This is a genomic window from Streptomyces sp. NPDC048057, from assembly GCF_040653095.1.
Lineage (GTDB): Bacteria > Actinomycetota > Actinomycetes > Streptomycetales > Streptomycetaceae > Streptomyces.
This window is the reverse complement of record NZ_JBEZNF010000039.1, coordinates 1-57,671: the sequence shown is the minus strand read 5'-3', so window position 1 is coordinate 57,671 and position 57,671 is coordinate 1. Positions and strand designations below refer to the sequence as shown.

At 72.4% G+C, this 57,671-nt stretch carries 45 protein-coding genes and 1 pseudogene (1 of these 46 running past the window's edge); 27 read left to right on the top strand and 19 right to left on the bottom strand.

Translation table 11 applies throughout. The features are described 5' to 3' along the window. Nucleotides 1–767, bottom strand: the 5' end (the start) of a protein-coding gene (locus tag AB0E05_RS32860; RefSeq protein ID WP_361970597.1) for a SpoIIE family protein phosphatase. 1,885 nt of this gene lie to the left of the window's left edge; 767 of the gene's 2,652 nt are visible here — the first part of the coding sequence; it begins with the start codon at nucleotides 765–767; the stop codon falls past the left edge of the window. 289 nt (nucleotides 768–1,056) lie between these two features. Between AB0E05_RS32860 and AB0E05_RS32855 the strand changes: the two genes are divergently transcribed. The 10 genes and pseudogenes from AB0E05_RS32855 to AB0E05_RS32810 all read left to right on the top strand — a co-directional run bounded on the left by AB0E05_RS32855 (nucleotide 1,057) and on the right by AB0E05_RS32810 (nucleotide 16,242). Continuing rightward, nucleotides 1,057–6,534, top strand: a complete 5,478-nt coding sequence (locus tag AB0E05_RS32855) for a HAMP domain-containing protein (protein WP_361970595.1) — start codon at nucleotides 1,057–1,059, stop codon at nucleotides 6,532–6,534. Nucleotides 6,535–6,851: 317 nt separating this feature from the next. Beyond that, nucleotides 6,852–7,529, top strand: coding sequence for a response regulator (locus tag AB0E05_RS32850; protein WP_361970594.1), 678 nt, complete (start codon nucleotides 6,852–6,854; stop codon nucleotides 7,527–7,529). Nucleotides 7,530–7,685: 156 nt separating this feature from the next. Then, nucleotides 7,686–10,511 (top strand): DNA translocase FtsK, encoded by a 2,826-nt coding sequence (locus AB0E05_RS32845; protein ID WP_361970592.1) that lies wholly within the window; start codon nucleotides 7,686–7,688, stop codon nucleotides 10,509–10,511. 296 nt (nucleotides 10,512–10,807) lie between these two features. Then, entirely contained in the window at nucleotides 10,808–11,638 is an 831-nt protein-coding gene (locus tag AB0E05_RS32840; protein WP_361970591.1) for a RodZ domain-containing protein, read from the top strand. Between the two features lie 112 nt (nucleotides 11,639–11,750). After that, nucleotides 11,751–13,229 (top strand): annotated as a pseudogene (gene rimO, locus AB0E05_RS32835) (30S ribosomal protein S12 methylthiotransferase RimO); the annotation flags it as partial. A 158-nt stretch (nucleotides 13,230–13,387) separates the two neighbouring features. Continuing rightward, complete coding sequence (pgsA, locus tag AB0E05_RS32830) at nucleotides 13,388–14,062, top strand: CDP-diacylglycerol--glycerol-3-phosphate 3-phosphatidyltransferase (protein ID WP_361970590.1); 675 nt, start codon at nucleotides 13,388–13,390, stop codon at nucleotides 14,060–14,062. Nucleotides 14,063–14,070: 8 nt separating this feature from the next. After that, a complete protein-coding gene (locus AB0E05_RS32825) occupies nucleotides 14,071–14,589 on the top strand; it encodes a nicotinamide-nucleotide amidohydrolase family protein (protein ID WP_361970589.1) in 519 nt (172 codons plus the stop codon). A 109-nt stretch (nucleotides 14,590–14,698) separates the two neighbouring features. Next, entirely contained in the window at nucleotides 14,699–15,082 is a 384-nt protein-coding gene (locus AB0E05_RS32820; protein WP_361970588.1) for a helix-turn-helix transcriptional regulator, read from the top strand. 245 nt (nucleotides 15,083–15,327) lie between these two features. Further along, on the top strand, nucleotides 15,328–15,798 hold the full coding sequence (locus tag AB0E05_RS32815) for a DNA starvation/stationary phase protection protein (protein ID WP_361970587.1): 471 nt from the start codon (nucleotides 15,328–15,330) through the stop codon (nucleotides 15,796–15,798). A gap of 201 nt (nucleotides 15,799–15,999) precedes the next feature. Next, the gene (locus tag AB0E05_RS32810) at nucleotides 16,000–16,242 is read left to right on the top strand and encodes a hypothetical protein (protein WP_361970604.1); all 243 of its coding nucleotides are present in this window, start codon (nucleotides 16,000–16,002) and stop codon (nucleotides 16,240–16,242) included. Here AB0E05_RS32810 and AB0E05_RS32805 read toward each other — a convergent pair. From AB0E05_RS32805 to AB0E05_RS32795, 3 genes are all read right to left on the bottom strand, one after another. Next, nucleotides 16,205–16,981, bottom strand: coding sequence for an SDR family NAD(P)-dependent oxidoreductase (locus AB0E05_RS32805; protein ID WP_361970586.1), 777 nt, complete (start codon nucleotides 16,979–16,981; stop codon nucleotides 16,205–16,207). The two genes, AB0E05_RS32810 and AB0E05_RS32805, sit on opposite strands and share 38 nt — an antisense overlap. Nucleotides 16,982–17,017: 36 nt before the next feature. Beyond that, nucleotides 17,018–17,869, bottom strand: a complete 852-nt coding sequence (locus AB0E05_RS32800) for a DNA-formamidopyrimidine glycosylase family protein (RefSeq protein WP_361970585.1) — start codon at nucleotides 17,867–17,869, stop codon at nucleotides 17,018–17,020. Between the two features lie 96 nt (nucleotides 17,870–17,965). Continuing rightward, a complete protein-coding gene (locus AB0E05_RS32795) occupies nucleotides 17,966–22,642 on the bottom strand; it encodes an ATP-dependent helicase (RefSeq protein ID WP_361970583.1) in 4,677 nt (1,558 codons plus the stop codon). Between the two features lie 104 nt (nucleotides 22,643–22,746). On the opposite strand from AB0E05_RS32795, the gene AB0E05_RS32790 reads away from it, so the two are divergent. From AB0E05_RS32790 to AB0E05_RS32780, 3 genes are all read left to right on the top strand, one after another. Beyond that, entirely contained in the window at nucleotides 22,747–23,583 is an 837-nt protein-coding gene (locus AB0E05_RS32790) for an AraC family transcriptional regulator (protein WP_361970581.1), read from the top strand. 78 nt (nucleotides 23,584–23,661) lie between these two features. After that, nucleotides 23,662–24,456, top strand: coding sequence for an AzlC family ABC transporter permease (locus AB0E05_RS32785; protein ID WP_361970579.1), 795 nt, complete (start codon nucleotides 23,662–23,664; stop codon nucleotides 24,454–24,456). Then, nucleotides 24,453–24,761 (top strand): AzlD domain-containing protein, encoded by a 309-nt coding sequence (locus AB0E05_RS32780; RefSeq protein WP_361970577.1) that lies wholly within the window; start codon nucleotides 24,453–24,455, stop codon nucleotides 24,759–24,761. Before AB0E05_RS32785 ends, AB0E05_RS32780 begins: the two co-directional genes overlap by 4 nt. A 13-nt stretch (nucleotides 24,762–24,774) precedes the next feature. Here the strand turns inward: AB0E05_RS32780 and AB0E05_RS32775 are convergent, their stop codons facing one another. After that, nucleotides 24,775–25,728, bottom strand: coding sequence for a hypothetical protein (locus tag AB0E05_RS32775; RefSeq protein WP_361970575.1), 954 nt, complete (start codon nucleotides 25,726–25,728; stop codon nucleotides 24,775–24,777). 78 nt (nucleotides 25,729–25,806) lie between these two features. On the opposite strand from AB0E05_RS32775, the gene AB0E05_RS32770 reads away from it, so the two are divergent. Beyond that, nucleotides 25,807–26,001 carry a DUF3046 domain-containing protein gene (locus AB0E05_RS32770; protein WP_361970573.1) on the top strand — a complete coding sequence of 65 codons (195 nt, stop codon included), beginning with the start codon at nucleotides 25,807–25,809 and terminating at the stop codon, nucleotides 25,999–26,001. Nucleotides 26,002–26,379: 378 nt separating this feature from the next. Continuing rightward, a complete protein-coding gene (locus AB0E05_RS32765) occupies nucleotides 26,380–27,522 on the top strand; it encodes an AI-2E family transporter (RefSeq protein ID WP_361970602.1) in 1,143 nt (380 codons plus the stop codon). Nucleotides 27,523–27,600: 78 nt separating this feature from the next. Here the strand turns inward: AB0E05_RS32765 and AB0E05_RS32760 are convergent, their stop codons facing one another. The 3 genes from AB0E05_RS32760 to AB0E05_RS32750 all read right to left on the bottom strand — a co-directional run bounded on the left by AB0E05_RS32760 (nucleotide 27,601) and on the right by AB0E05_RS32750 (nucleotide 33,303). Further along, on the bottom strand, nucleotides 27,601–30,666 hold the full coding sequence (locus tag AB0E05_RS32760) for a tetratricopeptide repeat protein (protein ID WP_361970572.1): 3,066 nt from the start codon (nucleotides 30,664–30,666) through the stop codon (nucleotides 27,601–27,603). Beyond that, the gene (locus AB0E05_RS32755; RefSeq protein WP_361970570.1) at nucleotides 30,663–32,531 is read right to left on the bottom strand and encodes an HSP90 family protein; all 1,869 of its coding nucleotides are present in this window, start codon (nucleotides 32,529–32,531) and stop codon (nucleotides 30,663–30,665) included. The genes AB0E05_RS32760 and AB0E05_RS32755 overlap by 4 nt, the downstream gene beginning before the upstream one ends. A gap of 184 nt (nucleotides 32,532–32,715) precedes the next feature. Further along, a complete protein-coding gene (locus AB0E05_RS32750; RefSeq protein ID WP_361970568.1) occupies nucleotides 32,716–33,303 on the bottom strand; it encodes an AAA family ATPase in 588 nt (195 codons plus the stop codon). 262 nt (nucleotides 33,304–33,565) lie between these two features. Between AB0E05_RS32750 and recA the strand changes: the two genes are divergently transcribed. After that, nucleotides 33,566–34,693 (top strand): recombinase RecA, encoded by a 1,128-nt coding sequence (recA, locus tag AB0E05_RS32745; protein WP_361970566.1) that lies wholly within the window; start codon nucleotides 33,566–33,568, stop codon nucleotides 34,691–34,693. A 2-nt stretch (nucleotides 34,694–34,695) separates the two neighbouring features. After that, entirely contained in the window at nucleotides 34,696–35,265 is a 570-nt protein-coding gene (gene recX / locus AB0E05_RS32740) for a recombination regulator RecX (protein WP_361970564.1), read from the top strand. 425 nt (nucleotides 35,266–35,690) lie between these two features. On the opposite strand, the gene AB0E05_RS32735 is transcribed toward recX, so the two are convergent. The 8 genes from AB0E05_RS32735 to AB0E05_RS32700 all read right to left on the bottom strand — a co-directional run bounded on the left by AB0E05_RS32735 (nucleotide 35,691) and on the right by AB0E05_RS32700 (nucleotide 42,380). Continuing rightward, on the bottom strand, nucleotides 35,691–36,164 hold the full coding sequence (locus AB0E05_RS32735; protein ID WP_361970562.1) for a rhodanese-like domain-containing protein: 474 nt from the start codon (nucleotides 36,162–36,164) through the stop codon (nucleotides 35,691–35,693). Further along, entirely contained in the window at nucleotides 36,161–36,733 is a 573-nt protein-coding gene (locus AB0E05_RS32730) for a cysteine dioxygenase (protein ID WP_361970560.1), read from the bottom strand. Before AB0E05_RS32730 ends, AB0E05_RS32735 begins: the two co-directional genes overlap by 4 nt. A gap of 109 nt (nucleotides 36,734–36,842) precedes the next feature. Continuing rightward, a complete protein-coding gene (locus AB0E05_RS32725; RefSeq protein WP_361543929.1) occupies nucleotides 36,843–36,929 on the bottom strand; it encodes a putative leader peptide in 87 nt (28 codons plus the stop codon). A gap of 33 nt (nucleotides 36,930–36,962) precedes the next feature. Continuing rightward, a complete protein-coding gene (locus tag AB0E05_RS32720; protein ID WP_361970558.1) occupies nucleotides 36,963–38,561 on the bottom strand; it encodes an FAD-dependent monooxygenase in 1,599 nt (532 codons plus the stop codon). Between the two features lie 420 nt (nucleotides 38,562–38,981). Further along, nucleotides 38,982–39,866, bottom strand: a complete 885-nt coding sequence (locus AB0E05_RS32715; protein ID WP_361970556.1) for an amino acid ABC transporter permease — start codon at nucleotides 39,864–39,866, stop codon at nucleotides 38,982–38,984. After that, a complete protein-coding gene (locus tag AB0E05_RS32710) occupies nucleotides 39,863–40,537 on the bottom strand; it encodes an amino acid ABC transporter permease (protein WP_361970554.1) in 675 nt (224 codons plus the stop codon). The genes AB0E05_RS32715 and AB0E05_RS32710 overlap by 4 nt, the downstream gene beginning before the upstream one ends. Before the next feature lie 90 nt (nucleotides 40,538–40,627). Beyond that, a complete protein-coding gene (locus tag AB0E05_RS32705) occupies nucleotides 40,628–41,455 on the bottom strand; it encodes a glutamate ABC transporter substrate-binding protein (RefSeq protein WP_361970552.1) in 828 nt (275 codons plus the stop codon). A 196-nt stretch (nucleotides 41,456–41,651) separates the two neighbouring features. Next, a complete protein-coding gene (locus AB0E05_RS32700; RefSeq protein ID WP_361970600.1) occupies nucleotides 41,652–42,380 on the bottom strand; it encodes an amino acid ABC transporter ATP-binding protein in 729 nt (242 codons plus the stop codon). A gap of 365 nt (nucleotides 42,381–42,745) precedes the next feature. Here AB0E05_RS32700 and AB0E05_RS32695 point away from each other — a divergent pair, with 365 nt between their 5' ends. After that, nucleotides 42,746–43,456, top strand: a complete 711-nt coding sequence (locus tag AB0E05_RS32695; protein WP_361970550.1) for a response regulator transcription factor — start codon at nucleotides 42,746–42,748, stop codon at nucleotides 43,454–43,456. Nucleotides 43,457–43,463: 7 nt separating this feature from the next. Then, entirely contained in the window at nucleotides 43,464–44,879 is a 1,416-nt protein-coding gene (locus AB0E05_RS32690; RefSeq protein ID WP_361970549.1) for a HAMP domain-containing sensor histidine kinase, read from the top strand. Between the two features lie 58 nt (nucleotides 44,880–44,937). On the opposite strand, the gene AB0E05_RS32685 is transcribed toward AB0E05_RS32690, so the two are convergent. Further along, a complete protein-coding gene (locus AB0E05_RS32685; RefSeq protein ID WP_361970547.1) occupies nucleotides 44,938–45,936 on the bottom strand; it encodes a TAXI family TRAP transporter solute-binding subunit in 999 nt (332 codons plus the stop codon). A 115-nt stretch (nucleotides 45,937–46,051) separates the two neighbouring features. Between AB0E05_RS32685 and miaB the strand changes: the two genes are divergently transcribed. Together miaB and AB0E05_RS32675 are read left to right on the top strand one after the other, a co-directional pair. Then, the gene (gene miaB, locus AB0E05_RS32680) at nucleotides 46,052–47,584 is read left to right on the top strand and encodes a tRNA (N6-isopentenyl adenosine(37)-C2)-methylthiotransferase MiaB (protein ID WP_361970545.1); all 1,533 of its coding nucleotides are present in this window, start codon (nucleotides 46,052–46,054) and stop codon (nucleotides 47,582–47,584) included. 98 nt (nucleotides 47,585–47,682) lie between these two features. Then, nucleotides 47,683–48,399: a class III extradiol dioxygenase subunit B-like domain-containing protein gene (locus AB0E05_RS32675; protein WP_361970543.1), complete on the top strand. Its 717-nt coding sequence runs from the start codon at nucleotides 47,683–47,685 to the stop codon at nucleotides 48,397–48,399. Nucleotides 48,400–48,491: 92 nt separating this feature from the next. On the opposite strand, the gene AB0E05_RS32670 is transcribed toward AB0E05_RS32675, so the two are convergent. Next, on the bottom strand, nucleotides 48,492–48,755 hold the full coding sequence (locus AB0E05_RS32670; RefSeq protein ID WP_361970541.1) for an antitoxin: 264 nt from the start codon (nucleotides 48,753–48,755) through the stop codon (nucleotides 48,492–48,494). 83 nt (nucleotides 48,756–48,838) lie between these two features. Continuing rightward, entirely contained in the window at nucleotides 48,839–49,129 is a 291-nt protein-coding gene (locus AB0E05_RS32665; protein ID WP_361970540.1) for a hypothetical protein, read from the bottom strand. Nucleotides 49,130–49,337: 208 nt separating this feature from the next. On the opposite strand from AB0E05_RS32665, the gene miaA reads away from it, so the two are divergent. The 6 genes from miaA (at nucleotide 49,338) to hflX (ending at nucleotide 57,442) form a co-directional block, all read left to right on the top strand. After that, the gene (gene miaA / locus AB0E05_RS32660; RefSeq protein WP_361970538.1) at nucleotides 49,338–50,276 is read left to right on the top strand and encodes a tRNA (adenosine(37)-N6)-dimethylallyltransferase MiaA; all 939 of its coding nucleotides are present in this window, start codon (nucleotides 49,338–49,340) and stop codon (nucleotides 50,274–50,276) included. 105 nt (nucleotides 50,277–50,381) lie between these two features. Next, nucleotides 50,382–50,825, top strand: coding sequence for a hypothetical protein (locus AB0E05_RS32655; RefSeq protein ID WP_361543932.1), 444 nt, complete (start codon nucleotides 50,382–50,384; stop codon nucleotides 50,823–50,825). Between the two features lie 74 nt (nucleotides 50,826–50,899). After that, nucleotides 50,900–51,907 (top strand): diaminopimelate epimerase, encoded by a 1,008-nt coding sequence (gene dapF, locus AB0E05_RS32650; RefSeq protein WP_361970537.1) that lies wholly within the window; start codon nucleotides 50,900–50,902, stop codon nucleotides 51,905–51,907. 144 nt (nucleotides 51,908–52,051) lie between these two features. After that, nucleotides 52,052–54,211, top strand: coding sequence for an HD domain-containing protein (locus AB0E05_RS32645; protein WP_361970535.1), 2,160 nt, complete (start codon nucleotides 52,052–52,054; stop codon nucleotides 54,209–54,211). A 65-nt stretch (nucleotides 54,212–54,276) separates the two neighbouring features. Then, nucleotides 54,277–55,746 (top strand): M1 family metallopeptidase, encoded by a 1,470-nt coding sequence (locus tag AB0E05_RS32640; RefSeq protein WP_361970533.1) that lies wholly within the window; start codon nucleotides 54,277–54,279, stop codon nucleotides 55,744–55,746. A 196-nt stretch (nucleotides 55,747–55,942) separates the two neighbouring features. Continuing rightward, entirely contained in the window at nucleotides 55,943–57,442 is a 1,500-nt protein-coding gene (gene hflX, locus AB0E05_RS32635; protein ID WP_361970531.1) for a GTPase HflX, read from the top strand. Nucleotides 57,443–57,671: the final 229 nt, after the last annotated feature.

The following is a 57,671-nucleotide window of genomic DNA, read 5'->3' as shown; positions in this document are numbered from 1 at the left end:
TTGGTGTCGCGTACGCGCAGGTGGGAGGCGTACACGGGGACGACGCGGCCGTCGGTGTCCCGGATGCCGTAGCTGCCTTCCCAGCGGGAGAGCTGGAGGGCCTCGGCGATGCCGGTGCCGATGCCCGGGGTGTGCGGCCAGGCGGCGAAGTCGGTGAGCGGCTTGCCGATGACCTGGTCCGCGGGGTAGCCGAAGAGGTGCTCGGCGTCCTCGTTCCAGCTGGCAATGGTGCCGTTGCGGTCGATCTGGACGACGGCGACGCGGACGCGTTCGTCCGCGACGGGCAGCATGGGGGTGGGCAGGACCGGGCCGGCGGAACGGGTGCCGACCGGCCGTTCGGGCAGGTCGAGCTGGAACCAGACCTGTTTGAAAGTGGGAGCGTACTCGACGCCCCAGCGGGAGGCGAGGGCGGAGCACAGCAGCAGCCCGCGGCCGTTCTCGCTGTCGAGCGGGGCGAGGACGTGGCTGCCCTGGATGGGGATCTCGCGCTCCGGGTAGCGGTCGCCGACCTCGATGCGGACGCTGTCGTCCGTGCGCAGGCACAGGACGTCCGCGGCGGTGCCGGCGTGGATGACCGCGTTGGTGACGAGTTCGCTGGTCAGGACTACGGCGTCGTCGACGATGTCGGAGTGGCCCCAGCCCTGGAGGGTGTCGCGGACGAAGGCGCGGGCGGTCGCCACGGACCGCCCGACGGGGTCGAAGGTGGCGGCGGCCCGAGCGGTGATCACTGAACTCCTCGTACGCGTCTCGACGCCCGGCTCTGCCATGATCGGCCTGCCCCTCCCGGTGCCCGGTCCCTGTCTTCGTGCCCTAGTCGCCCAGGCCGGGCGGACCGGGGCGGTTGGACAGCCGGATGCCAGGTTACTTACCTTCGCAGTCCGAGCGGATGCCGGTCGCCGCTGTTTCCGCCCTCAGGGGGCGGGGACGTTATGCGAAGCTGCCGAACTGTTATGGCCTGGTTCGGTACGGGTGAAACACTGGGCACGCATCCGACGCGGGCTCGGGCACTCTGACAAGGACCCGAGCAGTACGGTCAACCCCTGCGGGAGGGACACGGTGGAGTCTGGCGTGGCGGCGCGCGGGAGGAACACGCGCGCGAAAGGCGGACGGTCCCGAAGTAATGGGACGGTCGAGGTGGACGCGGTGGCCCTCAACCGGCTGCTGACCGCCTTGACGTCCATGCGTGACGGAAACTTCCGCAAGCGTCTGACCGTGTCGGGCGACGACGTGATGGCCGAGATCGCGGCCGTCTACAACGAGGTCGCCGACCGCAATCTCCACCTCACGGGTGAGCTGGCCCGGGTCCGCAGGGTCGTCGGACGGGAGGGCAAGCTGACCGAGCGCTTGGACACGGGAGCCTGCGAAGGGTCCTGGGCGGCGGCGATCGACGCCTCGAACGCCCTGGTGGACGATCTGGCGCGGCCGGTGTCCGAGGTGGGCCGGGTGCTGTCGGCGGTCGCCGACGGCGATCTGGTGCAGCGCATGGAGCTGCGCTCGGAGGGCGCGGACGGGGTCGTACGACCACTGCGCGGCGAGTTCCTGAAGGTCGCGCGCACGGTCAACAGCCTGGTCGACCAGTTGTCGGCGTTCACGGACGAGGTGACGCGGGTCGCCCTGGAGGTCGGCACCGAGGGCAAGCTCGGCGGGCAGGCGCAGGCGCGCGGCATGTCCGGGTCGTGGAAGGACCTCACCGACTCCGTCAACACCATGGCGCAGCGGCTCACCGCGCAGGTGCGGGACATCGCGCTGGTGACCACGGCCGTGGCCAAGGGCGATCTGTCGCAGAAGGTCACGGTGCACGTCGCCGGCGAGATGCTGGAGCTGAAGAACACCGTCAACACGATGGTGGACCAGCTCCAGTCCCTGGGGTCCGAGGTGACCCGGGTGGCGCGCGAGGTGGGCACCGAGGGCGAGCTGGGCGGGCAGGCCGAGGTGCCCGGCGTCGCGGGCGTGTGGAAGGACCTCACCGACTCGGTCAACATGATGGCCGGCAATCTGACCTCGCAGGTGCGGGCGATCGCCGAGGTGACCACGGCGGTCGCGAACGGCGACCTGACGCAGAAGGTCACGGTGAACGCGCGGGGCGAGGTGGCGCAGCTCGCCGAGACCGTGAACCAGATGACGGAGACGCTGCGGACGTTCGCGGACGAGGTCACCCGGGTGGCCAGCGAAGTCGGCGGCGAGGGACTGCTCGGCGGTCAGGCGCAGGTGCCGGGGGCCGCGGGGACGTGGAAGGACCTCACCGATTCGGTGAACACCGTCTTCCGCAACCTGACCACTCAGGTGCGGGACATCGCGGCGGTCACCACGGCGGTCGCGAACGGTGACCTCTCGCAGAAGGTCACGGTGGACGTGGCCGGGGAGATGTTGGAGCTGAAGAACACCGTCAACACGATGGTGGACCAGCTCCAGTCCTTCGGCTCCGAGGTGACCCGGGTGGCCCGGGAGGTCGGCATCGAGGGCCGGCTGGGCGGCCAGGCGCGGGTGCCGGGGGCCGCGGGGACGTGGAAGGACCTCACGGACTCGGTGAACACCGCGTTCCGCAACCTCACCGGTCAGGTGCGGGACATCGCCCAGGTGACGACGGCGGTGGCGAACGGCGATCTGTCGCAGAAGGTCACGGTGGACGTGGCCGGGGAGATGTTGGAGCTGAAGAACACCGTCAACACGATGGTGGCGCAGCTCTCCTCGTTCGCCGAGCAGGTCACGCGGATGGCGCGGGACGTGGGCACCGAGGGCCGCCTCGGCGGTCAGGCGCGGGTCGACGGCGTCAGCGGTACGTGGCGGGAGCTGACGGACTCCGTCAACTTCATGGCGGGGAACCTGACCTGGCAGGTGCGGCAGATCGCCCAGGTGACGACGGCGGTGGCGCGCGGTGACCTGTCGCAGAAGATCGACGTGGACGCGCGCGGCGAGATCCTGGAGTTGAAGAACACCATCAACACGATGGTGGACCAGCTGTCGGCGTTCGCGGACCAGGTCACCCGGGTGGCCCGCGAGGTCGGCACCGAGGGCCGCCTCGGCGGTCAGGCGCAGGTGCCGGGCGTCGCCGGCGTCTGGCGCGATCTGACGGACTCGGTGAACGGCATGGCCGGCAACCTCACCGGTCAGGTGCGCAACATCGCCCAGGTCGCCACGGCGGTGGCGCGCGGTGACCTGTCGCAGAAGATCGAGGTCGACGCGCGCGGCGAGATCCTGGAGTTGAAGAACACCATCAACACGATGGTGGACCAGCTGTCGAACTTCGCGGAGCAGGTCACCCGGGTGGCCCGGGAGGTCGGCACCGAGGGCATGCTCGGCGGACAGGCCGAGGTGCAGGGGGTCTCCGGCACCTGGAAGGACCTCACCCAGTCCGTCAACTCGATGGCGAACAACCTGACCTCGCAGGTGCGCAGCATCGCCGAGGTCACCACGGCGGTCGCCAAGGGCGACCTGTCGAAGAAGATCACCGTGGACGCCAAGGGCGAGATCCTCGAACTGGTGACGACGGTGAACACGATGGTCGACCAGCTCTCCGACTTCGCCGACGAGGTGACCCGGGTGGCCCGCGAGGTGGGCACGGAGGGCGTGTTGGGCGGCCAGGCCCGGGTGCGCGGCGTCACCGGCATCTGGAAGGACCTCAGCGACAACGTCAACCTGATGGCGAACAACCTGACGAACCAGGTGCGGAACATCGCCCGGGTCTCGGCGGCCGTCGCCAACGGCGACCTGACGAAGAAGGTGACGGTCGAGGCGCGCGGCGAGTTCGCCGAGCTGGCGGAGACCGTCAACACCATGGTGACGACCCTGTCGTCGTTCGCGGACGAGGTCACCCGGGTGGCCCGCGAGGTGGGCACCGAGGGCGAGTTGGGCGGCCAGGCGCAGGTGCCGGGCGTGTCGGGCACCTGGAAGGACCTGACCGAGTCGGTGAACTCGATGGCGTCCAACCTGACCTGGCAGGTGCGCCAGATCGCCACCGTCACCACCGCCATCGCCAAGGGCGATCTGACGCGGAAGATCGACATCGAGGCGCGGGGCGAGATCCTGGAGCTGAAGACGACGATCAACACGATGGTCGACCAGCTGTCGTCGTTCGCCGGCGAGGTGACGCGGGTGGCCCGCGAGGTGGGCACGGACGGACAGCTCGGCGGTCAGGCGCGGGTGCGGGACGTGGACGGCACCTGGCGGGACCTGACGGAGTCGGTGAACGAGATGGCCGGCAACCTGACCCGTCAGGTGCGGGCGATCGCCGCCGTGGCCACCGCGGTGACACGTGGCGACCTGAACCTCAAGGTCGACGTGGACGCGGCCGGTGAGATCCAGGTCCTCCAGGACAACATCAACACGATGATCGCCAAGCTCCGCGACACCACCCTCGCCAACGAGGAGCAGGACTGGCTGAAGGGCAACCTGGCCCGGATCTCCGGACTGATGCAGGGCCGTCGCGACCTCGACGACGTGGCGTCGCTGATCATGAGCGAGCTGACGCCGGTCGTCTCGGCGCAGCACGGCGCGTTCTTCCTGGCCATGCCCGCGGGCGGCATCTCGGACGTGCCGGGCGAGGAGGAGACGTCGTACGAACTCCAGATGCGCGGGAGCTACGGCTACTCGGCGGGGCTGATGCCGACGTCGTTCAGGCCGGGAGAGACGCTGATCGGGACGGCCGCCGAGGAGAAGCGGACGATCCAGGTCAGCGTGCCGCCGGGGTACTTGAAGATCTCCTCCGGGCTCGGCGAGGCGTCCCCGGCGTACGTGATCGTGCTGCCGGTGCTCTTCGAGGGCAAGGTGCTGGGCGTGATCGAGCTGGCGTCGTTCCAGCCGTTCACCCAGATCCAGCGGGACTTCCTCAACCAGCTCGCCGAGATGATCGCCACCAGTGTCAACACGATCAGCGTGAACACCAAGACCGAGGTCCTGCTGATGCAGTCGCAGGAGCTGACGGAGCAGCTGCGGGAGCGTTCGGCGGAGCTGGAGAACCGGCAGCGGGCGCTGGAGGAGTCCAACGCCGAGCTGGAGGACAAGGCGGAGCTGCTGGCCCAGCAGAACCGCGACATCGAGGTGAAGAACACCGAGATCGAAGAGGCCCGGCAGGTGCTGGAGGAGCGCGCCGAACAGCTCGCGGTCTCGATGCGCTACAAGAGCGAGTTCCTGGCGAACATGTCGCACGAGCTGCGCACCCCGCTGAACTCGCTGCTGATCCTGGCGAAGCTGCTCGCGGACAACGCGGAGGGCAACCTCTCGCCGAAGCAGGTGGAGTTCGCCGAGACGATCCACGGCGCCGGGTCCGACCTGTTGCAGCTGATCAACGACATCCTCGACCTGTCGAAGGTCGAGGCCGGCAAGATGGACGTCTCGCCGACCCGGATCGCCCTGGTGCAGCTGGTGGACTACGTGGAGGCCACGTTCCGGCCGCTCACCGCGGAGAAGGGCCTGGACTTCTCCGTACGGGTCTCCCCGGAGCTGCCGGCGACGCTGCACACCGACGAGCAGCGGCTGTTGCAGGTGCTGCGCAATCTGTTGTCGAACGCGGTGAAGTTCACCGACTCGGGCGCGGTGGAGCTGGTGATCCGGCCGGCCGGCGCGGACGTGCCGCAGTCGATCCGGGAGCAGTTGCTGGAGGGCGGATCGCTCCAGGACGCGGACTCCGAGCTGATCGCGTTCTCCGTCACCGACACCGGGATCGGGATCGCGGCCGGCAAGATGCGGGTCATCTTCGAGGCGTTCAAGCAGGCCGACGGGACGACGAGCCGCAAGTACGGCGGGACGGGCCTGGGGCTGTCCATCAGCCGGGAGATCGCACGGCTGCTCGGCGGCGAGATCCACGCGGCGAGCGAGCCGGGCCGCGGTTCGACGTTCACGCTGTACCTGCCGCTGCACCCCGTCGAGCAGTCGACGCAGGGACAGGGCGGGCACGGCGGCGAGGGCACGGAGGCCCATGCTCCGCTGGAGCGGCCGGAGCGGATCGTGTCGGGTGACACCGGGCCGGGCGCGCTGTTCCGCCGGCGGCGCAAGGCGCTGAGCGGGCTGCCGGAGAAGCCGGCGCTGCCGAGCACGGCCACGGGCGGCGGCGTCGCCTCCAACGGCGCCGCGCCGGTGCCGCACCTCGGTTCCGCGGCGGGCCGGGGGCCGCAGGCACCCGAGCCCCAGGAGCCGTCGGAGCCGCGCCGCACGTTCGTCTTCGACAACGAGAAGGTACTGATCGTCGACGACGACATCCGCAACGTCTTCGCGCTCACGAGCGTGTTGGAGCAGCACGGGCTGTCGGTGCTGTACGCGGAGAACGGCCGGGAGGGCATCGAGGTCCTGGAGCAGCACGACGACGTGACGGTCGTGCTGATGGACATCATGATGCCGGAGATGGACGGTTACGCGACGACGACGGCGATCCGCAGGATGCCGCAGTTCGCCGGGCTGCCGATCATCGCGCTCACCGCGAAGGCGATGAAGGGCGACCGGGAGAAGGCCATCGAGTCGGGCGCGTCGGACTATGTGACCAAGCCGGTGGACCCGGACCACCTGCTGTCGGTGATGGAGCAGTGGATGCACGAAAAGTGACCGCGAGTGACCGTGGCGTGATCGCGCAATGAGGAAACCACTGCCGGTCCATGCCGTTTCCGTGTCGGTTACTGACTGAGTCTGCCTGAAGGTGTGTGCGACGGTGGTTTTCGGGGAACGTTTTCGTCTCCGCGTCCGTTTCAGCTCCGGGCACTGTGACATCGCGGTGACAGGGTGTGGCGACAGGCGGGGTGCGGCTACCATGACCGGCACAAGGGCGGGCGGCGCAAGGGAGCCGTCCCCCGGGGCGGCGCCCGGTGTGTTTCCCGTGCTCATGGAGTCGGGGAGACCCCAATCCGGGGCGAGGAGGACGGGGCATGGTGCAGAAGGCCAAGATCCTCCTGGTCGATGACCGGCCGGAGAATCTGCTGGCGTTGGAGGCCATTCTCTCCGCGCTCGATCAGACGCTGGTGCGGGCATCGTCCGGGGAGGAAGCGCTCAAGGCGCTGCTGACGGACGACTTCGCGGTCATCCTGCTGGACGTCCAGATGCCCGGCATGGACGGGTTCGAGACGGCCGCGCACATCAAGCGCAGGGAGCGGACCCGCGACATCCCGATCATCTTCCTCACCGCGATCAACCACGGCCCGCACCACACCTTCCGCGGGTACGCGGCCGGCGCGGTCGACTACATCTCCAAGCCGTTCGACCCGTGGGTGCTGCGCGCGAAGGTCTCCGTCTTCGTCGAGCTGTACATGAAGAACTGCCAACTGCGTGAGCAGGCAGCGCTGCTGCGCCTCCAGCTCGAAGGCGGTGGTCAGGGCGTGACGGGCGCTCTCGGCCGGGAGCCGGTGGCGCTCCTCGCCGAGCTCTCCGCGCGGCTCGCGGCCGTCGAGGAGCAGGCCGAGGCCCTGTCCAAGCAGCTCGACGACGAGTCCGCCGACGCGGCGGCCGTGGCGACCGCGGCCCATCTCGAACGCAAACTGACCGGGCTGCGCAGGGCACTGGACGCGCTGGAGCCGGGCACCGGCGGCGCCTCCGCCCCACCGCTGTAGCCGACGCCCCCGCGGGACCGCCGCGAGGGCCGTCGAGCGTGTTCCGGACCGGCCCGGCTGAGCGGGCGTCACCTTTGCGCCGCGTCAAGGCGACACGTTGGGGTGAAGCGGTGGGCACGCGTGTCCACCGCCCTTCACACCGGTAACCTCACCCCCATGGCCTCACGTACGTCCGGCAAGGGTTCCCAGGGCACGTCGGGCACCGAAAAGCCGCGCCCCGGCCGTACGAACGGTGCCCCCGCCGCCAAGAAGGCGGCGCCCGCGAAGAAGTCCGCCGCCAAGAAACCCGCGGCGAAGAAGACGGCGAGGCCTGCCCAGGCGTCGCCCGCGAAGAAGGCACCGGCCAAGAAGCCCGCGGCGAAGAAGCCCGCGCCCAAGCCGGCACCGTCACCGACCGGCGGTCTGTACCGGGTGGTGCGCGCGGTCGGCGTCGGCGTCGCCCACGGTGTCGGAGCGATGTTCCGCGGCATAGGGCGCGGCGCGAAGGGCCTCGACCCCGCACACCGCAAGGACGGCCTCGCGCTGCTGCTGCTGGGCCTGGCCCTGGTGGTCGCGGCGGGCACCTGGTCGAATCTGCGCGGTCCCGTCGGCGACCTCGTCGAAATGCTGGTCACCGGCGCCTTCGGCCGGCTCGACCTGCTGGTGCCGATACTGCTCGGCGCGATCTCGGTGCGCCTGTTCCTGTATCCGCAGCGCCCGGAGGCCAACGGCCGGATCGTCATCGGGCTGTCCGCGCTCGTGATCGGCATCCTCGGCCAGGTCCACATCGCCTGCGGCTCACCGGGCCGCGGCGACGGCAACGAGGCCATGCAGGACGCCGGCGGCCTCATCGGCTGGGGCGCCTCCAAGCCGCTGGTCTTCATGATGGGCGAGGTGCTGGCCGTTCCGCTGCTGGTGCTGCTCACGGTCTTCGGACTGCTCGTCGTGACGGCGACGCCGGTGAACGCGATTCCGCAACGCCTGCGGCTGCTCGGCGTCAAGCTGGGTCTGGTCCAGCCCCTGCACGAGCAGGGCGAAGCCGACGGGTCGTACGGGAGCGACGACGACCGGCGCTACGACGAGCAGTGGCGCGAGGCCGTGCCCGCCGGACCGAGCCGCCGCCGGGGCCGTCCCGTCAGCGACGCCGTTGCCCCCTTCGACGCCGACGCCGATGCCGAGTCCCAGGAGCTGGCGCAGCGGCGCCGGCCGCGCCGGGGCTCCGTACAGCCGGCGATGCACCGGCCGATGGACGCCGTGGACGTGGCCGCCGCTGCCGCCGCCGCGCTCGACGGTGCCGTCTACAACGGCCTTCCGCCGTCCCCGCTGGTCGCCGATCTGACGAAGGACGTCACCGCGGACATCCGCCGTGCGTCCTCCCCCGTACCGCCCGCGCGTGAACCGCGGCCGACCGGCGAGCCGAAGGCGGCGGAGCCCACCGAGGAGTCCTCGTCCGTACCCGATCTGACCAAGCCCGCGCCCGCCGAGGACCGGCCGCTGCCGCCGCGGGCGGAGCAGCTCCAACTCGCCGGTGACATCACGTACGCGCTGCCCTCGCTCGACCTGCTGGAGCGCGGCGGCCCCGGCAAGACGCGCAGCGCCGCCAACGACGCCATCGTCGCCTCACTGACGAACGTCTTCACCGAGTTCAAGGTCGACGCCGCCGTCACCGGCTTCACCCGCGGTCCGACGGTCACCCGCTACGAGGTCGAACTCGGGCCCGCGGTGAAGGTCGAGCGGATCACCGCGCTCACCAAGAACATCGCGTACGCCGTGGCCAGTCCGGACGTGCGGATCATCTCGCCCATCCCCGGCAAGTCCGCCGTCGGCATCGAGATCCCGAACACCGACCGGGAGATGGTGAACGTCGGGGACGTGCTGCGGCTCGCCGACGCGGCCGAGGACGACCACCCGATGCTGGTGGCGCTCGGCAAGGACGTCGAGGGCGGCTACGTGATGGCCAACCTCGCCAAGATGCCGCACGTGCTCGTCGCCGGCGCGACCGGCTCCGGCAAGTCCTCCTGCATCAACTGCCTGATCACCTCGGTGATGATAAGGGCGACCCCGGAGGACGTCCGGATGGTGCTGATCGACCCCAAGCGGGTCGAGCTCACCGCGTACGAGGGCATCCCGCACCTGATCACCCCGATCATCACCAACCCCAAGCGGGCGGCCGAGGCCCTCCAGTGGGTCGTCCGCGAGATGGACCTGCGCTACGACGACCTCGCGGCCTTCGGCTTCCGTCACATCGACGACTTCAACCAGGCCATTCGCGCCGGCAAGGTCACCCTGCCCGAGGGCAGCGAGCGCGACCTCCAGCCGTATCCGTACCTGCTGGTCATCGTGGACGAGCTGGCGGACCTGATGATGGTCGCGCCGCGCGACGTCGAGGACGCCATCGTGCGCATCACCCAGCTCGCGCGCGCGGCCGGCATCCACCTCGTCCTCGCCACCCAGCGGCCGTCCGTCGACGTCGTCACCGGTCTGATCAAGGCCAACGTGCCGTCCCGGCTCGCCTTCGCGACGTCCTCGCTCGCCGACAGCCGGGTCATCCTCGACCAGCCCGGTGCGGAGAAGCTGATCGGCAAGGGCGACGGGCTCTTCCTGCCGATGGGCGCCAACAAGCCCACCCGCATGCAGGGCGCGTTCGTGACGGAGGACGAGGTCGCCGCCGTCGTACGCCACTGCAAGGACCAGATGACGCCCGTCTTCCGCGAGGACGTCACCGTCGGCTCCAAGCAGAAGAAGGAGATCGACGAGGACATCGGCGACGACCTGGACCTGCTGTGCCAGGCGGCGGAGCTGGTGGTGTCCACGCAGTTCGGGTCCACGTCCATGCTCCAGCGCAAGCTGCGCGTGGGCTTCGCGAAGGCGGGGCGGCTGATGGACCTGATGGAGTCGCGGAACGTCGTCGGGCCGAGCGAGGGCTCCAAGGCGCGGGACGTGCTGGTGAAGCCGGACGAACTGGACGGGGTGCTGGCCGTGATCCGCGGCGAGTCCGCCTGAGGAAGGGACGCGCACCGGCCGGCGCGGACACCGTTGCGACACGCCGGAGGCCGGTGCACGGACCGGATGACGCGCCGTCCTCCACGGTCGTCGCCACCCCGTTCGACGGTCGAGCAACCGTTTCCCTTGTCGTTACGTCAAGTTGGGAAGAGGGGCAGGATAGACCGGTCCCGACGCCCGGGGTGCACCGGCCATTCCGATGGCGTACAAAGTCCCGCCGCCCGGTTGCCCCACCCTTTCGTACCACCCTTAGACTGAACCTCCAGCAGGTGGTTACACGCTCGAAAGGCGCCCCCGTGTCCATCGGCAACTCCCCCGAAGACGACCGGCCTTCCGCCCGGGACGACCAGCCGCCCATCGGTCACGTCCTCCAACAGGCCCGCATCGCGGCCGGTCTGACCGTCGACGAGGTCAGCGCCACCACCCGCGTCCGGGTCCCCATCCTCCAGGCCATCGAGCACGAGGACTTCTCCCGCAGCGGCGGCGACGTCTACGCCCGCGGACACATCCGCATGATCGCCCGCGCCGTGGGCCTCGACCCCGATCCGCTCGTCGAGCAGTACGACTCCGAGCACGGCGGGCGGCCCGCGCCGACCCCCGCCGCCCCGCTGTTCGAAGCCGAACGCATCCGCCCCGAGCCGCGCCGGCCCAACTGGACCGCGGCCATGGTCGCCGCGATCGTCGTCGTCGTCGGCTTCGTCGGCTTCACCCTCTTCTCCGGTGGTGACGAGGGCGGCGACAAGGGCCCCGTCGCCAAGGGGCCGGAGGCCGAGCGGTCGGCGTCCAGCAGCGCGGGACCGTCCAAGGGGCGGACGGGCGCCCCGGCGCCGGTGCCCTCGGACTCCGCGATCGCGGGGGCGCCCGCGGACAAGGTCACCGTCAAGCTGACCGTGCTGAAGGACCGGAGCTGGATCTCCGCCAAGTCGGCCACCGGCAAGCAGATCTTCGACGGGACGCTGAACAAGGGCCAGACCAAGACCTTCCAGGACGACCGGCGCGTCGACCTCATCCTCGGCAACGCCGGCGCGATCGAGCTGTTCGTCAACGGGAAGAAGATCGAGGACGACTTCCGGCCCGGCCAGGTCGAACGCGTGTCGTACACGAAGGGTGACCCCGAGGCCGGCTGACCGGACGCCCGGCGGTCCCCGGACGCCGACGAAGACCCCGTAACGGTGCGTACGCCCTGGTTGGACGGGCTGGGGGAGAGGGCGCGGCTCGGGACGAAGTAGTCTTGAGCCCATGCCCGAACGCCGTACCGTCGCCCTTGTCACTCTTGGCTGCGCCCGTAACGAGGTGGACTCGGAGGAGCTAGCGGGCCGTCTGGCAGCGGACGGCTGGGAGCTGGTCGAGGACGCCGCCGACGCGGACGTCGCCGTCGTCAACACCTGTGGCTTCGTCGAGGCCGCGAAGAAGGACTCCGTCGACGCCCTGCTGGAAGCCAACGACCTCAAGGACCACGGCAAGACCCAGGCCGTGGTCGCGGTCGGCTGCATGGCCGAGCGCTACGGCAAGGAGCTGGCCGAGGCCCTGCCCGAAGCCGACGGAGTCCTCGGCTTCGACGACTACTCCGACATCTCCGACCGTCTCCAGACCATCCTCAGCGGCGGGATCCACGCCGCCCACACCCCGCGCGACCGGCGCAAGCTGCTGCCGCTGAGCCCGGCGGAGCGGCAGGCGGCCACCGGCGTCGCACTGCCGGGACACGGCGCGCCCGCCGAGGAAACAAGCCCCTCCCCGGCGGACCTCGCGGACCTGCCGGCGGGCGTCGCGCCCGAATCGGGTCCGCGTGCCCCGCTGCGCCGCAGACTGGGCAGCAGCCCCGTCGCGTCCGTGAAGCTCGCCTCCGGCTGCGACCGGCGCTGCACCTTCTGCGCGATCCCCTCCTTCCGCGGCTCCTTCATCTCGCGGCGCCCCGCCGACGTCCTCGGTGAGACCCGCTGGCTGGCCGAGCAGGGCGTCAAGGAGGTCATGCTCGTCTCCGAGAACAACACCTCGTACGGCAAGGACCTCGGGGACATCCGGCTGCTGGAGACGCTGCTGCCGGAGCTGGCGGCCGTCGACGGCATCGAGCGCGTACGGGTCAGCTACCTCCAGCCCGCGGAGATGCGGCCCGGGCTGATCGACGTCCTGACCTCCACGCCCAAGGTCGCGCCCTACTTCGACCTCTCCTTCCAGCACTCCGCCCCCGGGGTGCTGCGGGCGATGCGCAGGTTCGGCGACACGGAGCGCTTCCTCGAACTGCTGGAGACGATCCGCGGCAAGGCGCCGCAGGCCGGCGTGCGCTCCAACTTCATCGTCGGCTTCCCCGGCGAGAGCGAGGCGGACTTCGCCGAGTTGGAGCGCTTCCTCACCCATGCGCGGCTGGACGCCATCGGTGTGTTCGGCTACTCCGACGAGGAGGGCACGGAGGCCGCGACGTACGAGGACAAGCTGCCCGAGGACGTCGTCGCCGAGCGGCTGGCGCACCTGTCGCGGCTGGCGGAGGAGCTGACCGCGCAGCGCGCCGAGGAGCGGCTGGGCGAGACGCTGGAGGTGCTGGTCGAGTCGGTCTCCTCGGGGGACGACGACGGTGAGGAGCCCGCGGTGGGGCGCGGCACCCACCAGGCGCCCGAGACGGACGGGCAGGTCGTCTTCACCTCTGCCGACGGCCTGGAGCCCGGCCGGATGGTGCTGGCGAAGGTCGTCGCCACGGAGGGTGTCGACCTGGTGGCCGAGTACGTCGGCCTGCCGCAGGAGGCCCCGGCACCGTCCGGCACCACCGCGGCCAGCGGCGGGACCTCGGCCCTGGACGCGCTGGTGAACGGGGCTACCGCCCTGGGCGCCCGCGGACCGGTGCGGGAGGGCGGTCGACGCGCGGTGGGCGAGGAGGCGGCCAGATGACCGGAGTGCCGGCATCCGCGGGGGGTGGCACCGGCAGGCCCGGTCGACCCGCGCCCGGAGGGAAGCTCGGCGCTGCGGCCGTCAATCAGGCCAGCCTGTGGAACATCGCCAACATCCTCACCATGCTCCGGCTGGTGCTGGTGCCCGGCTTCGTCATCCTGCTGTTCCAGGACGGCGGCTACGACCCGGCCTGGCGCGCCTGGGCCTGGGCGGCGTTCGCCGTCGCCATGATCACCGACGTCTTCGACGGCCATCTGGCCCGTACGTACAACCTGGTCACGGACTTCGGGAAGATCGCCGACCCCATCGCGGACAAGGCGATCATGGCCGCGGGGCTGATCAGCCTCTCCGTCCTCGGGGACCTGCCGTGGTGGGTGACGGGCGTGATCCTCTTCCGCGAGCTGGGGATCACCCTGATGCGGTTCTGGGTGATCCGGCACGGGGTCATTCCGGCCAGTCGCGGCGGCAAGATGAAGACCCTCGCGCAGGGCACCGCGGTCGGCATGTACGTGCTCGCGCTCGTCGGGCCGCTGGCCACCCTGCGCTTCTGGGTGATGGGGCTCGCGGTCGTGCTGACCGTGGTCACCGGTCTGGACTACGTGCGACAGGCGGTCCTGCTGCGGCGCAGGGGACTCGCCAAGGAGCGCAGCACTGCCCCTGGCGGGCGGTGAGGGACCCGGTGGCGGACGGCACGGTCGCGGCGCGCGTCCTGGACTTGCTTGCGGAGCGTGGTCAGACCCTGGCGGTCGCCGAGTCCCTGACGGGCGGCCTCGTGGCCGGGGAACTGACCGGGGTGCCCGGTGCGTCGCGCTCCTTCCGCGGGTCGGTGACGGCGTACGCGACGGCCTTGAAGCGGGACGTCCTCGGGGTCGACGCGACCCTTCTGGCGGAGCGCGGCGCGGTGGATCCGACGGTTGCGTCGCAGATGGCAGCGGGTGTGCGGGCCCGGATGGGGGCGGACTGGGGGATCGCGACGACGGGCGTCGCGGGACCCGACGCCCAGGACGGACAGCCGGTCGGCACGGTCTTCGTGGCCGTGTCGGGACCGGACCGGAGCGAGAAAGTGACGGCGCTGAGGTTGAACGGCAGCCGGGCGGAAATCCGTAAAGAGAGTGTACGGAGCGTGCTGGAACTGCTCCTGGGTGAACTGCACGGCACCGTGCGGGCGAAGGATACGGAACAGAACGGGGGGAATTGATGTTTACAGCCCTGAGTGAACACGTCATCGCTCCCCGCACGGCCGCAGCGCGAGGCGGTACGGTGGGGCGTGAAGGATGCGGCTACGCGGTCCGAGGAGGGAGCCACCGATGATTCTGCTCCGTCGCCTGCTGGGTGACGTGCTGCGTCGGCAGCGCCAGCGCCAGGGCCGTACTCTGCGCGAAGTCTCCTCGTCCGCCCGAGTCTCGCTCGGCTATCTCTCCGAGGTGGAGCGGGGGCAGAAGGAGGCATCCTCCGAGCTGCTCTCCGCGATCTGCGACGCGCTTGACGTACGGATGTCCGAGCTCATGCGGGAAGTGAGCGACGAGCTCTCGTTGGCCGAGCTGGCCGAGTCGGCGGCGGCGAGCGAACCGGTGCCCGCACCGGTGCGCCCGATGCTGAACACCGTCTCCGTGACGTCGGTGGCAGGTGTGCCGACGGAGCGCGTGACGATCAAGGCGCCGGCGGAGGCCGTCGACGTCGTCGCGGCTTGACGCGCACCTCGACCCTGGCTTGAGCCCCGGTCGTCCGATCACGGCGTGCTCGTGCACGCGGTCGGACGGCCGGGGCTTCTTCACGACCGGTGTCTCCACGAGACGTACGGGCGTCTCGGCGTCTCGTCGAGGCGTATCCGGGGTTTCCACGCGCGATCCGGGGCAGGCGCCCACTGTCGAAATGTTCCCTCTCAGGTGCTATGTCATGGTGAGAGGGAGCGGACCGGAAACCGAGTGGAGGACGCATGTCTGTCGTGAAGAGCCCGCTGTCCGACGCCGACCTCAAGACGGTCGGGGAAGCGCTCCAGGGCGCACTCGTCGACCTGGTGGATCTCGGGTTGGTGGCCAAGCAGGTGCACTGGAACGTGATGGGGCCGCGCTTCCGGTCCGTCCACCTCCAACTCGACGAGGTCGTGGACACGGCGCGGCTGCACTCCGACACCGTGGCCGAGCGCTGTTCCGCGATCGGCGTGCCGCCGGACGGGCGGGCTGCGACCGTGGCGTCGCAGAGCGCGATCAACGGGGTGCCGGACGGCTGGGTCAAGGACACCGACGCGGTACGGATCCTGGTGGACGCGCTCGGCGCGGTGATCTCGCGGATGCGGGAGCGCATCGCGGTCACCGGGGACCCGGATCCGGTGAGCCAGGACATCCTGATCGGCCTCACGGCCGACGTTGAAAAGCACGCCTGGATGTTCCAGGCGGAGAGCGTGTGAGGTCAGGGGCGCGCCGGCGCGGTGGCCGGGGCGGCTCCCGGAGCCGCGGCCGGTGCCGTCCGCCCGGGGCGGACGCGTCGTGCGCCGGGGGCGTGCGTGCCGGGTCTGCATCCGGTGCGCCCTCCCTGTGGGTGACCGCACCCGTCTAGGGTCGTCCGGAGGGAGGCAGCCATGGCGGGACGCGGGTTCGTGCGCGTGCCGATGGGTGCCTTCGGGCTCGGGCTCGCGGCCTTCGTCGGCGGCGCGCTGTGGTGGTGGGCCGTGGTGCGGCTGCTGCTGGTGCCCGAGCGGGCCGGTCTGGTGGAGGGGGCGGTCGCGGCCGGCGGCTGGGGGCTGAGTCTGTTGCCGGTCCATGTGACGGCCTTCACCGGACGCACCGGCGCATCCCGGTTGCGGAGCGAGGCGCTCACCACGGCATGGCGACGCCGCCGTTCGGGCGGATGATCTGGCCCGTGGTGAAGGCGCTGGCGTCGCAGGCCAGATGGAGCACGGCGTGGGCTGCTTCCTCGGCCCCGCCCACCCGGCGCAGCGGGGTGACCTTGACGATGGCTGCTTCGGCCCGGCTCTGGAGTTCGGCGTCGTGGCGGTCGGTCATGGGGGTGCGGATCCAGCCCGGGGCGACGGCGTTCACCCTGATGCCGTGCGGGCCGAGTTCCGTGGCGAGGGTCCGGGTGAGCTGGACGACGGCCACCTTGGCGGTGCTGTAGCAGAGCAGGTCGGGGTGCGCGGCGTCCACGGCGCCGGAGGCCATCGTGACGAGCGAACCGGGCGTGCCCGCCGCGATCATGACGCGGGCGGTTTCCTGGCAGGCGTACAGCACTCCCTTGAAGTTCACCGCCATGACGCGGTCGAAGTCCTCGTCGCTCGTCTCCAGGACGGAGCTGCTGTGCATGATGCCGGCGACCGCGGCGAGGACGTCGAGGCGGTGCGAGGTGCGGACGACGGAGTCGACCACGGCCCTGACGCTGCTGCGGTCGGTGACGTCCAGGGGGTGGGTGTACGCGGTGCCGCCCGCGTCCTCGATCAGCGTCCGGGTCCCCGTGAGGCCGCCCTCGTCCACGTCCGCGCAGTGGACCGTCGCTCCGGCGTCGGCGAGGAGCGCGGCGCAGGCGCGGCCGATGCCGCTGGCGGCGCCGGTGACGAGCGCGGTCCGGCCGGTGAGGTCGTATGCGGGGAGGGCCATGCCGGGACCGTACGACCAAATCTGACGCACCGTCAACTAGCGGGTGGGGGCGGGGAACGAGCGGTCTTGTGGGCCCGACTGGCAGCCGGGGCACCAGTACGTGACGCGTTCGCCGTCGTCGGGCTCCGCGCCCGCGGTGCTCGGCCGCGCTTCGCGCTGGGCCGCCTTGCGTACGGGCGTGCCGCAGCGCAGGCAGGGCTCGCCGCGGCGGCCGTACACGTACAACAGGGGGCGGGCGGTGCCGGGGACCGTGCGGCGGTCGAAGGTGTGCTTGTTCGCTTCGAGGAGCCGGTGGGCGGTGGCGACGAGCCGCGGGGCGATTCCCTGCGGCAACTCGCCGACCGGGAGCCAGGGCGTCACCCTCGCCAGGAATGCCAGCTCGGAGCGGTACACATTGCCGATGCCCGCGAGGTTGCGCTGGTCGAGCAGGGCATCGCCCAGCGGGCGGGCGGGGTCGGAGGTGAGGTTCGCCAACGCTGTTGCGGCGTCCCAGTCCGGGCCGAGCAGGTCCGGCCCGAGATGGCCGACGACCTGTGGTTCGTCACGGGTGCGCAGGACGTCGAGCACCGGGAGCCGGTAGCCCACGGCGGTGCGGGCGGCGGTGCCGAGGACGGCGCGGATCTGGTGCGCCGGCCCGCCGCGCCAGCGCTCGGACACGGCGAACACCCGCCAGGCGCCGTCCATCCGCAGATGGGAGTGGAGCGTGAGGCCGCCGTCGAACCGCATGAGCAGGTGCTTGCCCCGGGCGGCCACCTCCTGGACGGACCGGCCGGTCAGGTCCACGGTCGCGAACCGGGGGACGCGCAGGTCGAACCGGGTCAGCACCTGGCCGGCGAGGGCGGTGTGCAGCCGGTGCGCGGTCAGCCAGACGGTGTCTCCTTCGGGCATGGCATCCATGATGGGCGACCGGCGGCCCCGGGGCGCGGCTGCGACGTACGCGTACGGCACGGGCCGTCGGCCGAGGACCCGCCTGCCGCACGGCGGTCAGGGCCTGAGGCGCAGGCCCCTCGGGGTGGCGTGGAAGCCAGCCGTCTCCAGCGCCCGGGCGAACGGCGAGGTCAGGGCGGACGCACCGTTGGCCCGCTCGACCGTGACGGTGCCGAGCGCACCCGCCCGCGCCGCCTCCGCCAGCGCCTGCGCGGCGCTGTGCAGCGCGGGTGACTCGGGGTCGGGCCAGGCCAGGAGCGTCTTCCCGCCGCGCTCCAGATAGAGCGCGAGGTCACCGTCCACGAGGACCACGAGGGAGCCCGCCTTCCGGCCGGGCTTGTGGCCCGCGCCGTCCGGCGGATCGGGCCAGGAGAGCGCCGCCCCGTAGGCGTTCGCCGGGTCGGCGGCGGCCAGGACCACGGCCCGCGGGGCGGTGTGCTCGTCCCCGCGCTCACGGGCGGTGGCCGCCGCACGCAGCCGGTCCACCGCGCCGTCCATGGCGAACTGGGCCGCGCCCAGCCCCTCGACGACGTAGCCCCGACGGGCCTGGCCGCTGTCCTCGAAGGCGGACAGCACGCGGTACGCGGCGGAGAAGCCGCCTTCGACGCCCTCGGCGGCCACCGCACCGCGGGTCACCACGCCGTGCCGGTCCAGGAGCGTGCGCGCGAGGGCGTGGGCGCGCTGGGTCGGATTCGCCTCCGGGGACGGCAGCACCGACCACCGGCCGCTCACCGTCGGCGGTCCGCCGCGGGACGCCGGGCGGGCCGCGGCCGTCAGCCCGCCGTACCGCCCCCGGGGCACGGACCGTCTGGCCCGGTGGGCGGTGGCGCCCGCGGTGCGGCCCGAGCCGAGCAGGGAGCGCAGCGGGGCGAGCGTGTCATTGGTCAGCCGCCCGGACCAGGCCAGGTCCCAGATCGCATCGGCCAACTGCGGGTCGGTGGCGTCCGGGTGGGTGGTGGCCCGGACCTGGTCGGCGATCTGGCGGAAGAAAAGGCCGTAGCCGGGGGCGAGGGCCGTGAGGACCGCGTCATGCAGCGCGGTCGTCTCCAGTGGATGGGGCGACGGCAGCAACAGCGGCGCGGCGTCGGCGAGGTACAGCGAGACCCAGCCGTCCTTGCCGGGCAGGGAACCCGCACCCGCCCACACCACCTCGCCGGTGCTGGTCAGCTCGTCGAGCAGGGTGGGGGAGTAGCCCTGCACGCGGGACGGCAGGATCAGCTTCTCCAACGCGGACGCGGGCACCGCGGCCCCCTGCAACTGCTCGACGGCCCGGGCGAGACCGTCGATGCCGCGCAGGCCGTGGCCGCCGCCCACGTGCTGCCACTGGGGCAGGAACGTGGCCAGCGCCGGCGGGGGCACCGGCTCCAGCTCCTGCCGGAGCGCGGCCAGCGAACGGCGCCGCAGCCGCCGCAGCACGGTCGCGTCGCACCACTCCTGCCCCGTCTCCAACTCGGACGCGGGAACGCTCAGGGTGTCGTGCGCCACCAGATGCGGACGGAACTCGCCCCGCACCACCCGGCCGCCCGCCGCCAGGCGCTGCAGCGCGCCGTCCGTCACCGCGGCGCCCAGTCCGAAGCGGGCCGCCACCTGGGCCGAGGTGAACGGGCCGTGCGTACGGGCGAACCGGGCGAGGAGGTCGCCGAGCGGATCCTTGACGGGCTCGGTGAAGGCTTCCGGAACGCCGACCGGGAGCGCCGTGCCCAGGGCGTCCCGCAGCCGGCCCGCGTCCTCGATCGCCGCCCAGTGGTCCTCGCCGGCGATCCGGACGCGGATGGCGCGCCGGGCCGCTGCGAGCGACCGCGGCCACTGCGGGTCCGCGCCGCGCTCCACCAACTCGGCATCGGTGAGCGGCCCGAGGATCCGCAACAGGTCGGCGACGCCCTCCTCGTCCCTGACCTTGCGGTCGTCCGTGCGCCACTGGAGCTCCTGCTCCAGCGCGACGAGCACCTCCGGATCCAGCAGCTCGCGCAGCTCGGCCTGCCCCAACAGCTCCGCCAGCAACCGGGAGTCCAGCGACAGGGCCGCGGCCCGCCGCTCCGCGAGCGGGGAGTCCCCCTCGTACAGGAACTGGGCGACGTAACCGAAGAGGAGGGAGCGGGCGAAGGGCGAGGGCTCGCTGGTGGTGACCTCGACCATGCGCACCCGGCGCGCCTCGATGTCGCCCATCAGCTCCGTGAGCCCGGGGACGTCGAACACGTCCTGGAGGCATTCCCGCACGGCTTCCAGGACGATCGGAAACGAGCCGAACTCGCTCGCCACCTGGAGCAGTTGCGAGGCGCGCTGGCGCTGCTGCCACAGCGGGGTGCGCTTGCCGGGGCTGCGCCGGGGCAGCAGCAGGGCGCGCGCCGCGCACTCGCGGAACCGGGCGGCGAACAGCGCCGAGCCGCCGACCTGGTCCGTGACGACCTGGCCGATCTCACCGTGGTCGAAGACGGTGTCGGCGGCGCCCACGGGCGCCTGGTCGCCGTCGAACGTGGCGTCCAGGTGCGTCGGGTCCTGGTCGAGCAGGTCGAGACCCATCAGGTCGGCGTCCGGCAGCCGCAGCACGATGCCGTCGTCGGCGTGCATGACCTGGGCGTCCAGCCCGTAGCGCTCGGCGAGGCGGGCGCCCAGCGCCAGGGCCCAGGGCGCGTGCACCTGGGCGCCGAAGGGGGAGTGGATCACCACCCGCCAGTCGCCCAGCTCGTCCCGGAAGCGCTCCACCAGGATCGTCCGGTCGTCCGGGACGTGGCCGCAGGCCCGGCGCTGCTCGTCCAGATACGCGAGGACGTTCTCCGCGGCCAGGGCGTCCAGACCGGCGGCGAGCAGCCGCAGCCGCCCGTCCTCGGGGGTGAGCGCCCCGACCTCCCGCAGGAACGCCCCCACCGCACGGCCCAGCTCCAGCGGCCGGCCGAGCTGGTCGCCCTTCCAGAACGGGAGCCTGCCCGGCACCCCGGGCGCGGGGGTGACCAGGACCCGGTCGCGGGTGATGTCCTCGATGCGCCAGGACGAGGTGCCCAGCGTGAAGACGTCGCCCACCCGGGACTCGTACACCATCTCCTCGTCGAGCTCGCCGACCCGCCGCCCGCCGCCGCCCTTCTCCGAGGTGCTGCCGGCGAGGAAGACGCCGAACAGGCCGCGGTCGGGGATCGTGCCGCCCGAGGTGACCGCCAGGCGCTGGGCGCCGGGGCGCCCCGTGACCGTCCCCGCGACCCGGTCCCAGACCACGCGCGGACGCAGCTCGGCGAACGCGTCGGAGGGATAGCGCCCGGCCAGCATGTCCAGCACGGCCGTGAACGCCGACTCCGGCAAGGACGAGAAGGGCGCCGCCCGCCGCACCAGCGCCAGCAGGTCGTCCACCTGCCAGCTGTCGAGGGCGACGATCGCGACGAGCTGCTGCGCCAGCACGTCCAGCGGATTCGCCGGGATGCGCAGCGCCTCGATCGCGCCCGTGCGCATCCGCTCGGTGACCACCGCGGCCTGCACCAGGTCGCCCCGGTACTTCGGGAAGACGACGCCGCGGGAGACCGCGCCGACCTGATGGCCCGCCCGCCCCACGCGCTGGAGCCCGGACGCCACGGACGGCGGCGACTCGACCTGGACGACCAGGTCCACCGCGCCCATGTCGATGCCCAGCTCCAGGCTGGAGGTGGCGACCACCGCCGGCAGCCGGCCGGCCTTCAGGTCCTCCTCGACGAGCGCCCGCTGCTCCTTGGAGACCGAGCCGTGGTGCGCCCGGGCCATCAGGGCCGGCGCACCGCGCGCGGCCCCCGACTGGGCCATGACCTCCGCGGGCGGAGCGCCCTCGGCCAGCGGCTCGCCCACGGCGCGCTCGTACGCGATCTCGTTCAGGCGGTTGCACAGGCGCTCCGCGAGACGGCGGGAGTTCGCGAAGACGATCGTCGAGCGGTGGGCCTCGACGAGGTCGGCGATGCGCTCCTCCACGTGCGGCCAGATCGAGGGGCGGTCGCCGCCGGGCGCCCCGGGGGCGTCGGTGGCGGGGGAGCCGCCCAGCTCGCCCAGGTCCTCCACCGGGACGACCACCGACAGGTCGAACTCCTTGCCCGACGGCGGCTGGACGATCTCCACCTTCCGCTGCGGCGACAGATAGCGGGCCACCTCGTCCACCGGACGCACGGTCGCGGACAGCCCGATGCGCCGCGCCGGCCGCGGCAGCAGTTCGTCCAGCCGCTCCAGCGAGAGCGCCAGGTGTGCGCCGCGCTTGGTGCCCGCGACGGCGTGCACCTCGTCGACGATGACCGTCTCCACGCCGGCGAGGGCCTCCCGTGCGGCGGAGGTCAGCATCAGGAACAGCGACTCGGGCGTCGTGATGAGGATGTCCGGCGGGCGGGTGGCCAGGGCCCGGCGCTCGGCCGCCGGGGTGTCACCCGAGCGGATCCCGACCCGCACCTCGGGCTCCGGCAGCCCGAGGCGCACCGACTCCTGCCGGATGCCCGTCAGCGGGCTGCGCAGATTGCGCTCCACGTCGACCGCGAGGGCCTTGAGCGGAGACACGTACAGCACCCGGCAGCGCGCCCGGGGATCCGCCGGCGGCGGCGTGGACGCCAGCCGGTCCAGGGCCGCGAGGAAGGCGGCCAGCGTCTTCCCGGAGCCCGTCGGAGCCACCACGAGGACGTCGGACCCCTCGCCGATCGCCCGCCACGCGCCTTCCTGCGCGGCCGTGGGCGCGCTGAAGGCCCCCGCGAACCATCCCCGGGTCGCGGGAGAGAACGAGTCGAGCGCATGGCCGGCCATGTCCCCCATCGTGCACCGCACCACTGACAATCGGCCCCCGCCGCCCCCACCCGTCCATCGGACCCGCAGGTCAGCGCCGCAGCGACGGGCGCACAATGGGGTGCATGAGCGGGCCCGCGAGGCAGGAGTGGGCGAGGCACTGGCGGTACGAGGCACTGCCCGGCCTCGACCTGCTGCACGCCCAGTACGTCAGCCACACCTTCCCCCGCCACAGCCACGAGGGCTACCTCCTCGCCACCGTCCTGCGCGGCGTGGAGGACATGCGGGTGCAGGGCGGCGGGATCCACGTCCTGCCCGGCTCCGTGATGACCCTCAACCCGGAGGAGCCGCACGCCGCCCGCTCCGGTCACCCCGACGGCTGGGCCTACGTCGCCCTCTATCCGCAGCTCGACACCGTCCGGCAGATCGCCGACGAGATCAGCACCCTGCGCGGCACCCCCGGGTTCTCCGGGCCCGTCGCCGGCGACCCGTACGCGGCCCGGCTGCTGTGGAGGACGTACGAGGCGGCCGACGGCGGCAACGCCCTGGCCGCCGACATCCTGCTGCGGTCCGCCGTCACCCGCCTGCTGACGCGGCACGGCACCCCGCTGCCGGCCCGTGCGCCCAGGGCCGCCGGGCGGCGCGCGGCGGCCCTGGCCCGGACGCTGCTGGAGGCGCGGATGACCGAGCCGCCGTCCCTGGAGCTGCTGGCGTGCGAAGTGGGGGCGAGCCCGTACGCGCTGCTGCGGGCCTTCAAGGCCGAGTACGGCATGCCGCCGCACACCTGGCTGACGGACGCGCGCGTGCGCAGGGCCCAGCTCCTCCTGGCGCAAGGGCACCCGCCGGCGCAGGTGGCGTCCGACGTGGGCTTCACCGACCAGCCGCACCTGAACCGGCACTTCACCCGGATCGTGGGCGTGCCGCCGGGGGCGTACCGCAAGGAGCGGGCGGGGCTGGGGTGAGCGCCCGGCCGCGCCCCGCGCGACCGGAGCGCAATAACGTACAAGACGACCGGCGGCGGTCGGCCGTACCGTCCACACATGGCAGAGACGACAGCACCACCGGACAGCGGCCCGCCCGAGCCCACCGCGCGCCCCCACGACACCGAGGCGACGGCCAAGCCCGACTCGGCCGTCGTACGGGACGCGCTCGGCGTCGGCGTGGCCGTCGGGCTGTCCGGCTTCGCCTTCGGCGTCACGGCGGCCGGTTCGGGCCTCACCGTCCTCCAGACGTGTGCACTGAGCCTGCTGGTCTTCACCGGCGCATCGCAGTTCGCGCTGGTCGGAGCATTGGCAGCGGGCGGCAACCCCTTCACGGCGGCGGCCGGCGCCTTCTTCCTCGGGGTGCGGAACGCCTTCTACGGGCTGCGGCTGTCGCAGCTCCTCGCGCTGCCCCGCGCCCTCCGGCCGCTCGCCGCCCACTGGGTGATCGACGAGACCACGGCCGTCGCGCTTGCCCAGCCGACGCGGCGCTCCATACGGCTCGGCTTCACCGTGACGGGGCTGACGCTGTACGTCCTGTGGAACGCGACCACCCTCCTCGGCGCGCTCGGCGCCGAGGCCATCGGGGACACCGACGCCTGGGGGCTCGACGCCGCCGGCCCGGCCGTCTTCCTGGCACTGCTGGCCCCCATGGTGCGCACGGCGACCGAGCGCGTGGTGGCCGGGCTCGCGGTTGTGCTCATGCTCGGGCTGCTGCCCGTACTGCCGGCCGGGGTTCCCGTGCTGGTCGCGGCTCTGGCGGCGCCCGCGGTGCTGTGGTTCAAGGGCCGCGGCGGCGGCACGGACGAACCTAAGGACCAGGCACAGCAATTGTCGGAGGGGGACGCCCGATGAGCGTCTGGATCGCGATCGCCGTGACGGCCGTCGGCTGCTACGTCGTCAAACTGGCCGGTCTCCTGGTGCCGGCGAACGCCCTGGAGCGCCCCCTGGTCCAACGGCTGGCAGCGCTCCTGCCCGTCGCCCTGCTGGCCGCGCTCACCGCCCAGCAGACCTTCAGCACGGCCGGCTCCCTGATGATCGACGCCCGGGCCGCCGGGGTGGCCGCGGCAGCCGTGGCCCTGGTCCTGCGGGCGCCCTTCCTCGTGGTCGTCGCCGCGGCCGTGCTGGTCACCGCCGGCGTACGGGCGATCGGCGGCTGACGCGGGAGCACCCTCACCGACGCCCGGCGCCCCCGTTGACGTCCCGTCCGTACGCACCGAGGGTCCGCAGCGCCTCGATCGTCACGATCGGCCGGGCCTCCAGCGCGGTGCCCGGCGCCCACCGCCGCCAGGTCAGCGGCCAGCCGCCGTCCTCGCGCTGCTCGTCCGCCAGATGGTCGAGGCCGCGGTCCATCTCCTCGTCCGTGAACCAGTGGCGGGCCAGGGACTGCGGCGTGCGGGCGTAGTCGTACGCGAAGTGGTGCTCGCCCGGGGCGTACCCGGCGGCGACCGGCTGGCTGTCGGCCGTGGCCGGGTCGAGCACCACCAGCCGCTGCTCCCGCACCAGGCGCCCCAGCCGGTCCGCGGCCGTCCGCGCGCGGGCCCGGTCCGGGACGCCGTCGAGGAAGGCGACCGCCGCCTCGACCTCGTACGGATGGGTCCGCTCCAGCGACTCGACGGCGGACCAACAGAAGTCCGTGGCCCGGAACAGCCACGCGTGCCACACCTCGTTGCGGTGCAGCAGCCCCACCACCGGGCCCGTGGTCAGCAGCGACCCCGGGGGGTCGTCGACGACGCGGACGAACGGCGCGGTCGGATAGCCGCGCTGGGAGGGGTGGATCGCGGGCAGGGCGCCCGCCGGCGTCGACACCCCGGTGAGGTAGCGGCACAGGCGCTCGGCGCGCAGCCCGCCGCAGCGGCCGATGGAGTCGAGGACGCGCAGGGCGTGCGCGGTGTGCAGGGGCTGGCTGACCGGACCGCGCAGGTCCGGTTCGAGGGCGTGGCCGTAGCCCCCGTCCTCGTTGAGGTACGGCGACAGGGCGGCCTCGACGGCGTCCGCGCCGCCGCCGAGGAAGTGGTAGGCGAAGCGCCGCTGCTCCAGGACGCGGGCGGTGAGCCAGACGAAGTGCTCCGCGCGGGCCAGGGACGACGGCGGCGGGGACTCGGAAGCCGTTCCGGTGTCAGCCATGCCCCGACCGTAGAGCGCCCGGGCGGCCCCGAGCACGGGAGACGACCGGCGCACCCCCGGGGGCGGGATACTGACGTCATGCGGTTGACGATTTTCTGGGAGCGGATGGCGGACCACTTCGGGGCCTCCTACGCCGACTCGTTCGCGCGGGACCACGTGATGGCCGAACTCGGCGGGCGGACGGTGCACGAGGCGCTGGACGCCGGCTGGGAGGCCAAGGCCGTGTGGCGCGCGGTCTGCGCCGCGGTGGACGTCCCCGCCGACAAGCGGTGACGCGACGCATCGAGAGCGTTCCGACACCGGGCCGGGTCCTCGACGGCCCCGAACGTACGCGACACTGACCCGGTGGCCCCGAAGAGCGACAAGCATGACGAGAACGAGCCCGACGCAGATCGGGCCGAGTACGGACGCGACGAGCAAGGCGGGCGCGGTGCCGGCGGCAGCGGCGGGGCCGCGGCGGCCGGCCGCGCCGCCGTACCCGCGCAGGGCGTGACCCCCGGCCCGGCCGGCGGCGCAACCGCGACGCGGACGGCCGACGGCCGCGCCGCGCCCGGCCCCCACGCGCCGCACGAACACACCCCGTCCGAAGGCGCGACCCCGCCCAACGAGCCGCCGCCCGCCGCGGCGGGCGGTGCGCTCGGGCCGGTGCGCATGCCCCGCTGGCTGCCCCGCGCCATCCTGCTCGCGCTGGCGCTCTACGCGTGCTTCCAGCTCGGCAGCTGGGCGTTCCACCAGCTCATCGGGTTGCTGACGAACATCCTGATCGCCTTCTTCCTGGCTCTCGCCATAGAGCCGGCCGTGGGACGGATGGCCTCGCGCGGCATGCGGCGCGGAGTCGCCACCTTCCTGGTCTTCTTCGGGATCCTGGTCGCGACGGTCGGCTTCGTCGTGCTCCTGGGGTCGATGCTGGCCGACCAGATCGTGACGATGGTCGACGACTTCCCCAAGTACCTCGACTCGGTGATCAACTGGATCAACCACACCTTCAAGACCGAGCTGTCGCGGGTGGAGGTCCAGGACAGCGTGCTCCGCTCGGACTGGCTCCAGAGCTACGTCCAGAACAGCGCGACGGGGGTCCTGGACGTCTCCGCCACCGTGCTGGGCGGGCTGTTCCGACTGCTGACGATCTTCCTCTTCTCGTTCTACTTCGCCGCGGACGGCCCCCGGCTGCGACGTGCGCTGTGCTCCGTGCTGCCGCCCGCCAAGCAGACGGAGGTGCTGCGGGCCTGGGAGATCGCCGTCGACAAGACCGGCGGCTACCTCTACTCGCGCGGCCTGATGGCGCTGATCTCCGGAGTGGCGCACTACGTGCTGCTGGAGATCCTGGGCGTGCCCTACGCGCCGGCGCTCGCCGTCTGGGTCGGCCTGGTGTCGCAGTTCATCCCGACGATCGGCACCTACATGGCGGGTGCCCTGCCGATGCTGATCGCCTTCACCGTCGACCCCTGGTACGCGGTGTGGGTGCTCGGGTTCGTCGTGGTGTACCAGCAGTTCGAGAACTACGTACTCCAGCCCAAGCTCACCTCCAAGACGGTCGACATCCACCCGGCCGTGGCCTTCGGCTCCGTCATCGCCGGCACGGCCCTGATGGGCGCGGTGGGCGCGCTCATCGCGATCCCGGCCGTCGCCACGCTCCAGGCGTTCCTGGGGGCGTACGTGCGGCGGTACGCCGTGACCGACGACCCCCGGGTGCAGGGGCACCGGCGGCACGGCGGGCAACTGCTCAAGCGGATCAAGGGAGTGCCGGGGATACGGCGCGCCCAGCCGCAGCCCGAGCCGGGCGAAGGGGCCTGAGCCGGCGCCTCAGGGCCCCGGGGCGGGGTGGACGACGGATCGCCGTCGTCCACCCCGCCGTCGTCCACGGGGCTCCGCTCACATCCGGTCGCGTATCTGCTCGGCCTGGCGCATCAGCTCCTCCGCCTCCGCGCCCTCCTGCTGCGACAGCTCCGCGACCAGGGCCGTGAGCCGAGCCTCGGCCTCCTCCGCGCGCCCCAACTCCTGCTCCGTCCACGAGGCCCGCACCAGGGACTGGAAGCGGTCCCGCAGCGCGGCCCCGCCGAACTCGGTGAAGACCTCCGCCGCCTCCAGCGCCAGCTGCAGCGCCCGCTCCCGTACGGCCCGGCGCTCCTGGAGATCGGGGCCGGGCAGGTCGTCGTCGGCCATCTCGCGGCCGTACAGCTCCTCCTCCAGGAGCCGGGCCACCTGCTGGCAGGTCTGCGCCCACTCGTAGCGGCACTGGGGGGCGTCGACGTCGCGGAGCACCGCGAACGCCTCGTCCATCAGTGCTCGGGCCCGGGCGTACGCCGCGGTGGTACGAGCGAGGGCCTGCTCGTCGTCCTCGGCCCCGTCCTCCGCCTCGTCGTAGTCGACGTCCTCCACCGCCAACCACGCCAAGGAGCGCAGCACCCGCACCTCGGCGACGGGATGGCCGCCGGCGCGTCGCCACAGCTCCAGCGACTGCTCGTACGCCGACCGCGCCTCGGTGCCCAGGTGCGCGGCCGACAGCGCGTCCGCCGCCGAATTGGCGAGCGACGCCTGCGTGCGGACATCCTCCCAGCCCTTGGTGATCTCGGCGCCCAAGAGGAACTGCTCGGCCGCGCCCTTGGGGTCGTTCAGCTCCTGGAGCAGCCGGCCCAACAACTGCCGCGCCTGGACGACCTCGTCCTCGCCGTGCGCCGCGACGAGGTCGGGCAGCACCGAATGCAGCACCTCCACCGCCTCGACGGTGCGGTCCGCCTCCGCGTACGCCCGGGCCAGCACCGTGCGCGCCCGCGCTCCGGACGTTGCGGCCAGCCCTGCCTGGTCCAGCCAATGGGTGGCCTCCAGCGCGTGCTCCGCGGCTTCCTCCGCCCCGTCGCCGCGCTCCAGCAGGACGTCCGCCAGCGTCAACCGCACCGAGGACTGCTCCTGGGGATCGACCAGCTCAAGGGAGTGGCCGAGGGCGGCGCGGGCGCTGGCCTCGGCCGCCGCCAGATCGCCCATCGCGGCCAGTACACCGGCGCGCATCGACAGCGGCTGGCAGGCGTCCCACGGGCGGCCACCGGCGATCTGGTGGCCGGCCGCCGAGGCGAGCAGCGGCTCCGCCGTCCGCAGGTCCCCCGCGGACAGCAGGGCCCGGGCGAGGTCCAACTCGGCCTGGCCGAGGACGTCCACCGCGCCGTGCGGCGGATCGGTGTCGCCGCGGGCGGCGATGAAGCCGCGCAGCGCGGTCACCAGACCCGCGTCCAGCTCCTGGTCCTCTCGGTCCCGCCCGGGGGCCTGCCGGGCTTCCCGAGCGGCGGTCTCCTGCTCGTTCGCCGTCAGGAACGCCTCGATCCGCAGGGTCGTCAGCTCGGCGAGCGCGGTGCGGCGCGGGCGCATCGGGTCCGTCGCGGGCAGCTCACCGGCCGACCGCACGGCCGCCGCGAGCAGCGCGCGGACCTCCTCGGCCGGCGCGCCCAGCTCGGTCGCGCTGCCGGCCGCCGCCAGGTCCGCGAAGGCCGCCCGGCTCTCCCGACCGGCCGCCCGCTGGGCCTCGGCGGCCCGGGCGAACACCGCGGTCGCCCCCGGATCCCCGGCGTGCAGCGCGGTCATCGCCCGGTGCTCCAGCAGATCCGCGGCCAGCGCCGGATCCGGCGCCGGCCCGGGCCCCGCCTCGACGCGGCGCGCCACCTCGGCCCACAGCGCGCGGGCCGAGGGACGGCCCTCCGCCCGCGCGGCCCGCGCCCGCTCGACCAATGCGTCGAAGCTGTCCGCGCCGTCCTGCGCGGCGGTCGGGACGGCCCCGGTCACCGGGGCGCGGGAGGCCGCCGGGGCACCCGCCGACGTCGGGAGCGCGGCACTGCGCACCCCGAGGGGCAGCGCGTCCAGCAGCGGTTGCTGCGCGATCCGCCCGGTCAGCCGCTGCGACACGAGCGCGGTGCCGTTGCGCGCGTCGAAGCGGGCGGTGATCGCCGCGGCGTCCGCCTCCAACAGCTCGTACAGCTCCCCGACCGTACGGACCGATCCCTGGTAGGGGACCGTGGCCCGGTCCGCCAGCCCCAGCTCCGCGAGCCGCCGCAGCAGGACGAGGATGCCGCCGGTGAACTCCAACTGAGATTCGACGTCCCCGAGCGGCCCGAGGTGGGCGGCGTGCTCGGCGAGGATCTCCAGGCCCCGGGACTCGTTCCCCGTCAGGGCGCAGAACTCGATGTGCTCGCCGATCGAGCGCAACAGGCTCTCGTTGCCGCGGGCCATGCGGTAGCCGCGCAAGTGGTGGGCGCGCGCCTCGCCGGCGCGGCCGAGGCGGACCAGGGGCAGCAGGGAGTGGGCGAGCACCCGGTGCGGCTCCTCCATGCAGGACAGCCCGCCGGCCAGTACGGGCTCCCAGATCCGCACCGCATCGGCGTCCTCGCCCCGGCGCGAGCGGTACCACCCCTGGGTGTTCAGCTCGCAGGCGTGGCAGTCGCTCATCTCGTCCCGCTCGGCGACCGTCCAACCGGCCACCGCCCGCTCCATCCGGTCCGTGTCCCCGGTGGCGTCGGCCAGATAGAACTCGGCCTGCCGCACCGCGCGCTCGCTGTAGCCGGCCAGCCGGTAACGCCGCTCCATGTCCACCAGCCAGCGGTCCACGGACGCCAGCGGGATGTCGGGGGACTCGACGATCCCGCCGGCCACCCACTTGAACCGCCAGTACAGGCTGCGGGCCTCGTGGGCGGCGAAGGAGGACGGGTCGCGGTCGTACTCCTGGAGCAGCCGGGCGAAGGGCACCACCATCTTGGTGCGCTCCGAGCTGTACTCGTACGCGTCGACCAGTCCCTGGAGGGACTGGCGGAACAGGTCGGCCTCCCCGGACGCCTCGGCGGCGGCCGACAGGAACTCGGCCCGGGTCACCCGCGCCGAGCCGTGGGGCGCGCCCGCGTTCTCGAAGAGGCCCTGCCGGATCTCCTGCGGGGACATCGGGGACATGGGTGCGGTCACGGCTGGTCCTCCTGGGGGGTGGCGCCCTGGACGGCGGAGTGCGTCGCCCATTCCAAGAGCCCGAGGAAGGCCCGGTTGAGCAGGGTGGTGTCGGCGGGGCGCAGGGGCCGCTGCGACATCAGCAGTGCCTGCCCGTACAGCGATTCGACCGCCGTGGCGGTCAGCTCCGGATCGGGGAGCGCGGCGATCCGGCGGATCAGCGGATTGTTGTGGTTCAGCACCAGCCGGGCCCGGGGCGCGGTGTTGCGCAGCGAGCCGAGGATGTCGCTCCACAACGAGTCGGCGTTCTCTTGGGCGGTGGCGCGGTCCCGTTCGTGGCGGGCCTGGCGATCGTCGAGGAAGAGCGCGGGCACCGTCACGGGCTGGAAGGCGCGCAGCACCACGTCGCAGCCGTGCGGGTCCAGTCGGGTGCGCGCGGTGGCCAGGAAGGAGGCGAGGGCCAGCTCGGCGGAGGTGGCGACCGGATCGAGGCGTTCGGTGACGGCGCCCGCGTCCAACTCGGTGACCTTCACGGCGGGGCGGACCGTCGGCAGCAGGGCGAGCAGGTCGGCGTCGTAGGTGTATCCGGCGTTGACGACGCCCAGGCCGTGCGCGGCGGCGATGGGGGCGATCTGGCGGAACTCCTCGACGGTCCGGGTGAAGTGGACCTCGCCGTGCGCCGCGGCGAACTCCTCCAGGCTCAGCTGGCCGTCGCTGGTCTCGAACGGCAGCCAGGGCAGCATCAGTTCGAACAGCTCCGCGTCGTGCCGCGCCAGGGACTTCACCCCCAGGTGGTGCACGCTCAGGAAGGAGGCCAGCCGCTGCGGGTCGCTCGCCGCCAGCTCCGCCAGCCACTGCCGCACGGCGCCGCCGAGGGCGTCGCGGACGGCGGCGAGCGTCTCGTCGTCGTAGAGGTTCTCCCGGGAGGCGGTGGGGCGGAGCGTGTCCGTGTCGACGACGGCGCGGACGAAGAAGGCCCACTCCGGCAGCAGGTTGTCCGCACGGTCGGTCAGGAGCATGCCCTTGAGGTACGTGCGGTGGCCGGCCCGGTGCGCCGGGCTGGTGGGCTCCGGCAGTACGTAGGCGACGCCGCGGACCCCGGCGACCGGGAGGTCGAGGTCGATGGTGTCCAGCGGGGTGAAGCCGAACAGCTTCGCGCAGTGCCCGCTGAGGGCGACCCGACGGGCCGCGGGGGAGGGGTGCTCGCGGTCCCAGACGGCCGGCCGGTCGGTGATAGGGCGCTCCGCGCCGCCGTCCGTGCTGAAGGCGATGTCGTACGGCAGCAGGGAGCCGAAGTCCCGGGCCAGCTCCTCGACGCGGTCCGGGCGCGTCCACTCCTCGGAGCCGGGGCGCGGCTCCAGGTGCACCGTCGTGCCGGGCTCGGGCCGGGCCTCGTCGGGCAGGGTCCGCACGGTGTACGAACCGTCGTCGGACGCCAGCCACTCCACGGGGGCGGCGTCGGGCGTCCGGGCGGAGCGGGTGACCACGCGGATCTCGCGGGCCACGACGAAGCAGGCGAGCAGCCCGATGCCGAACTGGCCCAGGAACTCCCGGCGGGCCGACTCCAGGCCGTGCTCGCCGCCGCGTTTGGAGCTGCGGCCGATGGTGGCGAGGAGGGTGTGGACCTCGTCGGCCGTGAGCCCGATGCCGCTGTCCTCGATGGAGACGGTCCCCGCCGAGCTGGAGAGCCTGATGCGGACCCGGGCGTCGGGGTGCAGCGCCTGTCGCGCGGTGACCGCGTCCACGGCGTTCTGGAGCAGTTCGCGGACGTACACCCGAGGGCTGGAGTACAAGTGGTGGGAGAGCAGGTCGACCAGACCGCGTAGATCGACCTGGAAGCTGTTCGCCTCGGGCGGAGTCGCCTCCGCTGCACCGGCGGACGTCATGGCACATCACCTCGCGCTACATACGTGTGGGTAGAAGCGATCGCGAGGTCCCCCCTCACAGATCACGAACGTGGAAGGCAGCGTAGTAGTGCCTGCCGGCGTTCTCCGCCGCAATGGCCGGTATGGCCGGGCCCGGCCGGCTCCGGGGAAGGGGCCCGCCGGGGGCGTGCGGTCGGCCGCCCCGTCAGATGCCGTGCTGGCGCCGCAGCCGCTGGAAGGCGGTGGGCACGGGCCGCTCGGGGAGGAAGTGCGCGATGCGGCGGGCGCAGTCGAGCGGGGTCGCCGTGCCGGTGTCGCACTCCACGTCGTACGTGCCGTGCGCGTGCACGCGCGGGACCTGGGACGCCGCGAGGCCGGCCGGCCGGTCGCCGCGGGCCCTCTCCCGGCGCTCCAACTCGTCCACCGGGCAGTGCACGCCCACCAGGACGACCTGGTCGGCCGGGAACAGCGCGAGGCAGTCCTCAAGGCGCCACGGTTCGCTCAGGACGTGGTCCACGACCACGTTGTTGCCGGCCGCCGCCATGCCCGCGACGGCCCGGTGGAACCCCCGCCACGTGCGTTTGAGGGTGTCGTCGACCTCGGCGGGGGTGAGCTGCGGCCGGGACCGCATGGCGTGGAAGGCGTCCACGGGCAGGTGGAAGTACGGCTCGTCGAGGAGGGTGAGGAGCTCCCGGGCGATGCTCGACTTGCCGGAGCTCGACGTGCCGTTCAAGAAGACGATCAGCCCGTTCGCGTCGTGGCCGTCCCGCTCGGTTCCCGGGTGTTCCCGCATGGTGTGCACGCTCCCGCTCGCTCGTCCGTTCCCGGCCCGCCCCGCCGTTCGGACCGGGCCGTCCCCCATGATCACTCGACCGGCGGCGCGCCGGGTGGGGTGCTTGACACCAAAATCGAACATCCATTCTTATGGGGGCTCCGGCGCCGCGCTTCACCGGAGAGTTGTCCACAGGCGGGACGGGCGTCGGGGCCCGTTGTCAGTGGCAGGGGTTAGCGTCTTTGACGTGAAGCGATCGACACAAGCAAATCGGGTGGAACCCATGGCAGGAACCGACCGCGAGAAGGCGCTCGACGCCGCGCTCGCGCAGATTGAACGCCAATTCGGCAAGGGCGCGGTGATGCGCCTGGGCGAGCGGCCGAACGAGCCCATCGAGATCATCCCCACCGGATCGACCGCGCTCGACGTCGCGCTCGGCGTCGGCGGACTGCCGCGCGGCCGGGTCGTCGAGGTGTACGGACCGGAGTCCTCCGGTAAGACGACCCTCACGCTGCACGCGGTGGCCAATGCCCAGAAGGCCGGCGGCGCCGTCGCCTTCGTGGACGCCGAGCACGCCCTCGACCCGGAGTACGCGAAGAAGCTGGGCGTCGACATCGACTCCCTCATCCTCTCCCAGCCGGACAACGGCGAGCAGGCGCTCGAAATCGTCGACATGCTGGTCCGCTCCGGCGCGCTCGACCTGATCGTGATCGACTCCGTCGCGGCCCTCGTGCCGAAGGCGGAGATCGAGGGCGAGATGGGCGACTCGCACGTGGGCCTCCAGGCCCGGCTGATGAGCCAGGCCCTGCGGAAGATCACCAGCGCGCTGAACCAGTCGAAGACGACCGCGATCTTCATCAACCAGCTCCGCGAGAAGATCGGCGTCATGTTCGGCTCCCCGGAGACCACGACCGGTGGCCGGGCCCTGAAGTTCTACGCTTCCGTGCGGCTCGACATCCGCCGCATCGAGACCCTGAAGGACGGCACGGACGCGGTCGGCAACCGCACCCGCGTCAAGGTCGTGAAGAACAAGGTCGCGCCGCCCTTCAAGCAGGCCGAGTTCGACATCCTGTACGGCCAGGGCATCAGCCGCGAGGGCGGCCTGATCGACATGGGCGTGGAGCACGGCTTCGTCCGCAAGGCCGGTGCTTGGTACACCTACGAGGGCGACCAGCTCGGCCAGGGCAAGGAGAACGCGCGCAACTTCCTCAAGGACAACCCCGACCTGGCCAACGAGATCGAGAAGAAGATCAAGCACAAGCTGGGCGTCGGCGTCCGGCCGGAGACCGCTGCCGACGAGACGGGCGGCGACGCGGCGGGCGCGGCGGCGGCCCCGGCCGCTGACGCGAAGTCGGTGCCCGCTCCCGCCACCAAGGCCAAGACGGCCAAGGCGGCGGCGACCAAGGGCTGAGCGTGACCAGGCGCACCGAGTGGCCGGGCGACAGCACCGACTCGTCGAGGGCCGAGAAGGAGCTGTCGCCCCAGGACCCGGCTGAGCGGGCGCGGGCGATCTGCCTGCGCCTGCTCACCGGGACGCCGCGCACCCGCAAGCAGTTGGCGGACGCGCTCCACAAGAGGGAGATCCCTCCGGAGGTGGCCGAGGAGGTGCTCTCGCGCTTCGAGGACGTGGGGCTGATCAACGACACCGCGTTCGCCCAGGCGTGGGTCGAGTCGCGGCACCACAGCCGAGGGCTCGCCCGCCGCGCCCTCGCCCGTGAGCTGCGGACGAAGGGGGTGGCCCCGGCCCTCGTCGACGAGGCGGTGGGCCAGCTCGACGCGGAGCGCGAGGAGGAGACCGCCCGCGCGCTGGTCGCCCGCAAGCTGCGGGCCACCCGCGGGCTCGACCGCGACCGTCGCATCCGCCGGCTGGCCGGCATGCTGGCCCGCAAGGGTTACGGCGAGGGCCTGGCGCTCAAGGTCGTACGGCAGGCCTTGGAAGAGGAGGGCGAGCAGGACCTCGACGAGCTGACCGAGCCGTGGTGAGCGGCCACGGGGGCCATCGAGACCACGGCCGCCCCCGACCGGCCTCCACCGCCTCCCGCGCCGGAGGCGGGGAAGGCGGCAAAGGCCGGGGGCGCGGCCAGGGCCTGTCTTACGGATCTTGCTGGGCTCGCGTGCCCTGGCACCATTCCCCCTGGGCCTTCGGCCCGGGAGGTGCCCCCACTCCGCCCTGTCGTCGGTCGCCAATAGCCCCCTGTGCGCTGCGGGCACGGGCGGTACCCCCACCGCATTGGCTCTCCCCCTGGGCCTAGCGGCCCGGGTGGGGGCGCCCCCACGCGTAGCCGTGGGGGAGTACCCCCATCCTCCGCCTTGCGATCCACGGCACCAGACCCCTCCCCCCACGCCCGGAGGGCGTGGGGGCACCCCACACTCACCCAGCCTGATCCATAAGGCAGGCCCTAGCCCCGTCAGCCCTCCGGGGCGGACAGCGCGGTGTTCGGGGAGGAATCCACCGTGGTGGAGGGAGCGGTTTCGGCCGTGACGGGAAGGCCAGCCGCCCGCCACGCCTGGAAGCCGCCGATCAGATCCGTCGCACGGTGCAGACCGAGCTGCCGCAGGGAGAGAGCGGCGAGGGAAGAGGCGTACCCCTCGTTGCAGATCACCACCACCCGCAGGTCGTGGCTGACCGCCTCGGGCGCGCGGTGGCTGCCCTGCGGATCCAGGCGCCACTCCAGCTCGTTGCGCTCCACGACCAGGGCGCCGGGGATCAGCCCGTCCCGGTCGCGCAGGGCCGCATAGCGGGTGTCCACCAGGAGGGCGCCGGCCGCCGCCTCGTCGAAGGCGCGCCGGGCGTCCACCCGGTCCAGCTTCTCCCGGACGCGCTCCAGGAGTTCGTCTATGCCGACGGGCCCTGCGGGCACGGGCTGGGAAGGTACGGTCACTGCCAGTCCTCCGGACGTTCGACCTGCTCCAGACGGAGCACGGGGCCGCTGCGGCTGAACCGTCGGATCAGCGGCAGCGGCGGATGGTACGCATGGACAGAGACGGCGTGCTCGGACGATTCGTTGAGCACCTCGTGGACGTGGTGCCGACCGAAGGCACGGCCCTGACCGGAGGTCAGCCGTCGCTCGCGGTCCAGCCCTTCGCTCAGTTCGAGGGTCTTCCACCCGCGGGCCGGAAGCCGTGCGGCCAACGAGTGCTCCGTCAGCAGGCCCACCGCGGTGGCGAACGCGCCGACGGACTCCGCGTGGTCATGCCAGCCGGTGCCCGCGCCGGGCGGCCAGCCGATGAGCCACGCCTCGCTGCCGCCCGGACCGTCCAGGCGCACCCAGGTGCGGCCCTCCGGATCGAGGGGGAGCGAGGCGATCAGCTCGGCGTCGGCCGCCGCGCTCCGTACGAAGTCGAGCAGCTCGGCGGCGGTGGGTGCGGCGGTGGAAGGGGCAGGGGCAGATGCGGTCGTTGACGCCGCGGCGGTGGCCCGGGGCGTGGAGTGCGGGGTCGGTTGGGACACGGAGTACCGTCCTGGGAGTTCGCTGAAGGGCGCGCAGGGGTGCGGCGCAGCGACCCGCGGGCGCGCGGATGACGAGGGGCCCCGCGCAGTCAGGCGCGGGGCAGCGAAGTCAGCAGGACGGTCGACACAGGCAGCCCGCGTACCGGAGGAAGTCCATGTGGACCCTCCGCCACAGGCGCACGTCGGTGCCGGTCATGGTCGGGAGTACACCACGGTGCTCACCGGAGGGTCAATTGACGTCAGCGGTGCTGTCGCTCGTCACCGGGGCCGGCGCACCGCCGCGGGCCGCGTCCGCCGCCGCGTACAACTCCGCGGGCCGCACCCCCGCGAAGGCCGCGACCAGGTGGCCGTCCGGTCGGACCAGCAGCACCGCGTGCGCCGAAGCGCCCGGGTACTCCTCCGTCACCAGCAGCTCGGCCCGTACGGGCAGCGCTGACACCGCCGCTGCGAGCCTTGGCATCACGCCGGCGCTCTGCCAGTGCCGGCGGTCCCACACGCCCGTGCCGGGGGCGACCAACAGCACCAGCAACTGCCCCTGGCCCAGTCGGTCCCGCAGCCGTGCGCTCGTCCCGTCGGGGGTGGTCACCCGTACGTCCTCCACCACGGCACCGGTCTCCGTGCCGACGGGGATGTGGGCGGGGGCGTGCTCCGGCGCGAGGGGGGAGTGCACGTAGACGGGGAGCGCGCCGAGGGGACCCTGCCCCAGGTGCGCGTCCGTGAGCAGCGCGTCGTGCCCGCGCGCCGCACCGGGCAGATAGGCGCGCAGCGGGCTGGTGCCGCGCAGCGCCGGCAGGGCGTGGTCGGCGGCGCGCAGCCGGGCGGCGACCGCGGCCCGGCGCTCGGACTGGTAGCTGTCCAGGAGGGCGGGCGACCCGCCGTGGTGCCAGGCGTGGGCCAGCTTCCACGCCAGGTTCTCCGCGTCCCGCAGCCCTTCGTCGAGGCCCTGGGTGCCGAGCGCGCCCACCAGGTGCGCCGCGTCGCCCGCCAGGAACGCCCGGTCCACGCGCCAGCGGCGCGCCAGCCGGTGGTGCACGGTGTACACGCCCGTGTCGAGCAGGTCGTACGGCGGGGTGCTGCCGTCGCACCAGCCCGCGAGGGTGTCGCGCACCCGGGTCACCAGGGCGTCGGGGGTGACCAGTTCGCCGTCCGGCGGCAGCAGCCAGTCCAGCCGCCAGGCGTCGTCCGGCAGCGGACGGGCCGTGATCTCGCTGCCGCTGCCGCGCCACGGCGGCTGACGGTGCAGCACCGCCTCGTCGGGCCAGGGCAGTTCCGTGCGCAGGGTGGCGACGGCGTGGCGCTCCACCGCGGTGCGCCCGGGGAAGCGGACGCCGAGCAGCTTGCGCACGGTCGACCGGGCGCCGTCGCAGCCCACCACGTGACTGCCGCGCCACCACGTGCCCTTGGGGCCGCGGGTGTGCACCGTGACGCCGTCGGCGTCCTGCTCCAGGGCGTCCACCCGGCTCTCGACGACGAGTTCCACCGACTCCTCGGCGGTGGCGGCGGCCCGCAGTCCACGGGTCAGGGCGTGTTGGGGCACGTGCAGCGGCGAGGATACGGTGTCGGCGCCGAGCGGCAGCCGGCGCAGCTCCTGCTTCCGGCGCATCGTGCGCCAGCCGGTCCACCGGGCGCCCTCGTCACGGACGGTGGCGCAGCCGAGCCGCTCCACCAGGGCGGCCGTGTCGGGGCGCAGGACGGCCGTGCGCGCGGGGCGCGGGTCGTCGTCGCCGCTGCCCTCGTCGAGCACGACGGTCGACACGCCCTGCTGGGCGAGTGCCAGGGCGAGCGCCAGCCCGACCGGACCCGCACCGACGACGATCACCGGGTCCACGACGCGGCTCCTCGGGCTCGCAGGGGCGTGCGGACGGTCGTCGTCGTAGTCGTCGTAGGGGGAGGTGCGGTGGAGCCCCGGTGCGCGATCACAGAACGTATGCAACCGATTGGGGGTGCCCGCGTCAAGTGACCCCCGAGCGGCATGGCGGCCACTGGTCCGCACGGGGGCGGCGGGGCGTCTGAGCTCGGGAAAGCGGGATGCGGGGGAGGAGCGGGCGGTGTCGACGGACGGTTGGGACCCGGCGGGTCGAACGGTGGTTCGTGGGACGGGCATCAGCCAACGGGGCGGATGGTGCAGCACCGGCCCGGGGAGGAGCCGGGCGTCGAGACACCGGAAGGCGGTGGCGCCGCCGCACCACCGCCTCCCGGATGCCCGGCCCGCTCGGGGCCGTGGACCGATGGATGAACCGCTCCCGCGTCAGAGCTTCGCGTCGACGATGCCGCCCGCCTCCAACTCCTCCCGGTTCACCACCGCGCCGGTGCTCTTCTTCCCGCGGCGTATCCGCGATTCCAGCCAACTCGCGAAGGAGGTCAGCAGGAAGTTGAGGAGGATGAACAGCACGGAGATGACCGTCAGCGTGGCGATGGTGTTGGCGCCGTAGTTCGCCGTGATCGCCCGGTTCTGGTACAGCAGTTCGGTGAAGCCGAGGAGCGCGCCACCGAGGGCGGTGTCCTTCACGATGACCACGAGCTGGCTGACCAGCGCGGGCAGCATCGCCGTGACCGCCTGCGGCAGCAGGACGAACGTCATCGTCTGGCCCTTGCGCATGCCGATCGCCTTGGCCGCGTCCGACTGCCCGTTCGGCAGCGAGAGGATGCCGGCGCGCACGATCTCGGCGATGACGGACGCGTTGTAGAGCACCAGGCCGGTGACCACCGCGTACAGCGGTCGGATGTCCGACTCGATGGAGGAGAACTCCACGAACGCCTGGTACGCGAAGAGCATCAGCAGCAGCACCGGCATGGCGCGGAAGAACTCGACCACGGCGGAGACGGGCACCCGCACCCAGGCGTGGTCGGAGAGCCGGCCGATGCCGAGCGCGGCGCCGAGCGGCAGGGCGATCACCACGGAGATGCCCGCGGCCTTCACCGTCTCCCAGAGTCCGGGCAGCAGGAAGGTCGTCCAGACCTTGGAGTCGTTGACGAACGGACTCCACTTCTCCGACGCCAACTGGTCCTTGTCGGCCATGGTGCTGAGCACCCACCAGACCGCCAGGGCCATCACCGCCAGGAAGACGACGGTGTAGAGGATGTTGCGGCCCTTCGCCTTCGGGCCGGGCTCGTCGTACAGGACGGACGTCATCGCTTCACCGCCACGCGCTTGGCGACCCAGCCCAGCACCAGACCGGTGGGCAGGGTCAGGACGAGGAACCCGAACGCGAAGACCGCGAAGACCGCGATCAGCGCGTCGGACTCGTTCTCGATCATCGTCTTCATCAGGGCCGACGCCTCGGCGACGCCGATCGCCGAGGCCACGGTGGTGTTCTTGGTGAGGGCGATCAGCACGTTCGCCAGCGGGGTGACGACCGCGCGGAACGCCTGGGGCAGCACGATCAGGGTCAGCACCTGGAAGAAGCCGAGCCCCAGTGCCCGGGCGGCCTCCGCCTGTCCGACGGGCACGGTGTTGATGCCGGAGCGCAGCGCCTCGCACACGAAGGTGCCGGTGTACGCGACCAGGCCCAGCACGGCCATCCGGAAGCCGATGTCCTTGAAGTTGTCGGCGCCGAGGTTGACGCCCATCGTCTGGCTCAGCCCCAGCGAGCAGATGATGAGGACGACCGTCAGCGGGGTGTTGCGGATGACGTTGACGTAGCCGGTGCCGAAGGCCCGCATCAGGGGGACGGGGCCGACCCGCATGCCGGCCAGCAGGGTTCCCCAGATCAGGGAACCTATTGCCGAGTAGACGGCGAGTTTCGCCGTCACCCAGAACGCGTCGAGCAGGTCGTACTGCCCGGAATCGAGGAAGTCGAACACGTTGACCCGCGATCTCTCCTGGTCGGAACGTTCGGAAGGAGGGGATCAGGGCCGCCGGCCGGGGTGGGCCGGCGGCACGTCACCGCTGGCTCAGCTGAGCTTGCCGATCTCCGGCGCGGGCTCGCTCTTGTAGCCCGCCGGGCCGAAGTTGGCCTCGACGAACTTCTTCCAGGAGCCGTCCGACTTCATCTTCTCCAGGGCCTTGTTGATCTTGTCCTGGAGGTCCTTGTCGCCCTTCTTGATGCCGATGCCGTAGTTCTCGTTGCTCAGCTTCAGACCGACGAGCTTGAACTTGCCCTGGTGCTCCTTCTGGGCGGCGTAACCGGCCAGGATGGAGTCGTCCGTGGTCAGCGCGACGACGGACTTGTTCTCCAGCCCGGTCAGGCACTCGGAGTAGCCGCCGACCGGGATGAGGTCGGCCTTGGGGGCGATCTCCTTCTGGATGTTCTGCGCCGAGGTGGAGCCGGTGACCGAGCAGAGCTTCTTGTCGTTGAGGTCCTCGGCCTTGGTGATCGAGGTCTCGTCGGCGCGGACCAGCAGGTCCTGGTGGGCCAGCAGGTACGGGCCGGCGAAGTCGACCTTCTCCTTGCGCTGGTCGGTGATCGAGTAGCTCGCGGCGATGAACTTCACGTCACCGTTGGCGAGCATCGTCTCCCGCTGGGCGCTCGGGGTCTGCTTCCACTCGATGTCCTTGGCGTCGTAGCCCAGCTCCTTGGCGACGTACGTGGCGACGTCGACGTCGAAGCCGGTGTACTTGCCGTCCTGGGTCTTCAGGCCGATGCCGGGCTGGTCGAACTTGATCCCGATCTTGATCTTGCCGCCGCCGCTGCCCGAGTCGTCGCTGCTGCCGCACGCGGTCGCGGCCAGCGAGAGGGCAACGACCGTGGCGACGGCCGCGGAAACCTTGCGGAGCTTCATGGTGAACATCCCTTGCGTCGTGGTTCGCCGATCGTCGAGCCGCTGCGTCGGCCGGCACGGAGTTCGGCACGGAAGGCCGGTACGGTCCGGCGCCGGGTTGCAGATGTCGGCCGACGGGTCCAGAGGTGACGCGGCCGGCCCGCCGCCGCGGGAACGCGGGTGCGGGGCCGGATGCGTCAGCGGGTGTCGCGGTGCGTCAGTGGTGCAGGATCTTCGACAGGAAGTCCTTGGCCCGGTCGCTGCGCGGATTGCTGAAGAACTCGTCGGGCGTGGCCTCTTCGACGATCCTGCCGTCGGCCATGAACACCACGCGGTTGGCCGCGGAACGGGCGAACCCCATCTCGTGGGTGACCACGACCATGGTCATTCCGGCCCGGGCGAGCTGCTGCATGACCTCCAGCACCTCGTTGATCATCTCCGGGTCGAGCGCCGAGGTGGGCTCGTCGAAGAGCATGACCTTCGGTTCCATCGCCAGGGCGCGGGCGATCGCGACGCGCTGCTGCTGACCACCGGAGAGCTGGGCGGGGTACTTGTCGGCCTGCGATCCGACGCCGACGCGGTCCAGCAGCTCGCGCGCCTTGCTCTCGGCGGCGCCCTTCTCCGTCTTGCGGACCTTGAGCTGGCCCAACATGACGTTCTCCAGCACGGTCTTGTGTGCGAAGAGGTTGAAGGACTGGAACACCATGCCCACGTCGGCCCGCAGCCGGGCCAGCTCCTTGCCCTCTGCGGGCAGCGGCTTGCCGTCGATGACGATCGACCCGGAGTCGATCGTCTCCAGCCGGTTGATGGTGCGGCAGAGCGTGGACTTGCCGGACCCGGAAGGTCCGATCACCACGACGACCTCACCCCTGGTGATGGTCAGATCGATGTCCTGAAGCACGTGCAGGGCACCGAAGTGCTTGTTGACATTGCTCAGTACGACCAGGTCGCCCTGGGGCTCCTGGGCGGGAACGGCGTCCCCGGCATCCTTGGACACAGACACTCCGCTCATCGGCCCACAGCTCCGTCCTCCTCGGTTGGGAGGACAGTAGTGACGCGGTGCGACCAGCGTCATTACATCTGAGCGGAAATTGAGCATAACGATCTGGCCTCGTACGGACACGATGCGTGAGGGCGGTTACCGTCGGCGTACCGGCTGGGTAACGGAAAGCGGCCGGGGGTCGAATCTCTCTTGACTCCCCGCCCGGGAATCAGCCTTGATGCCGTGGGTACGCGACGGCGCGTGCCGGGAAGAGCAACTGAGGGATCACGGACCGACCAGGTCACGGGACCACCGACCGAAGGGGGGCCATGAGGCTGCTGCTCGTCGAGGACGACGACCACGTCGCCGCGGCCCTGTCCGACATACTCGCCCGGCACGGGTTCGACGTCGTACACGCACGCAACGGCGAGGAGGCGTTGCGCGCCGTCCTGCCCACCGCCCACCCCGGCAAGCCGCCCTTCGGGGTGGTCCTGCTCGATCTGGGGCTGCCCGACCAGGACGGCTACCAGGTCTGCGGAAAGCTGAGGAAGCTGACCTCCACCCCGGTGATCATGGTGACGGCCCGCGGTGACGTGCGCTCCCGCATCCACGGCCTCAACCTCGGCGCCGACGACTACGTGGTCAAGCCGTACGACCCCGGGGAACTGCTGGCGCGCATCCACGCGGTGGCCCGGCGCACCGCGGCGGGCGACGAGCCGTCCCAGGCCGCGGGCGGCAGCGACGACGTGCTCCGGCTCGGCCCGGTGACCGTCGAACTGCCCACCCGGCGCGTCAGCGTCGACGGCGAGGCCGTCCCGCTGACCCGCAAGGAGTTCGACCTGCTCGCGCTGCTCGCCCAGCGGCCGGGCGTCGTCTTCCGACGGGAGCAGATCATCAGCGAGGTCTGGCACACCAGTTGGGAGGGGACCGGCCGCACCCTCGAAGTGCACGTGGCCTCCCTGCGCGCCAAGCTGGGGATGCCCGCGCTGATCGAGACCGTGCGCGGCGTGGGCTACCGCCTCGTCGCGCCAACCTGCTGACCGCCCGGTGCGTACCCGCCTCCTCCCGCTGCTCATCGTGCTCATGGCGGGCGTGCTGCTCGCGCTCGGGTTCCCCCTGGCGGTGAGCGTCGCCGCCGCGCAGCAGCAGGAGGTGGTGGTCGACCGGATCGACGACACCGTACGGTTCGCGGCGCTCGCACAGTTCGTCTCCGAGGGCCCGACCGTCGTGGACGAACGCATCACCACCCTCCAGGACCAACTCGACCGCTACCACGCCACCTACGACATCAACGTCGGCGTCTTCCTCCGCAACGGCACCTCCGCCATGGCCCAGGCGCCCGAACGGTGGGGGGTGCCTTCTGACGGCGAGGGCCAGAAGGCGTTCCGCGAGGCGCTCACGGGCCGGCGCAGCCAGGACCCGCCCCAGGTCTGGCCCTGGCAGCTGAACGGCCGGCTGGTCGTCGCCTCACCCGTCGTACGGGACGGGGACGTCGTCGCCGTGGTGCTCACCGACTCGCCCACCGACCACCTGCGCGAGCGCACCCTGCGGGGCTGGGCCCTGATCGCGGCCGGCGAGGGCGCGGCCATGCTGCTCGCCGTCGGGGCCGCCTTCCGGCTCACCGGGTGGGTGCTGCGGCCGGTGCGCGTCCTGGACGCGGCCACCCACGACATAGCGACCGGCCAGCTCAACTCCCGGGTCGCCGCCGCGAGTGGCCCTCCCGAACTGCGCCGGCTCGCCCGCTCCTTCAACGAGATGGCCGACAACGTCGAGGGCGTGCTCGAACAGCAACGGGCCTTCGTCGCCGACGCCTCGCACCAACTGCGCAACCCGCTCGCCGCGCTGCTGTTGCGGATCGAACTCCTCGCCCTCGAACTGCCCGAGGGCAACGCGGAGATCGCCTCGGTCCGTACCGAGGGCCGCCGCCTCGCCCAGGTGCTGGACGACCTGCTCGACCTCGCGCTGGCCGAGCACTCGTCGGCCGCGCTCGAACTCGCCGACATCGGCGAACTGGCCGCCGAACGCGTGGCCGCCTGGCGTCCCGTGGCGGAGGAGAAGGGCGTCCACCTCGGCGACGACGGAAGCGCGGTCACCGCGTGGGTGGACCCGATCGCCCTGTCCAGCGCCCTGGACGCGGTGATCGACAACGCGGTGAAGTTCACCCCCCGGGGAGCGTCGGTCACGGTGACGGCGGCCTCCCACGGCACCACGTGCAGCATCGTGATCACCGACGGCGGGCCCGGTCTGACGGACGACGAACTGGCCCGCATCGGGGACCGCTTCTGGCGCAGCGGCCGGCACCAGAACGTCAAGGGCTCCGGACTCGGCCTCTCCATCTCCCGCGCCCTCCTCTCCGCCGGCGGCGGTCGGATCGCCTATGAGCACCACGAACCCCACGGACTGAAGGTCACCCTCACCGTTCCCCGCACCCCGCCCCCGGACGCGGCCCACGGAGTCGACTGACACCCCCGGCCCTTGGTTCCCCGCCTTCGCCCTGCGGTCCTCACCGGGCTGGTCGTGGCTACGGCTTGACCGAGCGGTAGTACCGCTGGGCTCCCTTGTGGAGATCGAGCGGAGCCGTGTAGATCGCGGTCCTGAGGTCGACCAGCTGGGCCGGGTGCACGGTGTTCCCGATGTCGTCCCGGCTCTTGATCACCGTCCGGGTGAGCCCCTCCACAAGGTCGGGACGTATTCGATCGGTGGTGACCAGCAGATTCGCCACCGCCATCGAATTCACCGGAAGGCCGCTCTGCGCCAGCGGGTAGAGGTCGGGCGGCATCACGGCCGACCGGTAGTGGCTGGTCGGAACACCCGTGGCGTGGACCTTCTCGATCAGATCGCTCTCCAGCGGAACCAGCCGTATCGGAAAGCGCTCGGACAGGGCCTGCACCGCGAGCGTCGGCAGCCCGCCCGACCAGAAGAACGCCTCGATGTCGCGCTGCTCCAGCAGCTGGGGAACGGTGTCGATGCCGTTCGGCACCGCCTCGACGTCCTTCTTCGGGTCGAGCTTCGCGGCCTCCAGCAGCCGCTCGGCGACCAGTCGCACCCCGGAGCGGTCCTGCCCGACCCCCACCCGCTTGCCGCGCAGGTCCGCCACCTTGTGCACGGAGGAGTCGGCGGGGACCACCAACTGCACGTAGTCGTCGTACAGCCGCGCGCAGCCGCGCAGCTTCTCCGCACCCGCCTTGCCGTCCCGCTGGTACTTCGCGACGGCGTCCGCGGTGGCGATCGTGAAGTCCGCCTCGCCGGACGCGACGCGTTCCAGATTCTGCTGGGAGCCCTCGCTCGTCCGCAGCTCCACGTCCACCTTCGGCAGGTCGTGGGCGAGGACGCCCTTCAGCAGGTCGCCGTAGCGCTGGTAGACGCCGTCGCGCACGCCGGTGCTGAAGGTGACCTCGCCCCGGGGCTCGGGCTCCCCCAGCGGCAGCAGCCACCACAGCAGCAGCCCGAACACCGCGAGGACCGCCGCACCGGCGGCCAGCACGCGGCGACGGCCGATGCGCAGGCGACTCATGAACATGCTTGCGATCCTGCCAGCTCACTCACCGTGATGACCAGGTGTTGGCGAGGAGACGCCAGAAGGGGTCCGCCAAGGCGTGGAGGGGGCGGCTCCGGCGCGCCTTTACCCTTGTGGCATGACCAGCAGCAGTGACCGGGTTGGAGCGGTGGACGAAGTGGGCGTTACCCGAAGCTATGAGATCCGTACCTACGGGTGTCAGATGAACGTCCACGACTCCGAACGCCTCTCGGGCCTGCTGGAGGACGCCGGCTACGTCCGGGCGGCCGAGGGCTCCGACGGCGACGCCGACATCGTCGTCTTCAACACCTGCGCGGTCCGGGAGAACGCCGACAACAAGCTGTACGGCAACCTCGGCCGGCTCGCTCCGAAGAAGGCCCAGCGCCCGGGCATGCAGATCGCCGTCGGCGGCTGCCTCGCGCAGAAGGACCGGGAGACGATCGTCACCCGCGCGCCCTGGGTCGACGTCGTCTTCGGCACCCACAACATCGGCAAGCTGCCGGTCCTGCTGGAGCGCGCCCGCGTCCAGGAGGAGGCGCAGGTCGAGATCGCCGAGTCCCTGGAGGCGTTCCCCTCGACCCTGCCGACCCGCCGCGAGTCCGCGTACGCGGCCTGGGTCTCCATCTCTGTCGGCTGCAACAACACCTGCACCTTCTGCATCGTGCCCGCGCTGCGCGGCAAGGAGAAGGACCGCAGGCCCGGCGACATCCTCGCGGAGATCGAGGCCCTGGTCGCCGAGGGCGTCAGCGAGATCACCCTGCTCGGCCAGAACGTGAACGCGTACGGCTCCGACATCGGCGACCGCGAGGCGTTCAGCAAGCTGCTGCGGGCCTGCGGCCGGATCGAGGGCCTGGAGCGCGTCCGCTTCACCTCGCCGCACCCCCGTGACTTCACCGACGACGTGATCGCCGCGATGGCCGAGACGCCGAACGTGATGCCCCAGCTCCACATGCCGCTCCAGTCCGGCTCGGACACCGTTCTCAAGGCGATGCGCCGCTCGTACCGGCAGGAGCGTTTCCTCGGGATCATCAGCAAGGTGCGCGAGGCCATCCCGCACGCGGCCATCTCCACCGACATCATCGTGGGCTTCCCCGGCGAGACCGAGGAGGACTTCGAGCAGACGCTGCACACCGTCCGCGAGGCCCGCTTCGCGAACGCCTTCACCTTCCAGTACTCCAAGCGCCCCGGCACCCCCGCCGCCACCATGGACGGACAGGTCCCGAAGGCGGTCGTGCAGGCGCGGTACGAGCGGCTCGTCGCCCTCCAGGAGGAGATCTCCTGGGCGGAGAACAAGAAGCAGGTCGGCCGGACCCTGGAGGTCATGGTCGCCGAGGGCGAGGGCCGCAAGGACGACGCCACCCGCCGGCTGTCCGGCCGGGCCCCGGACAACAGGCTCGTCCACTTCACCAAGCCGGACCAGGAGGTCCGCCCCGGCGACGTGGTCACGGTCGAGATCACCTACGCGGCCCCGCACCACCTCCTCGCCGAAGGCGAGGTGTCCGCCGTGCGCCGCACGCGCGCCGGCGACGCCTGGCAGAAGCGGAACGAGACGCAGGCGGCGAAGCCCGCGGGCGTCATGCTGGGCCTGCCCACGATCGGCGCCCCGGCCCCGCTGCCGGCCGCCGCGGCGCCGGGCTGCGCCGCGCACTGATCCGTTCAGGACCGGCGGCCGTGTCCCCCCCCCGCGGGACCGTACGCCGCCGGCCACCGGGCGCATGAGGGTCGTGGCACCGCATTAGGCTGCCGATCATGCTTGTCGCCGCTGCCGTGTGCCCCTGTCCGCCGCTGCTGGTGCCCGAGGTCGCCTCGGGCGCCGCGCCCGAGCTCGACGCGGCCAGAGACGCCTGTGCACGGGCCGTCTCGGCGCTCGCCGCGGCTCGGCCCGAGCTGTTGGTGGTGGTGGGCCCGACGACCGCGGAGGCGGCCGGAACGTACCCCTCCGGGACCACCGGATCCTTCCGCGGCTTCGGCGTCGGCCTCGACGTGCGCCTCGGTACGGCGACCCCGGCCACCGGGCGGGCCTCGTTGCCCCCGGCGCTGGCCGTCGGCGCCTGGCTGCTCCAGGCAGCCGAGTGGGCCACCCCGGTGGAGGGCCTCGGCGTCGACGAGCGGGCGACGTCCGAGCGCTGCTTCGAGGAGGGCCGGAAGATCGCCGACCGGGCCGAGCGCGTGGCTCTGCTGGCGATGGGCGACGCCAGCGCCTGCCGGAGCCTGAAGGCGCCGGGCTATCTGGACGAACGCGCCGCCGACCACGACGCCGCCGTGGCGCGGGCCCTCGCCGAGGCCGACCCGGCCGGGCTCCGGGCGCTGGACGCCTCCCTCGCGTACGAACTGAAGGCCGCCGGCCGCCCGGCCTGGCAGGTGCTCGCCGGGGCCGCCGAAGGCGCCGGGCTCACGGGGCAGATGCTGTACGACGACGCCCCTTACGGCGTCGGCTACTTCGTCGCTTCCTGGACGGCGCCCTGAGGCTCCCCCGTACGGGCCCGGACACGTTCGAGGGCCGCGCCGCTGCGTGCGGCGCGGCCCTCGAAGGCCGTCGTTGCGTCAGACGCCCGGGCTCAGGCGGCCGGCGGCGGCGAGGACGGGGGCGGGGACGGCGGGGTGCCGCCGTCGTCCTTGTGGGCGATCTTCCCCAAGGCTTCCTTGGCCTTGCCCGTGCCCGTCTCGATCTTGCCGCTGTACTTGCCCTTGGTCCGCGAGTCGACCGCCTTCGCGGCCTTGTCCAGACCGTGCTCGATCTTGTCCCCATGCTGCTGCGCGAGGTCGGAGACCTTTTCCTTCGCCGGGGCGAGCTTGGCCTTCAGCGTGTCCATCAGACCCATGGGCCACCTTCCCTCGTGAGCGACTGCTGACATCCAGTGTGACAAACCACTGCCCGTTTTGCGTCGGGACATGCCCGCATGGGCTACTGCCGGGCGCTCTCCCCGGCCTCGCTGTCCGCGGCGTCCCCCGCCGACTGCTGACGGGGGATGTCCACACCCGCGGCGTCCGGGCACCCGGACGGCCCGGGAGCCCCGGCGTCCTTGGCCGCACCGGCCGGAGCGGTCTCCACCTCGGTCGGCTCCGACGTCGCCGAGGGCTTCGCCCCGGTCTCGTCCGCAGCGGCGGCCGGGGCTTCGGCCTCGGCGGAGGCTCCCCTCGGCGCCTCGCTGGAAGAGCCCTTCGGCTTACGGCTGAACCATGAAAAAACACCCATTGAAGACTCCATCAGGTACTCGTGCGGCAGCTACTCGTACGGGCGAGGACCGCCGGCGCCGGGGGCGCCCTGCCGCGCCGCCCGGGGACGACCGGCCGCAGGGGTGCGCCGACCGGCGCTCGCCACCTCGCAACAGGCAACGAAGCCCCGCACGGGCCGTCACCTCGCTCGTTCGGGGACACCGCCACGGGTTTGGGAGACTGGGACGGTGAGTAGCGCAGCCCCCGCACCGCGGGTCATCGCCGTCGTCGGTCCCACCGCGGCCGGAAAGTCCGATCTCGGGGTCTTCCTCGCCCGCCACCTGGGCGGGGAGGTCGTCAACGCGGACTCCATGCAGCTCTACCGGGGGATGGACATCGGCACCGCCAAGCTGACGGTCGACGAGCGCGGCGGAGTGCCGCACCGGCTCCTGGACGTCTGGGACGTCACCGAGGCCGCGAGCGTCGCCGAGTACCAGCGGCTGGCCAGGGCCGAGATCGACCGCCTCCTGGCCGAGGGCCGCACCCCGGTCCTCGTCGGCGGCTCGGGGCTGTACGTGCGCGGCGCCATCGACGCCCTGGAGTTCCCCGGCACCGACCCGGCCGTCCGAGCCCGGCTGGAAGCGGAACTGGACGACCAGGGGCCGGGCGCGCTGCACACCAGGCTGGCCGCCGCCGACCCCGAGGCCGCCCGCGCCATCCTCCCCGGCAACGGCCGCCGCATCGTCCGGGCACTGGAGGTGATCGAGATCACGGGCCGGCCCTTCACCGCCAACCTCCCGGGGCACGACGCCGTGTATGACACCGTTCAGATCGGGGTCGACGTGGCCCGTCCCGAACTCGACGAGCGCATCGCGCGCCGCGTGGACCTCATGTGGGACGCGGGCTTCGTCGAGGAGGTGCGCGCGCTGGAGGCGCAGGGGCTCAGAGAGGGGCGTACGGCAGCCAGGGCCCTGGGCTACCAGCAGATCCTCGCGGCGCTTGCGGGGGAGTGCACCGAGCAGGAGGCGCGCGACGAGACCGTGCGCGCCACCAAGCGCTTCGCGCGCCGTCAGGATTCATGGTTCAGGAGGGATCCGAGGGTGCATTGGCTCAGTGGAGCAGTCGAGGACCGCGGGGAACTTCCGCGACGGGCCCTGGCGTTGATCGAACGAGCGGTTACAGCCTGATCACGTGATGGCATCGGGACGCCACGCCCGTCATCCAGGTATCTCCGACCGTGCCATCATCGAGCATCGATTGACGTGGAGTCCGAGTGGGGAGGGCGCGTGGCGATGGAGGCCGGCCCTCACGGCACCGAGCAGCAGCCACGGGCGGTTGAGGGCGTGCCCGGATTGAGCCCCGACGGTCCCGACGAGCAGGAGCTGGTCGCCGACGAGGCCGAGGTCGAGGTGGAGTTGCGCCCCGTGCGCCGGCTGCGGATCTGGCAGCTCGCGCCCATCGTGATGCTCGCCGCCGTCGGCTCCCTGATGTTCGCCTTCCCGCTGGCCTTCGGCTCCGGCGACGGCGGTCCCGTGGTCGCCATGCTCGGCCTGCTGATCAGCTGCTGTGCCGCGGGGTGGGGTGTGATGGCGGCCCGTCGGGTCGGTCACACCTGGCCGGGGCTGCCGCAGCGCGGCTCGGGCGAGCGGCCGGACTGGCGGATCCTCGCGCTCTACGTCGGCTTCGGCCTCCTGCTGGTCGCGCTGGCCGTGTGGCGCGTCGCCCGTCTGCGCTGAGCCCCCGCCGCGCCCCGTCGTCCCGTGAGCCCCGGCGTCGGCGCGTACGACGGCGCCGCCCCCGCACTCGTACGATGGACGGCGTGACCACCGCACAGCCTCCGCTGCCCCCGCAGGACCCGGCCCGCCACCGCCCTCAGGGCGCCGAGCCGCAGCCGGTCGACTTCCTCAAGGGCCACGGCACCGAGAACGACTTCGTGATCGTCCCGGACCCGGACAACGCCGTCGACCTGCCCGCCGCCGTCGTGGCCCGGCTGTGCGACCGCCGGGCCGGCATCGGCGGCGACGGCGTCCTGCACGTCGTACGGTCCGCGGCCCACCCCGAAGCGCGCGCCATGGCGGACGAGGCCGAGTGGTTCATGGACTACCGCAACGCCGACGGGTCGATCGCCGAGATGTGCGGCAACGGCGTCCGCGTCTTCGCCCGCTACCTCCAGCACGCCGGCCACGTCGAAGCCGGCGACCTGGCCGTGGCCACCCGCGGCGGGGTCAAGCACGTCCACATCGCCAAGGGCCCGGCGCACGACCCCGACAGCGGCGACATCACGGTCCGGATGGGCCGGGCGACCCTGCCCGAGGGCTCCGTCACCGTCACGGTGGACGGCCGCAGCTGGCCCACCCGCAACGTGAACATGGGCAACCCCCACGCCGTCGCCTTCGTCGACGACCTCGACCACGCCGGGGACCTGTACTCCGCGCCGGCCTTCGCGCCCGCCGCCGTGTACCCCAACGGGGTCAACGTGGAGTTCGTCGTCGACCGCGGCGAGCGGCACGTGGCCCTGCGCGTCCACGAACGCGGCTCCGGCGAGACCCGCTCCTGCGGCACGGGAGCCTGCGCCGTCGCCGTCGCGGCGGCGCGCCGGGACGGCGCCGACCCCGCGCGCACCGGTGTCCCCGTCACGTACCGCGTCGACCTGCCCGGAGGGCGGTTGGTGATCACGGAGCGGCCGGACGGCGAGGTAGAGATGACGGGCCCCGCCGTGATCGTCGCCACGGGCCGGCTGGCGGCTGCCCTGCTCCGACCCGTCGAGCCCGCTGAACCGGCAGAACCCACCGAACCCGCTGAAACCACAGCCGGATAGAGCTTCGCTCGAACGGGTGATCCGGTTCACGCTCGGCGAGAGCCGGACTGCTCCACGTGGTGGGCTCGGTAGCATCAAGCACCGGCCCGGAGGGCACGCCTGCACCTCCAACCGCCGGTCGATTGCCGCCCGGAGGTACCCCCCATGAGTGCAGAGGCCGCCAACCCCGGTGCCCACAGCCGCCGTCGCGGCCGATCCCGGATCGACCTCCGCAGGCTGGGGCGTGCCGCGCTCCTCGGCCCGGCCGGCCGCGACCGACTGCCCGACGCCATCGGCCACGTCGCGGACGTCCACCGCGCCCACCACCCCGACGCGGACCTGACGCTGCTGCACCGGGCCTACCTGCTCGCCGAATCGTCCCACCGGGGCCAGTTCCGCAAGAGCGGGGAGCCGTACATCACGCATCCCCTCGCGGTGACCCTGATCCTCGCCGAACTCGGCGCGGAGACCACGACCCTGACGGCCTCGCTCCTCCACGACACCGTGGAGGACACGGAAGTGACGCTCGACCAGGTCAGACGGGAGTTCGGCGCCGAGGTCGGCTATCTGGTCGACGGGGTGACCAAGCTGGAGAAGGTGGACTACGGGGCGGCGGCCGAGCCCGAGACCTTCCGCAAGATGCTCGTCGCCACCGGAAACGACGTCCGGGTGATGTCGATCAAGCTGGCCGACCGGCTGCACAACATGCGCACGCTCGGCGTGATGCGCCCCGAGAAACAGGTCCGGATCGCCAAGGTCACCCAGGACGTCCTGATCCCGCTGGCCGAGCGCCTCGGCGTCCAGGCGCTCAAGACGGAGCTGGAGGACCTCGTCTTCGCGATCCTGGAGCCCGAGGAGTACGAGCGCACCCGCGCCCTCATCGCCGAGAACGCCGACGCCGGGGCCGACCTCGACACCACGGCCGAGCGCATCTCGGCGGTGCTCAAGGACGCCGGCATCACCGCCGAGGTCCAGATCCGACCGCGCCACTTCGTCTCCGTGCACCGGGTCAGCACCAAGCGCGGCCGGCTGCGCGGCACCGACTTCGGCCGACTGCTGATCCTGGTTGCCGAGGACGCCGACTGCTACGCGGTCCTCGGCGAGCTGCACACCTGCTTCACCCCGGTGGTCTCCGAGTTCAAGGACTTCATCGCCGCCCCCAAGTTCAACCTGTACCAGTCGCTGCACACGGCCGTCGCCGGCCCGCAGGGCGCGGTCGCCGAAGTCCTCATCCGTACGCACCGGATGCACCGGGTCGCCGAAGCCGGCGTGATCGCGCTGGGCAACCCCTACGCGTCCGCCGAGGCGACCGGCGTCGAGCACCCCGCCACGGGGCCGTCCGACGTCGACGGCGAGCGCGTGGACCCCACCCGCCCCGGCTGGCTCTCCCGTCTCCTCCAGTGGCAGCAGGCCACCCCCGACCCCGACGCCTTCTGGACCTCGCTCCGCGCCGACCTGGCGCAGGACCGCGAGATCACCGTCTTCGCCGCCGACGGGCGGATGCTCGGCCTGCCGGCCGGCGCGACCTGCGTGGACGCCGCGTACGCCCAGTACGGCGAACGCGCCCACTCCTGCATCGGCGCGCGGGTCAACGGACGCCTCGCAGCCCTGGGCACCGTCCTGAAGGACGGTGACACCGTGCACCTGCTCCGCGGCGACGACGATTCCAGGGGCGCCGGCGGGTCCCTCAAGGGCGCTCAGGAAGCCGTCTCCGGCCCCGAGCCCGACTGGCTGGACCACGCCCGCACCCCGGCCGCGCGCATCGCCATCACGGCCTGGCTGGAAGCCCACCCCGACCTGGCGCAGCCGCCCGCCGCCGCGCCCCGCCGGGCCGCCCTCACCCCCGTCGCCGCCGACCGCCCGACCACCGTGAGCGCCGTCGTCGACCTGCCCGACGCGGATGCGGCCGTACGGCTGGCCGGCTGCTGCACCCCGGTCCCGCCGGACGCCGTCACCGGCTTCTCCGTGCGCGGGGGAGTGGTGACCGTCCACCGCGAGGAGTGCCCCGCCGTCTCCCGCATGAGGTCCCTCGACCGCGCCCCCGTCCCCGTGCGGTGGGGCGACGCTGCGGGCTGCCGGGTGACCCTCGTCGCCGAGTCCTTCGGCCGCCCCCGGCTGCTGGCCGACCTCACCGAGGCCATCGCCACCGAAGGCGCCGCCATCGTCTCCGCCACCGTGGAGCCGCCCAGCCAGCAGCGCGTACGGCACACGTACACCCTTCAACTGCCGGACGCCGCCGGGCTTCCCGCGCTGATGCGCGCCATGCGGGACGTCGCCGGCGTGTACGACGTCAGCCGCGCCCAGCATCCGGCCGCCACCGGCTGATCTCGTTCGGGTGGCGCCGCGCGCGGCGACGCACCTCGGCGGCGCGCCGCGGGTAGCGGTAGCACATGCCGCCCACCACCCGCCGCCCCGCCCGCAGGACGCTGCGTGCCGGGGCGCTCGCCGCCGTCTCAGCAGCCCTCGTCGCCGCTGCCCTGCCACCGCCCGAGCCGGTCGCGCTCGGCATCGGCGACACGCTCTTCGCCCAACTGGGCAACCCCGGCTACGACGTCGTCGCGTACGACGTCGCCTTCACCTACGGCGGCAGCAACACCCAGCCGCTCGACGCGGTGACCATCATCGACGCCCGCGTCACGGACCGCCTGGAGCGCGTCAACCTGGACTTCACCCACGGCACGGTGCACACCGTGGAGGTCAACGGCCGACCGGCCGACTTCGCCACCGCGCAGGAGGACCTGGTCATCCAGCCCGACCGGGCCCTGGAGCGCGGCACCCGGATGCGCGTGACGGTCCGGCACACCAGCGACCCCGGCGGTCAGGCCAGCGCCGGGGGCTGGGTGCGCACCGGCGACGGGCTGGCGATGGCGAACCAGGCCGACGCCGGCCACCGCGTCTTCCCCTCCAACGACCACCCCTCCGACAAGGCGTACTTCACCTTCCGCATCACCGCGCCGAGCGAGCTGACCGCGGTCGCGAACGGCCTGAGGAAGGAGCGGCGGACCGAGGGCGCCAACACCACCTGGACGTACCGCACCCGCCACCCCATGGCCACCGAACTCGCCCAGGTCTCCATCGGCCGCTCCGCCGTCCCGACCCGCGAGGGGCCCGACGGGCTCCCGCTGCGCGACGTGGTGCCCGCCGCGGACCGCGACGAGCTGGAGCGCTGGCTCGCCAAGACCCCCGACCACGTGGCGTGGATGCAGGAACGGGTCGGCCGCTACCCCTTCGAGACGTACGGGGTGCTGATCGCCGACGCGAACACCGGCTACGAACTGGAGACGCAGACCCTCTCGCTCTTCGAGCGGGCCCTGTTCACCAGCGATTCGTACCCCGAGTGGTACGTGGACTCGATCATGGTCCACGAGCTGGCCCACCAGTGGTTCGGCGACAGCGTCACCCCGCGGACCTGGTCCGACCTGTGGCTGAACGAAGGCCACGCCACCTGGTACGAGGCGCTGTACGCGCAGGAGCACGGCGGCGGCACCCTGGAGCAGCGGATGCGCGACGCGTACCGCCGCTCCGACCAGTGGCGCGCCTCCGGCGGCCCGCCCGCGGCCCCCAAGCCCCCGTCGCCCGGCCAGAAGATCAGCATCTTCCGGCCGGTGGTGTACGACGGCAGCGCCCTGGTCCTGTACGCCCTGCGGCAGGAGATCGGGCGGGAGGGCTTCGAGCGGCTGGAGCGCGCCTGGGTGCGCGACCACCGCGACGCGAACGCCTCCACCGCCGACTTCGTCCACCTCGCCTCGAAGATCGCGGGGCGTGACCTCACGGCGTTCTTCGACGGATGGGTGTACGGGCAGCGCACGCCGCCCATGCCGGGCCACCCGGACTGGCAGAGCACCCCGCCGGTCACCTAGAGCCGCCCCCGCGACCGCGGTGTAAACCGGGGTGACGGGCGTGCGGACCGCGTGGGACCATCGAGGTGTCGGCGCCGCTGCCGGAGCCGGGTGTCCGGCGTGGATCGCGCCCCGATCCACCGACCGGGAATCATCCGGGACGGTCACGCGTTGTGACTGACACAGCGGATTTCCACTCCATCGACGTAAGGATCAAATGACCTCCTCTTCATCCCCTTCCCAGGACGAGCAGACCTTCGCTCGGACAGGCACCGACAAGCCCGAGAAGCTGCGGGCGGACGCCCTGATGGAAGAGGACGTCGCCTGGAGCCACGAGATCGACGGAGACCGGGACGGCGACCAGTTCGACCGCTCCGACCGCGCCGCGCTCCGGCGCGTGGCGGGCCTCTCCACCGAGCTTGAGGACGTCACCGAGGTCGAGTACCGACAGCTGCGCCTAGAGCGCGTGGTGCTGGTCGGCGTCTGGACCTCCGGGACGGCACAGGACGCGGAGAACTCCCTCGCGGAGCTGGCGGCCCTCGCGGAGACGGCGGGTGCGGTCGTGCTCGACGGCGTCGTCCAGCGCCGGGACAAGCCGGACCCGGCGACCTACATCGGTTCGGGCAAGGCCCAGGAGCTGCGGGACATCGTCCTCGACTCCGGCGCCGACACCGTCGTCTGCGACGGTGAGCTGAGCCCCGGCCAGCTGATCCACCTCGAAGACGTCGTCAAGGTCAAGGTCGTCGACCGTACGGCCCTGATCCTCGACATCTTCGCCCAGCACGCCAAGTCCCGCGAGGGCAAGGCGCAGGTCGCGCTGGCGCAGATGCAGTACATGCTGCCGCGGCTGCGCGGCTGGGGTCAGTCGCTGTCCCGGCAGATGGGCGGCGGCGGTGGCGGCGGCATGGCCACCCGCGGCCCCGGTGAGACCAAGATCGAGACGGACCGGCGGCGGATCCGCGAGAAGATGGCGAAGATGCGCCGGGAGATCGCGGAGATGAAGACCGGCCGCGAGATCAAGCGGCAGGAGCGCCGGCGCCACAAGGTGCCCTCGGTCGCGATCGCCGGGTACACCAACGCCGGCAAGTCCTCTCTGCTCAACCGCCTCACCGGCGCCGGCGTCCTGGTGGAGAACGCACTGTTCGCCACCCTGGACCCGACGGTGCGCCGGGCCGAGACCCCGAGCGGCCGGCTGTACACCCTGGCCGACACGGTCGGTTTCGTCCGCCACCTGCCGCACCACCTCGTCGAGGCGTTCCGCTCCACGATGGAGGAGGTCGGCGACTCCGACCTCATCCTGCACGTCGTGGACGGATCCCACCCCGCCCCGGAGGAGCAGTTGGCCGCGGTGCGCGAGGTGATCCGCGACGTGGGCGCGCTGGACGTGCCCGAGATCGTGGTGATCAACAAGGCGGACGCGGCGGACCCCCTGGTGCTCCAGCGCCTGATGCACGTCGAGCGCAGCGCCATCGCGGTGTCGGCGCGGACGGGCGAGGGTATCGAGGAGCTCCTGGCGCTCATCGACCTCCAGCTGCCGCGACCCGAGGTCGAGGTCGAGGTGCTCGTTCCGTACACCCAGGGCGGACTCGTCTCCCGGGTGCACGCCGAGGGCGAGGTCGTCACCGAGGAGCACACCTCCGAGGGCACCCTGCTCAAGGCCCGGGTGCACGAGGAGCTGGCTGCGGTCCTCGCGCCGTACGCGCTGGTGACGAGCTGAGCGCAGCGGTCGACCGCCGCGCATGACAGGACGGCCGGGTCCGCCCCCCTCCGGGGAGGTCGGACCCGGCCGTCGTCACGTCGGGCCCAGGTCGTACCGGGCGTCGTCAACCAGGCGGGACCTTCCGGACGCCCCCTAGATGAATGAGTCCGATGTTTGTGCTGGCCGCGACCATGGCGAAGGGCGCCCGTTGGTCGGTGTGTGAAGACAAACCTGGACGCCCTTCTGG

Coding starts and splice junctions, on each gene's coding strand:
- AB0E05_RS32850 (WP_361970594.1), top strand. CDS start 6,852: ATGGTGCAGAAGGCCAAGATCCTCCTGGTCGATGACCGGCCGGAGAAT.
- AB0E05_RS32775 (WP_361970575.1), bottom strand. CDS start 25,728: ATGGCTGACACCGGAACGGCTTCCGAGTCCCCGCCGCCGTCGTCCCTG.
- AB0E05_RS32750 (WP_361970568.1), bottom strand. CDS start 33,303: ATGCGGGAACACCCGGGAACCGAGCGGGACGGCCACGACGCGAACGGG.
- AB0E05_RS32705 (WP_361970552.1), bottom strand. CDS start 41,455: ATGAAGCTCCGCAAGGTTTCCGCGGCCGTCGCCACGGTCGTTGCCCTC.
- AB0E05_RS32765 (WP_361970602.1), top strand. CDS start 26,380: ATGCCCCGCTGGCTGCCCCGCGCCATCCTGCTCGCGCTGGCGCTCTAC.
- AB0E05_RS32675 (WP_361970543.1), top strand. CDS start 47,683: ATGCTTGTCGCCGCTGCCGTGTGCCCCTGTCCGCCGCTGCTGGTGCCC.
- AB0E05_RS32655 (WP_361543932.1), top strand. CDS start 50,382: ATGGAGGCCGGCCCTCACGGCACCGAGCAGCAGCCACGGGCGGTTGAG.
- AB0E05_RS32695 (WP_361970550.1), top strand. CDS start 42,746: ATGAGGCTGCTGCTCGTCGAGGACGACGACCACGTCGCCGCGGCCCTG.
- AB0E05_RS32725 (WP_361543929.1), bottom strand. CDS start 36,929: ATGACCGGCACCGACGTGCGCCTGTGGCGGAGGGTCCACATGGACTTC.
- AB0E05_RS32770 (WP_361970573.1), top strand. CDS start 25,807: ATGCGGTTGACGATTTTCTGGGAGCGGATGGCGGACCACTTCGGGGCC.
- AB0E05_RS32810 (WP_361970604.1), top strand. CDS start 16,000: ATGGGTGCCTTCGGGCTCGGGCTCGCGGCCTTCGTCGGCGGCGCGCTG.
- AB0E05_RS32790 (WP_361970581.1), top strand. CDS start 22,747: ATGAGCGGGCCCGCGAGGCAGGAGTGGGCGAGGCACTGGCGGTACGAG.
- AB0E05_RS32845 (WP_361970592.1), top strand. CDS start 7,686: ATGGCCTCACGTACGTCCGGCAAGGGTTCCCAGGGCACGTCGGGCACC.
- recA (WP_361970566.1), top strand. CDS start 33,566: ATGGCAGGAACCGACCGCGAGAAGGCGCTCGACGCCGCGCTCGCGCAG.
- AB0E05_RS32820 (WP_361970588.1), top strand. CDS start 14,699: ATGATTCTGCTCCGTCGCCTGCTGGGTGACGTGCTGCGTCGGCAGCGC.
- dapF (WP_361970537.1), top strand. CDS start 50,900: ATGGACGGCGTGACCACCGCACAGCCTCCGCTGCCCCCGCAGGACCCG.
- AB0E05_RS32665 (WP_361970540.1), bottom strand. CDS start 49,129: ATGGGTGTTTTTTCATGGTTCAGCCGTAAGCCGAAGGGCTCTTCCAGC.
- AB0E05_RS32685 (WP_361970547.1), bottom strand. CDS start 45,936: ATGTTCATGAGTCGCCTGCGCATCGGCCGTCGCCGCGTGCTGGCCGCC.
- AB0E05_RS32780 (WP_361970577.1), top strand. CDS start 24,453: ATGAGCGTCTGGATCGCGATCGCCGTGACGGCCGTCGGCTGCTACGTC.
- AB0E05_RS32715 (WP_361970556.1), bottom strand. CDS start 39,866: ATGACGTCCGTCCTGTACGACGAGCCCGGCCCGAAGGCGAAGGGCCGC.
- AB0E05_RS32670 (WP_361970541.1), bottom strand. CDS start 48,755: ATGGGTCTGATGGACACGCTGAAGGCCAAGCTCGCCCCGGCGAAGGAA.
- hflX (WP_361970531.1), top strand. CDS start 55,943: ATGACCTCCTCTTCATCCCCTTCCCAGGACGAGCAGACCTTCGCTCGG.
- AB0E05_RS32645 (WP_361970535.1), top strand. CDS start 52,052: ATGAGTGCAGAGGCCGCCAACCCCGGTGCCCACAGCCGCCGTCGCGGC.
- miaB (WP_361970545.1), top strand. CDS start 46,052: ATGACCAGCAGCAGTGACCGGGTTGGAGCGGTGGACGAAGTGGGCGTT.
- AB0E05_RS32800 (WP_361970585.1), bottom strand. CDS start 17,869: ATGCCCGAAGGAGACACCGTCTGGCTGACCGCGCACCGGCTGCACACC.
- AB0E05_RS32755 (WP_361970570.1), bottom strand. CDS start 32,531: ATGACGTCCGCCGGTGCAGCGGAGGCGACTCCGCCCGAGGCGAACAGC.
- AB0E05_RS32640 (WP_361970533.1), top strand. CDS start 54,277: ATGCCGCCCACCACCCGCCGCCCCGCCCGCAGGACGCTGCGTGCCGGG.
- AB0E05_RS32815 (WP_361970587.1), top strand. CDS start 15,328: ATGTCTGTCGTGAAGAGCCCGCTGTCCGACGCCGACCTCAAGACGGTC.
- AB0E05_RS32785 (WP_361970579.1), top strand. CDS start 23,662: ATGGCAGAGACGACAGCACCACCGGACAGCGGCCCGCCCGAGCCCACC.
- AB0E05_RS32805 (WP_361970586.1), bottom strand. CDS start 16,981: ATGGCCCTCCCCGCATACGACCTCACCGGCCGGACCGCGCTCGTCACC.
- pgsA (WP_361970590.1), top strand. CDS start 13,388: ATGACCGGAGTGCCGGCATCCGCGGGGGGTGGCACCGGCAGGCCCGGT.
- AB0E05_RS32795 (WP_361970583.1), bottom strand. CDS start 22,642: ATGGCCGGCCATGCGCTCGACTCGTTCTCTCCCGCGACCCGGGGATGG.